49 protein-coding genes and 1 tRNA gene (2 of these 50 cut by a window edge) are annotated in these 57671 nt (G+C 31.9%); 19 read left to right on the forward strand and 31 right to left on the reverse strand.

Translation table 11 applies throughout. The features are described 5' to 3' along the window. The 6 genes from V6251_RS06745 to V6251_RS06770 all read left to right on the forward strand — a co-directional run. A protein-coding gene (locus V6251_RS06745) for an FIST signal transduction protein (protein WP_341587530.1) crosses the window boundary here: on the forward strand, positions 1–838 show its 3' portion. The gene continues 296 nt to the left of window position 1, outside the view; only the last 838 of its 1134 coding nucleotides appear in the window; the start codon falls outside the window, past its left edge; it ends in the stop codon at positions 836–838. Beyond that, complete coding sequence (locus tag V6251_RS06750) at positions 838–1902, forward strand: sensor histidine kinase (protein ID WP_341587531.1); 1065 nt, start codon at positions 838–840, stop codon at positions 1900–1902. Before V6251_RS06745 ends, V6251_RS06750 begins: the two co-directional genes overlap by 1 nt. Then, on the forward strand, positions 1889–2206 hold the full coding sequence (locus V6251_RS06755; RefSeq protein ID WP_341587532.1) for an Hpt domain-containing protein: 318 nt from the start codon (positions 1889–1891) through the stop codon (positions 2204–2206). Before V6251_RS06750 ends, V6251_RS06755 begins: the two co-directional genes overlap by 14 nt. A gap of 12 nt (positions 2207–2218) precedes the next feature. Beyond that, entirely contained in the window at positions 2219–2932 is a 714-nt protein-coding gene (locus tag V6251_RS06760; protein ID WP_292947959.1) for a LytR/AlgR family response regulator transcription factor, read from the forward strand. A gap of 224 nt (positions 2933–3156) precedes the next feature. Further along, positions 3157–3651 carry a CAP domain-containing protein gene (locus tag V6251_RS06765; protein WP_341587533.1) on the forward strand — a complete coding sequence of 165 codons (495 nt, stop codon included), beginning with the start codon at positions 3157–3159 and terminating at the stop codon, positions 3649–3651. A 125-nt stretch (positions 3652–3776) separates the two neighbouring features. Continuing rightward, positions 3777–6392 (forward strand): DUF6923 family protein, encoded by a 2616-nt coding sequence (locus tag V6251_RS06770; RefSeq protein WP_341587534.1) that lies wholly within the window; start codon positions 3777–3779, stop codon positions 6390–6392. Between the two features lie 157 nt (positions 6393–6549). On the opposite strand, the gene V6251_RS06775 is transcribed toward V6251_RS06770, so the two are convergent. Then, a complete protein-coding gene (locus V6251_RS06775; protein WP_341587535.1) occupies positions 6550–6960 on the reverse strand; it encodes a response regulator in 411 nt (136 codons plus the stop codon). Next, a complete protein-coding gene (locus V6251_RS06780; protein ID WP_341587536.1) occupies positions 6947–8461 on the reverse strand; it encodes a sensor histidine kinase in 1515 nt (504 codons plus the stop codon). Before V6251_RS06780 ends, V6251_RS06775 begins: the two co-directional genes overlap by 14 nt. A 399-nt stretch (positions 8462–8860) precedes the next feature. Here V6251_RS06780 and V6251_RS06785 point away from each other — a divergent pair, with 399 nt between their 5' ends. Further along, a complete protein-coding gene (locus V6251_RS06785) occupies positions 8861–10144 on the forward strand; it encodes an APC family permease (protein WP_341587537.1) in 1284 nt (427 codons plus the stop codon). 4 nt (positions 10145–10148) lie between these two features. Here the strand turns inward: V6251_RS06785 and V6251_RS06790 are convergent, their stop codons facing one another. After that, positions 10149–12209: a tetratricopeptide repeat protein gene (locus tag V6251_RS06790; protein ID WP_341587538.1), complete on the reverse strand. Its 2061-nt coding sequence runs from the start codon at positions 12207–12209 to the stop codon at positions 10149–10151. Positions 12210–12268: 59 nt separating this feature from the next. Here V6251_RS06790 and V6251_RS06795 point away from each other — a divergent pair, with 59 nt between their 5' ends. The 3 genes from V6251_RS06795 to V6251_RS06805 all read left to right on the forward strand — a co-directional run bounded on the left by V6251_RS06795 (position 12269) and on the right by V6251_RS06805 (position 15471). Beyond that, the gene (locus tag V6251_RS06795) at positions 12269–12640 is read left to right on the forward strand and encodes a DUF777 family protein (protein ID WP_341587633.1); all 372 of its coding nucleotides are present in this window, start codon (positions 12269–12271) and stop codon (positions 12638–12640) included. A 27-nt stretch (positions 12641–12667) separates the two neighbouring features. After that, entirely contained in the window at positions 12668–13912 is a 1245-nt protein-coding gene (locus V6251_RS06800) for an oligosaccharide flippase family protein (protein ID WP_341587539.1), read from the forward strand. 311 nt (positions 13913–14223) lie between these two features. Continuing rightward, positions 14224–15471, forward strand: a complete 1248-nt coding sequence (locus tag V6251_RS06805) for a glycosyltransferase (protein WP_341587540.1) — start codon at positions 14224–14226, stop codon at positions 15469–15471. A gap of 169 nt (positions 15472–15640) precedes the next feature. Here V6251_RS06805 and V6251_RS06810 read toward each other — a convergent pair whose 3' ends face one another. Genes V6251_RS06810 through V6251_RS06820 form a run of 3 tightly spaced genes read right to left on the reverse strand, consistent with a single transcriptional unit; the run spans position 15641 to position 21455 of the window. Next, positions 15641–17155, reverse strand: a complete 1515-nt coding sequence (locus V6251_RS06810) for a glycoside hydrolase family 2 TIM barrel-domain containing protein (protein ID WP_341587541.1) — start codon at positions 17153–17155, stop codon at positions 15641–15643. After that, a complete protein-coding gene (locus tag V6251_RS06815) occupies positions 17149–18366 on the reverse strand; it encodes a hypothetical protein (RefSeq protein WP_341587542.1) in 1218 nt (405 codons plus the stop codon). Before V6251_RS06815 ends, V6251_RS06810 begins: the two co-directional genes overlap by 7 nt. Then, the gene (locus tag V6251_RS06820; protein WP_341587543.1) at positions 18366–21455 is read right to left on the reverse strand and encodes a hypothetical protein; all 3090 of its coding nucleotides are present in this window, start codon (positions 21453–21455) and stop codon (positions 18366–18368) included. Before V6251_RS06820 ends, V6251_RS06815 begins: the two co-directional genes overlap by 1 nt. Before the next feature lie 179 nt (positions 21456–21634). Between V6251_RS06820 and V6251_RS06825 the strand changes: the two genes are divergently transcribed. The 4 genes from V6251_RS06825 to V6251_RS06840 all read left to right on the forward strand — a co-directional run bounded on the left by V6251_RS06825 (position 21635) and on the right by V6251_RS06840 (position 24989). Continuing rightward, positions 21635–22819 carry a response regulator gene (locus tag V6251_RS06825; protein ID WP_341587544.1) on the forward strand — a complete coding sequence of 395 codons (1185 nt, stop codon included), beginning with the start codon at positions 21635–21637 and terminating at the stop codon, positions 22817–22819. Positions 22820–22839: 20 nt separating this feature from the next. Further along, positions 22840–23334: a glycosyltransferase gene (locus V6251_RS06830; RefSeq protein WP_145003885.1), complete on the forward strand. Its 495-nt coding sequence runs from the start codon at positions 22840–22842 to the stop codon at positions 23332–23334. Between the two features lie 10 nt (positions 23335–23344). Beyond that, on the forward strand, positions 23345–24346 hold the full coding sequence (locus V6251_RS06835; RefSeq protein WP_341587545.1) for a type I phosphomannose isomerase catalytic subunit: 1002 nt from the start codon (positions 23345–23347) through the stop codon (positions 24344–24346). Between the two features lie 64 nt (positions 24347–24410). Then, positions 24411–24989, forward strand: a complete 579-nt coding sequence (locus tag V6251_RS06840; RefSeq protein WP_145003879.1) for a PhnA domain-containing protein — start codon at positions 24411–24413, stop codon at positions 24987–24989. 52 nt (positions 24990–25041) lie between these two features. On the opposite strand, the gene V6251_RS06845 is transcribed toward V6251_RS06840, so the two are convergent. The 5 genes from V6251_RS06845 to V6251_RS06865 all read right to left on the reverse strand — a co-directional run bounded on the left by V6251_RS06845 (position 25042) and on the right by V6251_RS06865 (position 31525). After that, on the reverse strand, positions 25042–26142 hold the full coding sequence (locus tag V6251_RS06845; protein ID WP_341587546.1) for a DUF4407 domain-containing protein: 1101 nt from the start codon (positions 26140–26142) through the stop codon (positions 25042–25044). Between the two features lie 143 nt (positions 26143–26285). Then, the gene (locus V6251_RS06850) at positions 26286–28493 is read right to left on the reverse strand and encodes a M56 family metallopeptidase (protein ID WP_341587547.1); all 2208 of its coding nucleotides are present in this window, start codon (positions 28491–28493) and stop codon (positions 26286–26288) included. A gap of 2 nt (positions 28494–28495) precedes the next feature. Next, positions 28496–28861 (reverse strand): BlaI/MecI/CopY family transcriptional regulator, encoded by a 366-nt coding sequence (locus V6251_RS06855; protein ID WP_090836483.1) that lies wholly within the window; start codon positions 28859–28861, stop codon positions 28496–28498. A gap of 287 nt (positions 28862–29148) precedes the next feature. Further along, positions 29149–30006 (reverse strand): DMT family transporter, encoded by an 858-nt coding sequence (locus V6251_RS06860; protein WP_341587548.1) that lies wholly within the window; start codon positions 30004–30006, stop codon positions 29149–29151. A 130-nt stretch (positions 30007–30136) separates the two neighbouring features. Continuing rightward, positions 30137–31525: a dipeptidase gene (locus V6251_RS06865; RefSeq protein WP_341587549.1), complete on the reverse strand. Its 1389-nt coding sequence runs from the start codon at positions 31523–31525 to the stop codon at positions 30137–30139. A gap of 113 nt (positions 31526–31638) precedes the next feature. Here V6251_RS06865 and V6251_RS06870 point away from each other — a divergent pair. Next, positions 31639–31720 (forward strand) — tRNA-Leu (locus V6251_RS06870). A gap of 17 nt (positions 31721–31737) precedes the next feature. Here the strand turns inward: V6251_RS06870 and mptB are convergent. The 6 genes from mptB to V6251_RS06900 form a co-directional block, all read right to left on the reverse strand. Next, the gene (mptB, locus tag V6251_RS06875; protein WP_341587550.1) at positions 31738–33102 is read right to left on the reverse strand and encodes a polyprenol phosphomannose-dependent alpha 1,6 mannosyltransferase MptB; all 1365 of its coding nucleotides are present in this window, start codon (positions 33100–33102) and stop codon (positions 31738–31740) included. 170 nt (positions 33103–33272) lie between these two features. Then, positions 33273–34763, reverse strand: coding sequence for a cellulose synthase family protein (locus tag V6251_RS06880; protein WP_341587551.1), 1491 nt, complete (start codon positions 34761–34763; stop codon positions 33273–33275). After that, entirely contained in the window at positions 34760–35452 is a 693-nt protein-coding gene (locus V6251_RS06885) for a glycosyltransferase family 2 protein (RefSeq protein ID WP_341587552.1), read from the reverse strand. Before V6251_RS06885 ends, V6251_RS06880 begins: the two co-directional genes overlap by 4 nt. Then, complete coding sequence (locus V6251_RS06890) at positions 35449–36285, reverse strand: toxin-antitoxin system YwqK family antitoxin (protein WP_341587553.1); 837 nt, start codon at positions 36283–36285, stop codon at positions 35449–35451. The genes V6251_RS06885 and V6251_RS06890 overlap by 4 nt, the downstream gene beginning before the upstream one ends. A 1-nt stretch (position 36286) precedes the next feature. Continuing rightward, positions 36287–37876 (reverse strand): 4Fe-4S binding protein, encoded by a 1590-nt coding sequence (locus V6251_RS06895; protein ID WP_341587554.1) that lies wholly within the window; start codon positions 37874–37876, stop codon positions 36287–36289. Between the two features lie 12 nt (positions 37877–37888). Continuing rightward, positions 37889–39193: an NAD(P)/FAD-dependent oxidoreductase gene (locus tag V6251_RS06900; RefSeq protein WP_341587555.1), complete on the reverse strand. Its 1305-nt coding sequence runs from the start codon at positions 39191–39193 to the stop codon at positions 37889–37891. 198 nt (positions 39194–39391) lie between these two features. Here V6251_RS06900 and V6251_RS06905 point away from each other — a divergent pair, with 198 nt between their 5' ends. The 4 genes from V6251_RS06905 (at position 39392) to V6251_RS06920 (ending at position 43343) form a co-directional block, all read left to right on the forward strand. Continuing rightward, positions 39392–40111, forward strand: a complete 720-nt coding sequence (locus V6251_RS06905) for a DUF547 domain-containing protein (protein ID WP_341587556.1) — start codon at positions 39392–39394, stop codon at positions 40109–40111. A gap of 41 nt (positions 40112–40152) precedes the next feature. Then, the gene (locus V6251_RS06910) at positions 40153–41016 is read left to right on the forward strand and encodes a transporter (RefSeq protein WP_341587557.1); all 864 of its coding nucleotides are present in this window, start codon (positions 40153–40155) and stop codon (positions 41014–41016) included. Positions 41017–41090: 74 nt separating this feature from the next. Continuing rightward, positions 41091–42089 carry a glycoside hydrolase family 113 gene (locus V6251_RS06915; protein ID WP_341587634.1) on the forward strand — a complete coding sequence of 333 codons (999 nt, stop codon included), beginning with the start codon at positions 41091–41093 and terminating at the stop codon, positions 42087–42089. Then, complete coding sequence (locus V6251_RS06920) at positions 42090–43343, forward strand: POTRA domain-containing protein (RefSeq protein ID WP_341587558.1); 1254 nt, start codon at positions 42090–42092, stop codon at positions 43341–43343. It begins immediately after the preceding gene. Here the strand turns inward: V6251_RS06920 and V6251_RS06925 are convergent. The 14 genes from V6251_RS06925 to V6251_RS06990 form a co-directional block, all read right to left on the reverse strand. Next, complete coding sequence (locus tag V6251_RS06925) at positions 43340–44029, reverse strand: TIGR04283 family arsenosugar biosynthesis glycosyltransferase (RefSeq protein ID WP_341587559.1); 690 nt, start codon at positions 44027–44029, stop codon at positions 43340–43342. The genes V6251_RS06920 and V6251_RS06925 overlap by 4 nt on opposite strands. Before the next feature lie 32 nt (positions 44030–44061). Next, entirely contained in the window at positions 44062–44967 is a 906-nt protein-coding gene (locus tag V6251_RS06930; protein ID WP_341587560.1) for a DUF547 domain-containing protein, read from the reverse strand. Further along, entirely contained in the window at positions 44964–45845 is an 882-nt protein-coding gene (locus tag V6251_RS06935; RefSeq protein WP_341587561.1) for a sterol desaturase family protein, read from the reverse strand. Before V6251_RS06935 ends, V6251_RS06930 begins: the two co-directional genes overlap by 4 nt. A 56-nt stretch (positions 45846–45901) precedes the next feature. Next, positions 45902–46714 (reverse strand): purine-nucleoside phosphorylase, encoded by an 813-nt coding sequence (locus V6251_RS06940; protein WP_341587562.1) that lies wholly within the window; start codon positions 46712–46714, stop codon positions 45902–45904. Then, positions 46695–47315 (reverse strand): TIGR04282 family arsenosugar biosynthesis glycosyltransferase, encoded by a 621-nt coding sequence (locus V6251_RS06945; protein ID WP_341587563.1) that lies wholly within the window; start codon positions 47313–47315, stop codon positions 46695–46697. Before V6251_RS06945 ends, V6251_RS06940 begins: the two co-directional genes overlap by 20 nt. Positions 47316–47321: 6 nt before the next feature. Then, the gene (locus V6251_RS06950) at positions 47322–47834 is read right to left on the reverse strand and encodes a rhodanese-like domain-containing protein (RefSeq protein ID WP_341587564.1); all 513 of its coding nucleotides are present in this window, start codon (positions 47832–47834) and stop codon (positions 47322–47324) included. Positions 47835–47839: 5 nt separating this feature from the next. Next, positions 47840–48667 carry a metallophosphoesterase family protein gene (locus V6251_RS06955; RefSeq protein ID WP_341587565.1) on the reverse strand — a complete coding sequence of 276 codons (828 nt, stop codon included), beginning with the start codon at positions 48665–48667 and terminating at the stop codon, positions 47840–47842. Continuing rightward, entirely contained in the window at positions 48652–49986 is a 1335-nt protein-coding gene (locus V6251_RS06960) for a sodium:solute symporter family transporter (protein ID WP_341587566.1), read from the reverse strand. The genes V6251_RS06955 and V6251_RS06960 overlap by 16 nt, the downstream gene beginning before the upstream one ends. A 3-nt stretch (positions 49987–49989) precedes the next feature. Then, positions 49990–51435: a SusD/RagB family nutrient-binding outer membrane lipoprotein gene (locus V6251_RS06965; protein ID WP_341587567.1), complete on the reverse strand. Its 1446-nt coding sequence runs from the start codon at positions 51433–51435 to the stop codon at positions 49990–49992. Between the two features lie 10 nt (positions 51436–51445). Beyond that, positions 51446–54640, reverse strand: coding sequence for a SusC/RagA family TonB-linked outer membrane protein (locus V6251_RS06970; protein ID WP_341587568.1), 3195 nt, complete (start codon positions 54638–54640; stop codon positions 51446–51448). A gap of 44 nt (positions 54641–54684) precedes the next feature. After that, positions 54685–55371, reverse strand: a complete 687-nt coding sequence (locus V6251_RS06975; RefSeq protein ID WP_341587569.1) for a TIGR04282 family arsenosugar biosynthesis glycosyltransferase — start codon at positions 55369–55371, stop codon at positions 54685–54687. Positions 55372–55410: 39 nt separating this feature from the next. Next, on the reverse strand, positions 55411–56466 hold the full coding sequence (arsS, locus tag V6251_RS06980) for an arsenosugar biosynthesis radical SAM (seleno)protein ArsS (protein WP_341587570.1): 1056 nt from the start codon (positions 56464–56466) through the stop codon (positions 55411–55413). A 56-nt stretch (positions 56467–56522) separates the two neighbouring features. Further along, positions 56523–56858: an arsenosugar biosynthesis-associated peroxidase-like protein gene (locus tag V6251_RS06985; RefSeq protein WP_028283334.1), complete on the reverse strand. Its 336-nt coding sequence runs from the start codon at positions 56856–56858 to the stop codon at positions 56523–56525. Between the two features lie 87 nt (positions 56859–56945). Further along, on the reverse strand, positions 56946–57671 hold the 3' portion of the coding sequence (locus V6251_RS06990) for an alpha/beta hydrolase (RefSeq protein WP_341587571.1). 111 nt of this gene lie beyond the right edge of the window; the window shows 726 of its 837 coding nt (coding positions 112–837); the start codon falls outside the window, past its right edge; its stop codon occupies positions 56946–56948.

A 57671-nucleotide genomic window follows, 5' to 3' on the forward strand; every position in this document is an offset into this window, starting at 1 on the left:
TAGTTTTAAAACAGGAAACGAATTGATAAAACAATTTCCTGAAGAAGGATTAAAATATGCTTTTGTAGTCTCAGAAGGTAGTTTTATTAACGGAAGCCAATTAACAAAAGGGATGAGTGCAGCTACAGATGACAACCTGCTAATAACAGGAGGACTATGTGGTGATGATGCGCGTTTTGAAAAAACATTAGCATCCTACAATGAAAACCCAAAAGAAGGAGAGCTAGTTGCTATAGGGTTTTATGGTGACACACTTGAGATTTCGTTTTCAATTCATGGTGGATGGACACCTTTTGGTCCAGAGCGTATAGTTACTAAATCTAGTGGTAATGTGTTGTATGAGCTGGATAATCAACCAGCTTTAGATTTGTACAAAACGTATTTAGGAGACAAAGCTAGAGACCTTCCAGGAGCAGCCTTATTATACCCTCTAAATGTAACGTCTGAAGACGAAAATCAATCCATTGTGCGCTCGATTTTAAATATAAACGAAGCGGAAAATGCTGTAATTTTAGCAGGAGATATTAAAGAAAACTCCAAAGTACAGTTAATGATGACTAATGTGGATCACATAGCTAATGCGTCAGAGCGTGCAGCAACCCAAGCCTTAACGCACAGAAAAAACAAACCAGAATTAGCTATACTAGTAAGTTGTATTGGCAGAAAAATTGTTTTAGACCAACGTGTAGAAGAAGAAATTGAAGAAGTTATTGAGGTTATAGGTACTGACACAGTAATCAGCGGATTTTATTCCTACGGAGAAATAGCACCATTTCATGGAGAAGTTGCGTGTCAATTACATAATCAAACCATGACTATAACGCTAATTAGCGAATAATGAATTCATTATTAAAAAGACAAATACGCAAATATTTAAGTGAAGATTTAAAAAACAACGACGCACTTTCAGAGTTTTTTAATGCTATAAGTAGCTCTTACAATAATTTTGACGAGCAATCACATATGATTCAAAGAGCAATGTCTATTAGTTCTGACGAGTTGTATGCAGCAAATCGTAAATTACAAAACGAAGCTGAAGAACAAAAAGTGGTTATTCAAAAACTAAAAAGTGTTATAGATACGCTTAAGTTTTATAATCTAGAAGAAGATCAAAAAACTGAAAATATAGAACTTACAGGTTCAAAATTAGTAGACTTTATCGATAATCAAACCAAGGAGATTATCGAAATGAATAAACAAAAACAAGCATTATTAAATGAGCTGGCGCACCAAAATCAGGAGCTTAGTGACTATGCACACATGGTATCTCATGATTTAAAATCACCACTTCGTAGTATAGACGCTTTAACGTCTTGGTTAACGGAAGACTATGCTGAGGTTTTTGATAGTAATGGAAAAAATACATTAGGCCTAATAAGAGATAACGTGGAAAAAATGGACACACTTATTAGTGGTATTTTAGAATACTCTACGATTGGTAAAAATCAAATAGAAACCTACGATGTAGATGCTAATCTGCTAATAGAAAACATTCTAAAAATTATCCATGTACCAACTAATATTAGTGTTACTAAAACCAATTTACCAGTTATAAAAGGTGATAAATATAGGTTGCAACAATTGTTTCAAAACCTTATTAGTAACGCTATTAAATACAATGATAAAGACCAAGGCGTTATTGAAATTGGAGCGGAAGATAAAGCCAACTACTGGCAATTTCACATAAAAGATAACGGTAAGGGTATTGATAAATCCTACTTTAATAAAATATTTAAAACCTTTATAAAATTAGAAAACAATCCAGACTCAACAGGAATTGGATTGTCTATAGTTAAAAAAATTGTCGAATTATATGGTGGTAAAATCTGGCTAGAATCTCAAGTCAATGTTGGTACAACATTTTATTTCACTTTAAAAAAATCCCCAAATGGAACAACCTAACCAATCCTACATTAACAGTCTATCAGGAGGTGATGAAGCCTTCAAACAAAAGCTAATTGATATTATTAAAATAGAGTATCCAGAAGAGAAACAAGTCTATTTTGATAATTTTGAAGCTAATAATTTTAAATTAGCAGCAGATAATGTGCATAAACTTAAGCATAAAATTAGTATTTTAGGCCTTGAAAAAGGTTATGAAGTAGCAGTGGCTTACGAAAACAATTTGTTAGATGGTGCTTCTGATCTTAAAGATCAATTTGAAGCGATATTAAAAAGCATAACCGACTATCTAGAAGAAATTTAAATATAAAAAAATATGAATTGTATTATCATTGATGACGAAGCTACAGCAAGGATGATTATCTCTCAATTGTGCTCAAATGTACCAAGTCTAAATGTTTTGGAAGAGTTTCCAAATGCAATGCAAGCCATAAAATATTTAAATCAAAACGAAGTAGATTTAATTTTTCTAGATATACATATGCCTGATTTTACTGGTTTTGATTTTATCGAAACCCTTAAAAATCCACCTAAAATAGTACTTACAACATCAGATCCAAATTTTGCTATTCAAGCTTTTGAATACGACTGTATCGTTGACTATTTAGTTAAACCTATAACTTTAGAGCGTTTTAAAAAGGCAATTGATAAAGCAGAATCAATAAAGGAAACGACAGCTAAACCAGTTTCAAAATCTGAAAATGTAGAAACCTCTTCTGGTAATGATTTGTATGTTAATATTGATAGACGTTTAATTAAAATTGATATTCCAAGTATCTATTTAGTTGAAGCTAAAGGTGACTATATTCAAGTTAAAACAGAGGATAAAAATTATACAGTACATTCTACATTAAAAAAAATTGAAGATAAATTACCAGATGATTTGTTTTTAAAAGTCCACAGATCTTACATCATTAATATTAAAAAAATTATTGATATCGAGGACAATAGTGTATTAATCAAAAAAGACGTAATTCCTGTTAGTCGATCTAATAGACCAGAATTAATGAAACGTTTAAATTTACTATAACAGTATCTCTTTAAATTATTTGCGTGGTACCTAACTTATATCTTATTAACACGTTAGGTAGTGTTTTATTTGTGTTATTTTTAAATAAATCATAGACGTAAGGTTAAAAAATTAGCTAATCTGTTGATTATTACCATTCGTCGATAGTTTAAAATGCACTAATCGAAAAACTATAAATCCAGCAAGCTTTAAAATTAGTTTTGTCATCAAACAACTAAATAAAGATGAAAAAACTAACCGTAACCCTAATCGTATTATTCAATATTTTTTTAATGTCTTGTTCTGTAGAGGAAGAGGTGAATACACCTGAAAGCTATAGTGCTACAATCGCAGATGTATCTTACACGCAATTGGATTATGAGATTATAGAGTTGATTAATAATTACAGAATTTCTCAAGGATTATCAAGTTTGGCTATTTTAAATGAAGCTTCAAAAGAAGCTATTGGTCATAATCAATATATGGTTACTCAAGGTACACCAAGTCATGACTATTTTTATTTACGTTCTCAAAACCTAAAACAAACGGTTAATGCAAAGACAGTTTCAGAGAATGTTGCTTTTGGATTTAGTAATGCGCAAGCTTTAGTTAATGCTTGGTTAAATAGCGAAGGTCATAGAGAAAATATAGAAAATCCAGAAGCAACAAACATTGGTATATCCACAAAACAAGATGCAGAAGGTAAAAACTATTTTACTAATATTTTTGTAAAACTATAAACGTAAAATTAGTTTAACTACAGTTAATTATCATTCGTCTACACTTATAAAGCATCAATCGAAAAACGAGTTTTCCAGCAAGAATTACAAGTAAATTTGTCTTGTAAATAAGAAACAATTACATCATGACTAAAAAATTACACTCAATTAAAAAGCAAATATTAGCACTAGCAATACTATTAATAAGCGTTTCTAGTCTAGCACAAGACACACCTTTTAATTGTGATTATAGTGCGTATTTATTTCAGTATAATGATGTTTATGCTGTTGACTTAGCTTCTGGTAATGCTTTTATAGCTGCTAAGGATATTACGCCAGGTAATATTAATGCAGCAGCTTACAACCCAGCTGATGGATTTATTTGGGGTTATTTAAGCTCGCCATCTAAAACAATAGTAAGAATTGGTAGCGATTTTCAAACAACAACGTTTACTATTCCAGAGTTGACCTCAGGAAATAAATATGTTGGAGATATTAGTCCAAACGGAATTTATTATTTTAAAGCAGGTGGAACTAGTTATTATAAAGTGGATTTAGATCCAAACTCAGCAACATATACACAATATTTATCTACAGAAAGCTTATCTCAAAATATCAGTATACACGATTGGGCTTTTAATGCAGTGGACGGTAATTTATATGCAGTAGAAAAAAGTACAAATATTTTATACCGTATTGATCCAACTACAAGTACTGTTCAGGCTTTAGGTGAAGTGCCAATTTTGTCAGGATTAAATTATACTTATGGAGCTGTTTATTTTGATGCAGATGGTCGTTTTTACGTGTCAGCTAATCAAACAGGTACAGTATATGTTATCCAAAATGTACAAGATGTAACCCCTTCAACTATTATGGATTCTAACTTATTTGCTTTTGGTCCTTCAAGTGCAAGTAATGATGGTGCACGTTGTCCTACTGCTCCAGTAGCACAAGAAATTTGTGATAACGGTATTGATGATGATGGTGATGGTTTAATTGATTGTGAAGATCCATCCTGTTCTGGATTTGGAAGTTGTGATGTAATAGCACCTCCAACTACAGCTAATGATGGTGGTTTGGAAAGTAACGGAAGATTGTCTGAAGCAATTAATAAGCGTAATTTTAATAGAGCAAAATCAAGTTATAAATTTGATCAGAAATCTGCAAAACGTGTAACAAAAGATACAAGTAATTTGTATTCTAATTATAGATCAGCAAGTACTAGTTTTCAATTACAAGATTTTATACCACTTACAACTATTAATGAAGATTATGCAATAGACTCAACACCTTTAGACTTACTAAATATTACTAATGCTACAGAGGTATACTCAGTAGACTATATGCAAGGAGGTGCTTCAATTGCTTCAATTTTAGCTTTAAAAACAGAAAATGGTGTGTATGAGCACACAAAATATATCTGTGATAGATTATTGGGAGCCGAGTTAATTTCGGTGTCAACCATTGCTATCAACGATCAACCGTTTATTAAATCAATTATTAAAAACGCTCATGGTAGTTTTGAGTATGTGTTAAGTTTGTCGGCTAAATTAGACAATGCTGATGCTAATTTTGCAATAGAGTCACATTGGAATTTAGATTTATATCAATCTGATGTAACGTTTTATAATTTCCAAATTTGGTCAGACTCAATTGATGATTTATACAATTTAGCTCAAGAGGTATTAAACTTAATGGATACGGTAAAGCCAATTTCGGAATATCAACTATCAACACCTCCAACTGTATTTGTTAGAAAAGGAAAATATAACAATGGTGCATTAGATCTTCAAATAATAAATACAAATGCGACTAACACTGTTGCTTTTGATTCTGGTTTTAGAACCACTGAAACTAGTGATTTTAACTACACTTCTAGTAGTCTTGATTTAAACGAAAATTACATTACAGAGATAACAGTACCGACTGGCCATTTATTTGATATTGGGTTTAGAATTGGAGACGGAATTAATACTCCAGATGATTTATTTATGTCTGACGGTCCTTGGGGTTTTGATGACTCTCAGGTGTCTACTAACGTCAATAATTATAATGTTACAGAAAACACGACTACATTTAATAGTTTAGATTTTCCAATAGAACGTAATGTGACGCTTAACGCAACCACAAGCACTTATTTTGCAGCTTACAGAGCGATAACATCACGTTTTAAAGCTGTTGATTTAACAGATTTTAATAGTCTTAAATTAAAAGCTAAAGGAACAGGAAACTTAGAGATTACATTAGTGAAGCAAAGTATTACTAATTGGGAAGAACAATACAAGACCACTATTGCTTTAACAGATAATTTTCAAAACTACGCACTTTCGTTTGCTGATTTCACATCTACCTTATCATTAGGTTTAGATGCAAATGATATTGTTACTATTGTTTTTACTATGGTTAGTGAAGATGGAAGTACTGTGACTAAAGAAATGAATTTACATGATGTGCGTTTTTCTAGAGGGACAACATTATCTGTTAATGATTTTGAGACAACAAGTTTGGAAAATAGTATTACAGCCTATCCAAATCCAATGGTGGATACATCAAATTTACATTTTACTACTACCCAATCTGAAACAGTACAGTTAGTTATTTACAATCAGTTAGGTAAAGTGGTTTATAATAAAACAATAAAAGCACAAATTGGTAAAAACCAGATAGCATTAAGCAGCCAAAATTTAAGTTCTGGATTATATATCTGTAAATTATCAAGTGTTAAAACACATTACAATCCCTTAAAGTTACTAATAAAGTAACAATTTCATTTAGTTTGTTGATTGATACGTGGTAACCTAATAACTAATAATAGCTTTATACAGTTGGTTACTCACTAAGGGTAAAAGAGAAATCTTTTGCCCTTTTTTATTAAAAAAGCGTACTAAATGCTTTTCAATAATTAGGATAATAAAAGCTTTAACTCTGTTCTTTTGTAGATACGGTAGACACCATATTTATCAGGTTTTTTCGTGTAATAGGTTTGATTATAAAATCTGTAATAGCCTCGTACTCTTTAGCTTTTTTAATATCTACGGGATCGATTGAAGAACTAACAATGTATAGTGTAACTTTTTTGGGATATTTAATTTTAATAAATTCATCTAAAAATTGCCATCCATCCATTATTGGCATATTAATATCTAGTAATATTAATTCAGGAACATTTTTGCCAGTTTTAATAATATCGGATAAGCCTGCAATTGCATCCGCTCCATTGTTGTAAACCGTAAAATTTTGACATATATCTGTAGCTAATAAAATTTTTTTAGCAGCAAAAATAAAGATGTGATCGTCGTCAATTAGACAGGCTGATTCAATTTGTTTCATACTTTAAATATATAGAAAATATGGTTCCCTTGTTTATTTTGCTTTTTACTTTAACTTTACCATGCATGGCTTCAATTTGGTTTTTTGTAATATATAAGCCTAATCCTTTAGCGTCTTTGTGGTTATGAAAAGTTTTGTATAACCCAAAAATTTTGTCTTTATGTAAATTTAAATCAATGCCAAGTCCATTATCTTCAATGTCAATTTTAATATAGTTTTTTGTTTGCTCTGCGCTTAAATTTATTTTAGGAGTTCTATCCTGATGTCTGTATTTTAGGGCATTGGATATAAAATTAAATAAAATGCTATCCAAATAAGCAGGTATTGCTAAAACATAGATATCCTCTTCTATATCTATATTAATTATGGCTTTGGTTTCTTTAATTTCTGCGCTAAAGTTTGCTAAAGCTTTTTTTGTGTAATCTAAAAGATTGGAAGGTTGCAAATCATCGTTATTATCTGCGCTAATGGTAGATACTTCGTTTAGGTTATCAATGGTTTCGCTTAGTTTATTTACAGCTTCTAATATTAATGGGACATATTCGTTATTTGTAGCTTCAGGAACCTCTGTATACATTAAATCTAATAACATTTCTATGTTTCCAGAATGTGATCTTAAGTTATGAGATAATATATGTGCAAAATTAAGTAACCTTTCATTTTGCTGTTTTGTAGTTTTTAACAGTAACTCTACTTTTTTACTAGCAATTGTTCTTTTTGTTATATCAATAAGGTGAAATATAAAATGTACAGGTTTATAGTTTTCATCTCTTAAAATAGAAACGGACAATAAGCAATTTATTATGGATTTATCTTTTTTAATGTATCGTATTTCACACTGAAACTTATTGCTTTTACCTGCGACTAAATCTTTTGAGTTTTGTGGTACTAAATCGACATCTTCAGGATGCGACAAAGTATTTATAGGGAAGCCAGTAAGCTCCTCTTTAGTGTAGCCTAAATAGTCGCTAAAGCTATTGTTTAATGTTAGTATTTGACCATCCAAATTAATTGATGCCATAGCATTAGGTGCGTTGTCAAACGTGGTTCTAATTAGTTCTTCCTTTAGTTTAAGTTCTAAAAGTGTGTTGTTTTTTTCGGTAATATCCTGAATGACACCTATAACTTTTTCAGTTTTATTATTTTGTATAACAGGATAAGCTACAATACGTACCCATTTAATATTGTTTTTTGCGGTTTTTAGTTGTACCTCATTATCATAAGGTTCTTGATTTTTAATAGCGCGATCAAATAGGATGCTTATTAATTCTCTGTCATAACCTTCTAAAAAAAAGTTGATACCTTCTTCTAAACTTGGTTTGTATTCTGGCTCTACTTCGTGGATAGTTCTAGTCATGGCGCTCCATGTAGCTTTATTGGTTTGGAGATTAACTTCCCAAGACCCAATAGCTATATCTCTTTGTAAAGAGTCCATGTAGGTGTAACTAATATTGTTTTTAGTTGTATGTTTTTGAAATAACTGATCGTAAAGTTCTTTCATGTAAGTAATTGTTCAGTACTAATAAGTTAGGGCTTATTGAGTGTAATTTGTTGATTTTTAGTGTCTGAGTGTATTTTAAAGTAAATATAATAATAAGCATCTGTTAAAAGGAATATTTATCAGTTAAAATAACAAATCACAGCAATATTTTAAAATTTTAAATTCAAATTTCACTATAAGACATCGTATGTTTTTTAGTTTTTATTGTATCTGATTATTAATTAATTAGGTTTAATTAAAACAACGGTGAATGTTCTTGTTTAAAAGCAATATAAATTAGTAAAATCGTTCAATAATTAATCTCAGAGCTTTTTTTAATAGAATTTAAAACTTTAGCTACTTAGTATTTGTAACATCTTTTTGTTATTTATTATCTTTAATACTTAAATTAAAATGTAAATGAGTAAACAAATAACTTTAAAAGACGCTATTTCTATAGGAATTGGAGGTATGGTTGGAGGCGGAATATTTGCAGTTCTTGGGTTGGCAGTGTCATTAGCTAAAGGAGGTACACCTGTTGCTTTTTTGTTTGCAGGTATTATTGCGTTATTAACAGCATATTCCTATGCTAAATTATCTAAAAAATTTCCAGAAAATGGAGGGACTGTTAGATTTGTCCACCAACAATATGGTAGCGGGATTTTTGCTGGCGGAATAAATAATTTGCTTTGGATAAGTTATATCGTGATGTTAGCGTTGTATGCTTCCGCATTTGGATCTTATGCAGCCGAGTTGTTTAAAATTACAGGAGAAAAAGCTATAGATGTACGTATTTGTCAAACGTCGATAATTATTATTGCTTTAGCTATTAACTATTTAAGTGTAAGTTTAGTTGGTCGTATCGAGTCTGTTGCTGTTATAATTAAATTGTCAATTCTAGTTGCTTTTATTGGGATAGGATTTTATGGCTTTTATATACATCCAGAAAATTTACATCAATTACAACCAGGTAATTGGGAAAGCCCTTTTTTATTACTTTCTGGAGGAATGGTGATTTTTGTGGCTTACGAAGGTTTTGAGTTAATCGCTAACTCTATTTCCGATTTAAAAAACCGAGAAAAAAATACTGAAAAAGCCTATTTTGGAGCAGTAGGTTTTGTAGTTGTATTATATATATTAATTGCAATTGTAACAGTTGGCTCTTTACCTTTTGACAAAATAGCAAGTGCTAAAGATTATGTTTTGGCGGAAGCTGCTGCACCAACCTTAGGTCAAATAGGATTTACTATTATTACAGTTACTGCATTGATTTCTACTTTTTCAGCCATAAATGCTACTATTTTAGGAAGCGGAAGAGTAAACTATGACATTGCTGAAGATCAAGAATTACCACATTATTTTTGCCATATGTTTTGGGGTAAACCAATTGGCTATTTAGTGACAGCAATCTTATCAATAATTTTGGTTAATTTGTTTAATCTAGAAAGTATTTCTACAGCAGGAAGTGCGGGTTTTTTATTGATTTTTTGTCTAGTTAACTATATAGGTTTTAAAAAGCATCAAGAATTAGAGTCTAAAAGAAGTATACATTTAATAGCTAGTGTCTTGTGTCTGTTAGCTTTTTGTACGCTTATTGTACAGCAATTTGAAACTAATGTTATTGGAGTTATGGTGGCTTTAGGTATTATCTTATTTTGCTTTGTTATGGAATGGGTTTATAAAACGTTGGGTTTTAAAAAGTAATTATCTAATCTCTAAAAACTGGCTTCTCAAATAATAACCATTTAAAACGTAATCCAATTTCGTTAAAAGTAAAACCAGCAGCAGTTGCAGATGCAATGTTACTTCGTGTACCAAAAAGGTTAGCCATACAGCGCTCTGAGAATTTATAACCTAATTTAGCTTGTATTCTGTAGGTGCTTTGCTGTTCGTCATCTTCAATATACTGTAAACCGGTTGCAGCAGTTAACTCATAATACCATTCTTTTGGCTTTGCGATGTTTTCATCTTTAATAAGGTTTGCAAATACCTCTACAGCATTAAAGGTTTCTGGCGAAAAATATATGGATGGAACTTGGTTTTTAAACGTAATGTATTGATAATTTAAACCTGCTTTAAGTGATGGTTTGGGTAAAATATTATAATATAAAGATGTGAATAATAAGTTTCTGGCATTGCTATCACTTTGACTAGTATAAAAGTACTGCGTAAACCAACCTAAATTAAAATTAGTATTTAAACTGTAGTTTGCGTAAAAGTTGTTTTGTACAATCTCACGATCTAATAACTCGGCATTAAAACTTTGTAATTCGCGTTTATAACCTACGGTTAAATCTTGCAGCTTAAAAGGTTTAATATTAAAGGACAAGTCTGTTAATAATTGTGTGTAGTCATTAGTGGTTGCTTTTGCAGACGTTAAACCAGCAGTTCCTTTAAAAGTTAAGTTTGGTAATAATTGGTAGGATATTCCTGCACTAAAATCGTGAGAGGTTGCTTCGTTATTTGTTACTGCATTAGTGGTGCTTCTGTAATTGTAGCTTCCTAATATTTTAAACTTAGTAGAAAACGGAAACTCTAGATTGTTGTTTACTGCAAACGCTTCATTATCTCCATTATCAAAGGTGTATGATGTTTTTCCTTCGTAAAAAGGGGTAAACGTTGTGTTGAGGTTTTTTATAAAGTTAGTTGCATCTTTTTGATTGTCGTAAAACTTCAAGGTGTTTTCTGCAGAGGTGTAAGCAGCTTCATATTTTCCTAAGGCTTTTAATGCATTTGCGTTTCCTAGGTTACCATCAAAAGATGTGCTGTCATTTACCAAAATTTGGTCGTAATCTTTAACGCTCTTTTTAAAATCACTTTTATAAATATTAAGTGTTGCGCGTAAGGCTAAAACCCAATTTTTGTTAGGTTTAGACTCAATTAATTTCGCGATAAGCGTATCTGCAGTTTTATATTTTTTATTCCAAATTAAGGCTTGAGCATAACGCTCTGTAGTTTGTTGCGTTAATGTTGCATCTGTTGATGCCTCTAAACTATTATAGGCTTGTTGGCTTAATTGTAGCGCGTCTTTTTCTTTTCCGTTTAAGTGGGATACTAATGCTAAACCATTTAATGCTATGATTTTATTTTCTGGATTTTTAGCTAAAATATCATAGGTTGCTTTAGCATCGTCTAATCTATTTGCTATTAAATATAAGTTTGCTAAGTTTAATAAAGTGTCTTTGTCGTTATCAAAAAGTGTCAGGTTTTGTTTTAATAAAGCTTCGGCTTCATCATATTGTTGTGCTTGTTGTTTTTGATAAGCATAACCTAAATACATGTATTTTTTAGAGGTTAAAGCATTTGGGTTGCCAGGTAAAACGTCTAAAGCTTTGTTTACATATAGTAACGCGTCTTCATATTCTTTTAAATTAGATAATGTGTTGGCATAACTTAGTAAAGCGGGAAAACTTTTAGGGTCTTCATCTATTAACGTTTTAAAATAGGTTTTTGCTTTTGGAAAGTTTTTATTCCATAATAGGGATTCGCCATAATTTAGTTTCACCTCAAAATCTGTTGGGTAATCTGCCAAAAGATTTGTAAAAAGGGTATTGGCTTGTTCTGGTTTTCCGTTTAAACCAATTGCACGACCATAACATAGTCTAGCAGTTTTATTGTTAGGATGCTCCTTTAGTATGTTTTGGAAAAACGTTTCCGCTTTAGCGTACTTCCCTGTTTCTAAGTATGTAAAGCCTTCTTGCATATCTTGAGCATAACTAAATACAGTAGTTATTAAAAAGGTAAGTAGGGTAAAAAATTTGAGTTTCATGTTTCAGTTTTAAATCAATTGCAAGTTAGGCATTCATATCCATTCATTCATCTACACCAATCGTCCACTCATCGAAATTCAACAGTCCTTCAGAGGTTTGCGTCGCATCTTTGTATCAGAAATTAGACATTAACAATTTAAATATAACAATTATGGCATTAACAATTACACAACAGGACAACACAATTATTTTAGAAGGAAGCTTAAATACTGCAACCATCAATAATTTTACAACACATTTTGGATTTATACTAAACGCATTTAAAAGTGTAACACTAAACATTAATAAGGTTACAGATATGGATGCTTGTGCATTACAAACCTTAAAAGCAATGTATGTTAATGGTGTAGCAAACCAGAAAATGTTTTTTGTTGAAGGTAACAGAAGTGAAGAAATTTACGAAGCATTTGTATATCCACAAGTAGCCTAATTAGTATAACCAACACACCATAATAAGATGCAAGCTTTATCTATATTAAAAACAAAAAAAATATCTCCAGAGCAATTATTTATGCTTAGCGTATTAGCAGTAAATGGAGGAAACTATTTGTACAATCTTATTTTAGGTCGTGTGTTAGGTCCAGCACAATTTGCAGATGCTGCTGTGTTAATTACCTTTTTGTTAGTGCTATCTTTTGTAGCCATGACGTTTCAATTAGTGACTGCAAAATTCTCGGTAGTTTTTGAAAACGATACGTTTAAAAATTTTATCTCAAAAATTTACAAAAACGCGACAATTGTAGGATTAGGTTTAGGTGCTTTAATTATCGTGTTTGCAAATCAATTACAAGCTCTTTTTAATACATCATCTTCTAGTATGTTTACCATTTTTGGAATAGGAGTACCACTTTATTTTTTAATGAGTGTAAACAGAGGTGTGTTTCAGGGTAAAAAAGAATTCAAGTCTTTATCCATTACCTATCAAGCCGAAATGCTAAGCCGATTGGTTATTACGTTAGCTTTAATTTTTTTATTTGACATACAATCATCGGTTGTTATTGCAGTCGGAATTTTACTTTCTTTTGGATTTGGATTAGTGCCTTTTAAATTTAAAAATTTAAATTTCAAAAAAACTATTGCGATAGAAGCAAGTCAATCTAAACAAGTAAAAAGCTTTTTTATTATTACAGCGTTTTACGAGTTTACACAAATTATAATTAACAACAGTGATATCTTATTAGTAAAACATTACTTTGACGCTTACGACGCAGGATTGTATGCATCACTAGCCTTAATAGGTCGTATTGTATACTTTGTCGCTTGGATGTTTGTTATGCTGTTATTACCAACAGTTGTACATCTTAAAAAAGAAGGAAAAGCAACAGCACCAATTTTATTTAAATACGTTGGTTATATCGCAGCAATTGCAACCGCAATAGTTATAGGTTGTGCATTGTTTCCAGAAACTGCAATTACTATATTATTTGGAGATAGTTATCTAACAATGGCGCCTTTATTATGGAAGTATGCTTTAGCAACTGGTTTGTTTGCCATATCAAACATCTTTGCATACTACTATTTATCATTAGATAGATATATTCCTGTGGTAATATCTGGAGTCTTCGGAATGTTGCAAATGGGATTAGTTATCTTTTTTCATGACAGTTTAGAGCAAGTCGTACACATGCAAATAATAGCAATGGTATCATTATTGGTTATCCAAGTGATCTTCTTTGTATTTGATTCTAAAATGAAAAAATAAAAAGTGATTTATTTTATTAGTCTATTATAAATGAAGAAGCTATGGATTTAAACCATGGCTTTTTCTGTTGTAAGTATTTTGCAAGTGGATATTAAAATGTTTATCTTAATATTATATTATAGTAGTCTAAATAATAGTATGTGTTTTGTTGGTTTTTTTCTTTTGAAAGTCAACACGTTAAATGGTAAAACGACACCTTTTTACCATTCGTCTACAGTAACTTGCAATCTGTCTAAAGAGGTCTTAATTAGTGTCTTAAATAACGCAAATTTGTAGTGTATTTAAGAAACAACATATTAAAACACATAAAAATGAAACTAGCAATCGTAACAGCATATCCACCAAGTAAAGTAACATTAAATGAGTACGCTTACCATTTAGTAAAGCACTTTAGACAAAAAGAAAATGTAACTGAGATTGTTTTATTAACAGATAAAACAGAAGGCGCAAAAGACATTGCTTTTACAGAGGATGGTTGTAAAATAACAGTTAAAGAGTGTTGGGCATTTAATAGCTACACAAACATTATAAATGTAACTAAAGCTATTAGTAAGACTAAGCCAGATGCAGTTTTATTTAACTTACAATTCATGAAGTTTGGAGACAAAAAAATAGCTGCAGCTTTAGGATTAATGTTACCATTGGTTTGTAAACTAAAAAAGATTCCTAATATTGTGTTATTACATAATATATTAGAAGAAGTAGATTTAGGATCTGCAGGATTTACAAGTAGTAAAATTATGCAAAAAGTTTATGGTTTTATTGGAACAAGCTTAACAAAGTTAATCTTACAAGCAGATACAGTTGCTGTAACAATGCAAAAATATGTCGATATTTTAGAGAAAAAGTATAAGGTGAAAAATGTGACATTAATTCCGCACGGAACTTTTGAAATCTCTGAAGAAAAGCCAGAATATGATTTGACACAAGGACCTTTACAAGTTATGACTTTTGGAAAATTTGGAACTTACAAAAAAGTAGAGGGTATGATTGAAGCGGTTGAAAAAGTAAGAGCTTCAACTGGATTAGATCTAGAAGTTGTAATAGCAGGAACAGACAACCCAAATGTGCCAGGTTATTTAGCAAAAGTACAAGAAGATTATAAGCATGTGCCACAAGTACGTTTTACAGGTTATGTAGAAGAATTTGAAGTGCCAACCTTGTTTAAAGAAAGTGCAGTAGTTGTATTTCCATACACGTCAACAACAGGAAGCTCTGGTGTTTTACATCAAGCAGGAAGTTATGGTAAAGCTGTTGTTATGCCAGATTTAGGTGACCTTGCATTATTAGTAAAGGATGAAGGTTATAAAGGTGAATTTTTTGAGCCTACTTCTGTAGAAAGTTTAGCAAGTGCAATTGAGGCAATAGTAACAAATGAAGCACACAGAATAGCTTTAGGTAAAGCAAACTACGAAGCTGCAACAGCTTACCCAATGGAAAAAATTGCAGATATGTACCTTAATAACTTTGATACTATCATTGCAACTAAATCACCAAAAAAAGCCCTAAGAAAAATGAGTCAAAAAGCAGTGGTTTTAGAGCCAGCTTCAGCAGAATAATACTAGTAAATTACGATACCTTTTTTGTCCCAAACAAATAAATATCTCATATTGATTTAGCAAATATAGTTTTATACAATCTCAAATTAACCTACTTAATTTGAGGTTTTTGCTTTTATAAAACTATTTAAACAGCTATCTACTACTACTACTACTACTACTACTACTACTAGTTAGTAATATATTTAAACGATGCCTTTTTTACACCATTTTTATCAATAAACCCAAAGTGTTTTTGGGTATTTCTACGCCAAGGTCTGCTACCTACAACAGCTTTTGGTACGTCTACAAAATCATACAACGTCCAAGACATAAATTGTAAATTATTAGCAGCAATAATCTCTTGTATTTTTTTATGGTAATTAGCTTGATCCTCTTTATTGCTTCCTAAAGGTTTCCAAAAACCATTGTAAGATGACATTCCAAACTCTTGTAATACTAATGGTTTGTTTGGTATTTGGTTTTGCATTGTTTTTATAGCAGCATCCAATTTGCTTAAGCCTTCATAATAATGAAACGAAACAATATCTACCTTATCTTTTAAAATGGGTGCACTTTGGGTGTTTGACCAACCAATAGTTACAGGATGTACCTTATCTATAGATTTTACTAAGTCAATCATATTGTCCAACCAAGCGATAACCATATCTTTTCCTCTAGATTCAAAATCCAGATTAGGTTCGTTTTTAATATCCCAAGCAATAATAGCGTTGTGGTCTTTAAAAGTGGACACTATAGTTTCTGCGTGACGTTGGTTTAAGGTCCAATTCATCACAGAATAATCACCATAAAAATCAAATAACGTAACTACTACTTTTAGGTTTTGCTCTTCTGCAGCATCTAACGTGTGTTTTAGTTTTTCTAATTTTTTAGGATCGACATCAGCTTTTCCAAAGTCATCATATTGCACAAAAATTCTAACCGAATTTAAGCCTGCATTTTTAATGATTTTAAAGTCGTTAGCAATTGTGTCTTTCGCGAAAGCGTCACCAAACATATTCCAAGGTGTTGCTTTTGGATAGTAATTAATCCCTTTAATAATTAAACTATCAGTTTCAATTTTTGCTATTTGTGGTGCGTAAGGTTTAGTATTTTCTTTAACTAAATGTCTAATACGCCAAAATCCATCTTCTAGCAAAAACACCATTTTATAAGTTGAGGTCTCTGTTGTTTCTAGGACTAGCTGTTCAGCTTTAAAAACACGTTTATATTCTACAACATCTCTATCTGTGACAACAGCTAACTGTCCATCTTCACTAAAAAATTCTAAAGTAGGATTGTGGTTTAATGTTGTGGCTTCAATAGTTGTGTTTTCAGCTTTATTTAATTCAATAAAACTATATAAATTTTCTCTGGCACTATCTGTGTAATAATCTTTTATACCAGCTGTTTTGTTGGTTTTGTAGGCTACTTGTTTAACATACCAAGCATCTAAATAGTCATTTTGTAAGGCATTTAGATTTTCGTTATCGATTGGTCGACCTTCGTTTTGTAAAGGTTCCCAAATTAATTTTGGAGCATATTGTTCAACTTTTTGTATTTCGGTATGTAGCATTGTACTTCTGTCTGCTCCAGTGTTTAAGTAACTAAAAAGCCCACTAATACCAGATATAATCAAGGCTACAATCATAATATATGAGATTATTAATATGGTACGTAGTATGTTTTTGTTAAGACCTACCATAGTTTTTTATTATTAAAAGTTTTATTTATTCCAGCGGTTTCAACACTAAAACTATACGTGTCGTTTTGGTAAACTGCAGGCTTTAAATTAAAAGTAACATAGCCATTAAAAGATGTTTTTATAATGGTGTCAATAAGCGCATTGTCTTTGTAAATTAAAAGTTTGACGTGCAAGCCATCCGGAATCATTTGCTTCATAAAACTTTGTAATGGACCTACTAAAATTTCACGATTTTGTTTAGCAAAAGCAACCTCAAAATCTTCAATAACGCTTTGGTAACTTAAAGTAATTGTATCGCTTTCTGCCATGCCATCAACATAGGCTTTAATGCTCCAGTTGTCTTTAAAATCAGGATGAATAATTTTTGCATGTGCCACTCCTTCAATTGTAGTACCTGTAGTTTTTAAAATATTTCCACTAGTGTTGGTAATAAAAAAGGTAACAAAAGTACCATCACTAACCACATTATCTTGCTTGTCTTTAATTACTGTGGTGTTAAACGTGGTAACCTGATTTCCGTCTGCGTAATTATGTGGTCGTTGTGCCATAATTTTAAAATCTGTTGGGATGGCTGCCCAAACATTAATGGTAAACTCTTTGGAGTTAACTCCTAAACTTTCCGATGACACTAACATGCGTCCACTTTCTTTTTTAGAATAAATGTTTTTATAAGAAATTAAGTTTTTTGTAAAAATGACCTCTTTTTCTTCTGAAGCTAAAAATTGAAATTTAGCATCAACTTTAGTGTTTGTTGGTACTGGATTATCTAAAGAATCTGTTGGGATAACAACTAACATCGTGTAATCTGTTGCTCCAGCCTCAATACTTGGAGGTCCAATATAAGTTTCCATGGTTGCAACTTCTGCTTTTGGATTTATATTAAATTGACCAGACGCAGATTTATTTTTATCTAATAATATCCAATTGACCACACCAATTTTTTTGGTTATGTTTTCCGGAATTATATATTGAAGTGTACCATCTTCGGCTATAGCCGAAACTAAAGTAGACCCATAACTATTAGAACAATACAATAATGGTTTTTGATCGTCTGAAGCTTTAAATTTTAATACAATAGGCTTGCCAACATTATAATCTGTTTGCGTTGTGACTAATTTACTAGGATTAGTAGCGTCATTATGTTGCACAATAGCAAACGATGATAATAAAATCAGACCTATAACAAATATGTATGTGCGTTTAAATAGCATTAATTTGGACTTCCTATGTAGGTGTTAATTTCTATTTTTATATAACTAAAATCGGGATGATCAATTTTTTGTAATTGGGCATCACTATGATTTTCAATTCTGTTAGGTACTATTTTTCCGGCTATAGCATCGTTTGGTAAACCATTTACAAAAATATTTTTCATATCACTATTTATGATTTTAACTTTACCGTCCTTTAAAATCTGATATTCAAAATCTTGTTTGCGTTGTTGCCTTACACCTTCTTTTACAAATAAATGATCGACCCAAACCATGTTTTTGTTTTCATCATAGTAAGTTACTAAAAGCTGAGGTATTGTAATCTCTTGGATACCACTATTAAATAAGTTTCCGTTTATAATACTGTCTTTAATACTTATGGCACTTAGCACAACGTTTTTGTACAAGTCAGATCCCGAAACATTTCCTGCTGCTTGTAAGTTAAATTTTGTTGGTTGCTCTTCAAACTCAACTGGAGTAAATTCATCTGGATTAAACGTATCTGGAATAGAATCTTGTGTTCTAGACCAAGCAATACCTTCAAAATTAATCCTAAAACTACTAGACTCTTTAGGCATTAATTTATGCTTAACGTGGTACTTTGCATTATAGGTTGCAAGTTGTTTGTTATTATCGTTATACAAGGTGCCTTTTAAAATAACATCTGCTGGGACATTGTCTACATTTTGGACTTCTCCAATAATGGCATAACTACCATCATACTGTACTAATTTAGCAGCAACGACTTCTAAAACAGGCTGTTTTAAAATATCTTCATGATGGGTTGCTTCTGTTGTAATACGCCTACGACCTTGATTAAAATACTTGGTTGCGTTATCAGAATAAAGTTGATCTGGAGGTAAATCGTTATTTAAATCGTCTGGCTGTAAATACCATTTACCTTTGCGTCTTGAAAGGGATTTATAGTCTATTTTTTCAATTTTTTCTAAAGGCGTAATCCATTGACTAGTCACTTTTGCAGAGACAGTACTATCGTTACGTTTTGTAATTTCGGTTTCAATAGCATCCATTTTAGCATAGCTACTTAGTAGACCATCGGTTACCGATATCTCTAGCATATATTGCGCTATTGGCAACTGGTTTTCGGGATCTATTAAGCTATGTGCTTTTTCAAATTCTTTAAAATCTAAAGCATCATAATAGGCAATAATGGCATTTTCTGGACTGCGTTGCGAGTCGTTTTTTAGGTAGAATAAATAGATGCCATAAAACACAGCTACAGCAAGAATTAATGACCAAAGATGCGTGATGCGTAATACGTTTCTATTAAACTTATTATAGGTAGTAGGGAATTTTAAAAATTCGGTAACTGGTTTTATGCGAGTTTTTAAAGCGTTAACCCAAAGCATTTGAATATTTAAAACAAATGCCACTAAAACGGTTAAAAACGGAATAATTCCCCACATTATTTTAACCCATTTGGCAACATCTTCTTTTGGTAAAATTGAAGACACAGGCGGAATGTTTAATCGTTCCCATACCATAATCCCGTTTTCTAATTGTCGTAAACGTTGCCAACCACAAAAGTAGAGTATGGGATCGTAAAACTTATCGTTAGAAAATATGTACTTAAGATTGTATTTCTCTGGCGTTGTTAAAAATTGCTGTAGTGATCCAATTCCGGCAACACCTTTAAATTTTGAGTTTTCTAAACGCTCGATTGGTCGTGTGGTTAATTCTGGTAATCGTCTTGCAGAATGGTAATTACCATCTACTGTCATGGCATTAGTTTGCGCGCTTAGCCAAGCCATTTGATCTCCAAAGCCTAGTGTTAAAAAACGCCATTTATCGTGGTCATCTTGATTTAAAAAATTAACAATAGGCAACATTTTAATTTTTTGAGGCTGCGATGGTCTAAAATAATTTAAACTCATAGTGAAAACTACCATAAATACCATGAGTCCAGCTAATATTCCGCCAATAATACGATGATAAACAGCACCAAATTTAGACTGAATAAGTTCTTTTAAATCACCTTCAACAAAACGATATACAAATTCACCCATTAACGGAATGGATAATATGGAAGCCCAAAGTGTAAATCTATCTAAGGTTAAAATATTAAAAGCAGTTTCGCCTAACATTTTTAGTGGTACAGGAGTAGTTCCTCCAGTTCCTAAAATGGTACAAATAGTTATTGATAGTCCAAAAAACAAGTAGCGTTTGCTGTAATATCTGTAAAAAATATAGGGTAATAATATTAGTAAAATTCCCCACGGAATTAGAAAGAATACTAATCCTGAGGATGTGATTTCTAAGAAATTATCACGAGAACCATGCGGAATTGGAACCTGAGTAATTGGATTGGCTTTGGAGTTTAGCCAATATGGAAAAATACATCCAACGATTAGGACTAGTGACAGCATTCCAAAACTTACAATGCGTTTAAAAAGTTTAAAAAAGCTATTCAAAAATATTTTGAAAGTCACGTCTTTCATGGTGTTGACTTGCTCTCGCGAAACATCCATAATTACCATTCCTATTAAAGGGAAGATAAAAAAGATCATTCCAAAAATTGGTGTTACATGATGTGAAGTTACCGTTACTGCTATTAAAGATAATGAGGTTGCTAAGTACCATTTTTTACCTGTTTTTAACCATAAGTAAATTTCGGGTAAGGCATGCATTAATACAGATACACCAACAATACTAGGTAATTGTCCAAAAATATGAAGCGTCTCTACAAACGATGAACTAAATACTGCCAGTACACAAGCATAACCAGCTACCGTTTTATTAGCGGTCATCATTAATGAAAAACGATAAGTACCAGTCACAAACAGGACAATAGCAATTAACGCAACACTAAACATTCCAAATTTTAAACCACCAATCATAGATAGTAGTCCAATGGATTGATGTACTAAAGGCGGATAACTTTGTACGGTAAAACCTGTGTACCATTCGTAATTCCAAGGTTCAAACCAGCTATTAGCATAATGATCTGCAAAAAACAGGTGTATTAACGCGTCATAAGTAGTTTCCAAAGTAAAAAATATGGCACTACCATGAAACGCCAATGCTAAAAGAATGGCGGTGATTAAAAATTTGTTTGAGGTTTCCTTCATAAAAGCCTAAGCTGTAATAATGTGGTAAAGATAAATAAATATAATAGTGGTTTGATTTTTAATTGTCTACAGGAATCTACCATTCGTCGACACTTAGCTATAGGTTAAACTAAATTACAAATTTAAGGCACTTATCTCATGTACATTTGTACCATCAACAACAAACAAACACACTTATTATGAAAGTTTTAGCAATAGATGACCAACAATTAGTATTACTGCCTTTACAAAAAAGATTAGTAGAGTTAGGTTACGAAGTAAAAATCGAAACAGATGCAGTTAAAGGTTTAGAATTATATGAATCTTTTAATCCAGATTTAGTAATTGTAGACATCAATATGCCAGGATTATCTGGATTGGAAGTTGTAAAACATATTAGACTGACTAAAAACTCGCAAACACCAATAATGGTTTTGTCTGGTGAAACTAAAGATGAAACTATTACTGAAGGTTTTGAATTAGGTATTAACGATTACATGAAAAAACCATTAAGCTTAAACGAAATTAGTGCTCGTGTAAAACGATTAATTGGTGCACCAGAAGTTTCTAATATAGTAACTAAAAGTGATGTAATGATCCAAGAGCGTTGCGTAGGTGTTGTGATCCCATGTTACAATGAAGAAGAGCGTTTGCTAAGTGAAGAGTTTATTACTTATATAGATAAAAACTCAGGATATCATTTATGTTTTGTAAATGATGGAAGTAAGGATAAAACATTAGAAGTTTTAAAAGAATTACAAAAAGGAAGAGAAGATTTTATTACAGTTTATGACTGTGAGAAAAACGGAGGAAAAGCTGAAGCTGTACGTTTAGGAATGTTGCATATGGCTAAAAAAGAAGATTTAGACTACATCGGATTTTTAGATGCAGATTTATCTACAGACTTAGCAGATTTTGATGATTTAGTTAAAACTATTGAAACAACAGATTTTAAAATTGTAAGCGGATCACGTATCTCTAGAATGGGAGCAAATATTACAAAGGAATCTGCAAGAAAAATAATCAGTTTAACCATTAACTTTATTATCAGAAAGATTTTAAAAATGGACTTTAAAGACACGCAATGTGGTGCTAAAATTTTCCATAAAGATGTTATTGATATCGCTTTTGGTAAAAAGTTTGTAACACAGTGGATTTTTGATGTAGAAATTTTTAAAAGAATGAGTATCCATTTTGGATTAAAAGAAGCAAAAACAATGCTTTGTGAGCAGCCATTAAAAAGATGGATTCATGCAGATGGTTCTAAGTTATCAATGAAGGACTCAGTAAAAATTGTTGGACAATTAGGACAAATTGCTTGGGTTTACAGAAATAAAAAACAAAATTCAAAAGCAGTAGTCGCAACTAAAGTTAATGTAGCCTAATCTTTAAATTTCCCCAAATCATGAAAACAGGTATTATCATAATCTTTCACAACAACGAAAAACAAATTAACCCCTCTTTTTTTATTCAAAAAATAAGAAATACATCAAATTTAAAATTATGTTTTGTTGATAATGATAGTAAGGATAACACATCTGTTATGTTAGACGAAATTAAAGAGGCTTGTCCTGAAGTGTCAGTAGTAAATATTAAAAAGTTTAAATCAGATATTTCGGCAGTCAGAGCAGGAGCAAGATATATGTCCAACCAATTTAATTTAAATCAATTAGGATATGTGTCAGCAAATATGCTAAACATCAAGTATCATGGCTTAAATGGTTTGATAGATGCCATAAACGAAAATCAAGAACTACTATCTAAGTTTAATATCGAAGAGCTTAAAAAACGTAAAATTAAAGTATCTCTGTTTCAAAGTTTGTTTTCAATTATTGATTATTTAAAAAAAATAAAAGTCAAAAACCAGTTTATCGAACTACAATATTTAAGTAAATTTTAAATTAAGAACTATGAAAGTATATCCAATAAAATTCAATCCAATATTAAAAGAAAAAATTTGGGGAGGAAACAAACTAGGAACTTTATTAGGTAAAAACACTGCTAAAGATAATGTTGGCGAAAGTTGGGAGATTTCTGATGTAAATGGAAATATTTCTGAAGTTAGTAATGGTGCATACAAAGGGTCTGGTTTAAAACAATTAATTGCAACACATCAAGCAGATTTATTAGGTGCAAATAACTTTGCAAATTTTGGATTTGATTTTCCATTGCTAATTAAATTTTTAGATGCCAAAACAGATTTGTCTGTACAAGTGCATCCTGATAATAAAATGGCCAAAAAGCATCACAATAGTTTTGGTAAAACAGAAATGTGGTACATAATGGATAGTGATGAAAATGCAGATATTGTATTAGGATTAAAAGATAAAACAATAAACCCAGAGATATTAAACCATATAAATGCAAATAATGTAGATGCTGTTTTTAACAGAGAACAAGTTAAAAAAGGCGATAGTTTTTTTATACCAGCAGGAAAAATACATGCTATTGGAGCAGGTGTTTTAGCTGCAGAGATACAACAAACTTCAGATGTTACATATCGCGTATATGATTGGGATAGAGTAGATGATAATGGTCAAAAAAGAGAGTTGCATACTAAGTTAGCTGAGCAAGCAACAAAACAATTTGATACTAACGGTAAAGCTAATTATAGCATACAACCTAATACTAGGACTAATTTGGTTAATTGCGAATACTTTACAACTAATATTTTGGACATTACTAATCTTCAAGCAAAATCATACGACAACTTGGACTCTTTTGTAATATTTATGTGTGTGGAAGGTACAGTAGAAGTTACCATAGGTGCTGAACATGAAACTTTAAAAATGGGAGAAACCATACTAATTCCAGCTAAAGCAAATGCAGTGGTTTTTAATTCTACTAACGCTAAACTATTAGAGGTATATATTGATGATAGCTCAGTAAATAATATACAACACGCATCTTAGTTGTAGTTTTAATAGCTAAACACAAAGCAATTACTATATTTGTGCGCATCAAATAATATTAAATATGAGCGTTTTACAAATGTTAAAAGAAAGAAGTAACTCTAATTGCGAGTTGTGTACTTCTAATGTAGATACAAGACAATATAATATTCCGCCATCATTAAACGAAACTGTTGATACTTGTTTAATGGTATGTGCTAACTGTTATGATCAAATCGAAAAAAACACAGAGATGGATGTTAACCATTGGAGGTGTTTAAACGATAGTATGTGGTCAGAGCACGTGGCTGTTCAGATTATGGCTTGGAGAATGTTACAACGATTAAGAGGCGAAGGTTGGCCAAAAGATTTGCTAGACATGATGTACTTGGATGATGATAATTTAGCAATAGCTAGATTAACGGATGAGCATAAAGACGAAGCTGATAAAATTATCCATAGAGATTGTAATGGTGTTATTTTAGAAACTGGAGATAGTGTTGTTTTAGTTAAAGACCTTAAAATTAAAGGCTCTAGTCAAGTGGCTAAACAAGGTACAGCGGTCAGAAATATTAGATTAGATCGTGAAAATGCTACCTATATTGAAGGTAAAGTAGGACCAACACTTACTGTTATTATTACAGAGTACGTTAAGAAATTATAATTTTAATGACAATATATAAAAAGGCTTCAATTATTAATTGAAGCCTTTTTAGTTACAATGCTTTTTGTTGCTGTTTGTAAAAGGCATCTGCTTGAAGTTGCATTAAATCACGTACTTTTTTACGTTTGTATTGATACAGTTCATCTTCATCTGATAAATCCGAGTAAATTTTATCATTTATTTTAAAGTCAGCTTTTGCAGATAGTTTTCTTTCTTGTACACGTTGCTCAACAACCGTTTTTATAGCTGTTTCTTGGTCTTCTAGTTTAAAATCATATTCTCCCTTGGGTGACAATAGTTTGGCTATTATAGGAGAGGTCTCAATAGCTAAAAATAATAGAAATATAAAAAATGATGGTAACCAAGGTAATGTGTTTAAGGCGTTAAGTCTAGCCATTAATCCATCAAAACCATCAATTATTGGTTGTGTATTGGTGACTTGTAATTGGTAATCCAAGTTTAGTTGACTTAACTCTCCTTCAATGGTTGAAATTTTTGCTTTATAATCTGTTTTTAATTGCTGTAATTCTGCGAAAGCAGTATCGTGTTTATCACGTTTTTCCTGATAGACAGGTCCTTTGCCTAATTTATTAGTGCCAGAGGTACCTTCAGCCTCTGTAATGTATGTGTTGTAAAGGGTGTTAACTTCAGCTTCTTTTGTTGTTATTTCATTTAGAAGGTTGACTATGTTTTGTTTTAATTCATTTTCTTTAGGTGAAAATTGCAACGCAATATCTTCTTGATTTTGAAGGGTCATTGCATTTTTTTCTGTCAGTAATACTTGATTGATTTCTTTTTCAAAAATCTTAAGCTCTAAAGGTTTTGAGATGACTATAGCTATAATTAATGCTAAAATTAATCTAGGTGCAGCTTGTAATAATTGGTTTAGAAAATTGCCTCTTTTTTTAATAGTTGACACAATAAAGCGGTCTAAATTAAAAATTAAAAGTCCCCAGATTAATCCAAATCCAATGGACATATATACGTTGTCAAAAACGGTATAAAGTGCATAGCTAGAAGCTATAAATGCCATTACTGCTGTAAAAAATACGGTTGCGCCTATTCCTGCATATTTGTTTTGCTCGCCAATGGAAGCAGTTTTTAGAATGTCTGTATCTGCTCCAGAACAGATAATAAAAAATTGTTTTAACATGATGTGATTGATTTTGATTGATGACCCTAAGATAAGTTTAGGACTGATTGTCTATTAGAACGCTAAATGTTTGATTTTGTTACAGTTTTCAGCAAAAAAAAGCTTCAAATTATATGAAGCTTTTTTTTATTTTATAACGAATATTACTCGTTTACAACTTTGCCATTAACCGTTTTTATTGGTTTTTCGGACAGATGTACAGTGGATACACCGTTATTTGTATGTGATGATATGTTTAATTCTGAATTATTTTTAACTAAATCTAAAGCCTTATCAGAGGTAATGGCTTCTCCATTATAATAAAATGAAGCGTCTTTTTTTGCCATACTAATAATGTGATCTGTAGTTTTCATTGGAGGTGGTGGAGGTGGAAGTGTTAAGTCATCATCCTTCCAAGTTTTTTTAAATTTAATAAAAACTTTACCGTCTTTATAAACTTTTGTTATTTTTTGACCAGGAATTACTTTGCTACCATCGGTTGGAATAGTGGATAATTTATTCCCTTTTTTGTCGACTTCAATTCCTGATTTGTTATAATACTTAGTTTTGTTTTTTGTTGTTACAAAAAAATAAGCCTCATCATTAATGTTTATAAATCCTGTTTTAATATCAGAATCTAATGGAGCTGGAGGAGGAGGAGGAGGATTTTTATAAACTTTACCTTTTATGATTTTATTTTCTTTATAGTATTTTTTTATAACGCGTTCTTGTTTTTCTTTCTGCTCTGGTGTTGCATTTGGATTTACAGGTGGTGGTGGAGGTGGTGGTGGAATACTAGACGCGTCTCCTTTTTTAACTTTAGGTGATTCTGAATAGTTCTCATCATTTTTGTCCACAACTTTTATAATAACAGGCTTAAATTTGTTGGATTTAGTTTTGATATCAAATAGTTGAATAATATCACCTTTTTTGGTTTTTAAAACATATTGTCTAGTTTCATTATTAGGCATGTTACCTTCGTTAAATAATGTTTTAATTCCAGGGATTTTTAACTTAAAATTAGTTATATCTTCTTGGTTAGTTGTGCTTAAAATTAACTCTGCTATTCCTTTTTTTGATAAGTTAAGTGTACAACCATCACATGCTATTCCGTTAATTTTTAGCGTTGGGTTTTGGGTAATAAAACCACTGTTTTTATCAGTCTTAATAAATTTTTGATTATCTGTTATTTTAATTCCATCTATAAGAACAATATTTTTAACAATTGGTTTTAAAACTTCCGATAAGTTTTTAATTAATTCAATGTCAATTGCATTTCCATTAGAGTTTATTTCTAAATCAGTTTTGTTATTTCCTATAATTTTTTCTAAATCTTCTTTTAAATCTTTAAAGTTTGTCGCCTTACCATTTAATTTTAGTTCAAATGGATTTTGATTTATTTCTAAAATTGGTGTTGTTGAATAATTTGCTTTTAGGCTATCAGTTTTAATTGAATTATTTTTTTGATTTTTTTCTGGAAAAACCATTTTAGGAATTACTTCTTTTTCAACTTCTTTCGTGCTACTAAAACTATAAAGTAATAGCGCTAATAATGGTAATAGCAATACGCTACGTAACCATTTTGTTTTTGTGGATGTTTGTGTGTTCATAAGTGTAAAACGTTTTTTGATTGATGAATAATTGATAGCATTTGCTAATGCTAATTCTTGTTGATTAGACGAGAATTGTAATAAAATTGTTTGATAAGTTTTAGTGTCGACCCCTTGATTTATAACGTCTTGATCTGCTAAAAATTCATGATTAAGTTTTACTTCTTTTTTAAGCCAATACAATAATGGGTTAAACCAAAATACGACTTGAAGTAACTCTATAATTATGATGTCTAAACTGTGTTTTTGTTTGGCGTGCGTTTGCTCATGTAATAAGACTTCGGGTGGGATTTGATTGTTTTCAAACTTGGTTTTATTTAAAAAGATGAAATTGAAAAACGTATGCGGAATTTCAATTTGCTCCATTAATACATTAACAAAATGACTGCTTTTAACTTTGGTATGTTTTTTAATTTTTGAAACTATTTTAAACAGATTAATACAAAATCTAGTAAAGAATAAACCTACTCCTAAAGCATAAATACTCCATAAAATTATTGGTAAGTAGTTAGTGTCTTCTACTATTTTAAAGTTTGTATCTATTGGTATTGTTGATGAGTTATCAAATATAAAAGTTGAAGCGTCTACAGAAGGCTCGATATATTTTACAAACGTTATAAAAGGTATTATTGCAGCAATTTCAACAGCAACCAATAAATAAACTCTTTTAAATTTATGAATGCTTAATGGTTCTAACGCTATTTTGTAAAACAATAGCAAAGCTAAAAGGCAAACACTGGATTTTAATAGTAATAGTTCCATGATTACTTGTTTTTAATTTCGTTGTCAATTATTGCTCTTAACTCCTCTAATTCATTTTTACTTAAATCGGTTTCTTTGGTAAAAAAAGAGGCGAATTGAGAACTGCTATCGTTAAAAAAGTTTTTAATTAAGCCATTAACATGCTTAGAAAAATAGTCTTTTTTCTTAACCATTGGTTGGTATTGTCTTGAGTTGCCAAACTTGGTGTATGTCACAAAACCTTTATCCGTCATACGTTTTAATAAGGTTGCAACGGTTGTGTTAGCAGGTTTTGGCTCTGGATAGGCTTCTAATAAATCTTTCATGAAAGCTTTTTCTAGTTTCCATAGATGGTTCATTAATTCTTCTTCCGTTTTTGATAATTGCATGTCTACAAGTTTAGATTAACTTCTACAAATGTAGAACAAAAAAATGATTCTACAAATGTAGAGTTGTTTTTTCTTTTTTTTAATTTTAAAAGAAAGTAGAGTTTTTGTTTCATTCTTAATCAGTTACGACTGAATAATAACATATTTGTTATCATCCACTCCACGTCATCCTGAACTGGTTTCAGGATCTCATCCCAAACGGAAATAACTATGTTGTCACAAAAAAGGTACGCCTAAATAAAGATTTTTTATTAAGTTGTTTTTTTATGAAAAGAGTAGATTATTTACTACTTCCTAGAGCGTAAACTCTCAATAACAACTGTAGATAGGATTAGCATTCCACCAAAAAAAGTGTTCCAAGTAGGGATTTCGTTTAAAAAGAAAAAGGCAATTATAATTCCGAATATTGGTTGTGTGCTACCAATAATACTGGCTGTGCTGACTTTAAAATGGTTTAAACTTTGAATAAATAATGTGTGTCCAATTGCTGTGGTTACTAATGCTAGAATAATAACATACGGAAACTGTGTGCTTATATTAGAAGTGTCGTATAAAAATAAGGCAGGTAATAAAATGATGCTTATTATTAATAATTGAAAAAACATTAGACTGCTACCATGGTAGGAGGTTACGTATTGTTTAAGTATTAAAATACGCATAGCATAACAGAAGGCAGAAAATAGTCCAAACAGAATCCCTTTTACGGCGTCATTTTGAAAGTCTAATTCTGGAGAGAGAATGTAAATCCCTAAAAGTACCATAGCGCCTAATAAAAGGTGCATATAATCAAATTTTGTTTTAGAAAATAAGGGTTCTAAAAAGGCTGTCATTATAGGAAATGTAAATAAGGCTAACATACCAATAGCGACACTTGACAACTGTAGTGCAATGAAATAAGTAATCCAATGCGAGGCCATAAATAAGGCGCTTAACACAAAAGCACCCAAGTCTTTTTTAGAATTTATTTTTAGGGTGATGTTTTTGTATTTGCAGTATCCTAGTAATAAAAATAATGCTAGAAAACTACGCCACCAAATTGTAATAGGTGCAGGCATGCTAATATAACGCCCTAAACTACCAGATGTACTAATTAGTAGTGTGGCAAAGGTTAGTGCTAATACGTGCTTTAAATGTTGGTCTTTCACTTTGGTTGGTTGTGTAAGCGGTAGTAATGGCATCCTTTATTTTGCTGCCATATATGGCAAAATAAAGATATAATGGATGACGCGACCACCTTTTGCCACTTTTAAAGCAAAAGGTGGTGACACCCTAATTTTATTTATACATTTCTGTAAAGTACTTATAGAAATACGGAATAGTTTCGATTCCTTTTAAGTAATTCCATACTCCAAAATGTTCGTTTGGACTGTGGATTGCGTCGCTATCTAAACCAAAGCCCATTAAAATGGTTTTACTTTTAAGTTCTTGCTCGAATAATGAGACGATTGGAATACTTCCTCCACTACGTTGTGGTATTGGTGTTTTTCCAAAGGTTTCTTGATAGGCTTTACTTGCTGCTTGGTAACCAATACTGTCTATTGGTGTTACGTAACCTTGTCCACCATGATGAGGTGTTACTTTTACTTTAACGCCTTTTGGTGCAATGCTTTCAAAATGGTTTTTGAATAAGTCTGTGATGTTTTCCCAATCTTGGTTTGGGACTAAACGCATCGATATTTTTGCAAATGCTTGACTTGCTATTACTGTTTTTGCGCCTTCGCCAGTATAACCACCCCAAATACCGTTAACGTCTAAGGTTGGTCTTATGCTGTTACGCTCGTTGGTGGTATAGCCTTCTTCTCCGTAAACAGCATCAATATCTAAAGCTGCTTTGTATTTGTCTAATGAGAATGGTGCTTTTGCCATCTGTGCACGCTCGTCTTTTGATAATTCTTCTACGTTGTCATAAAACCCAGGAATGGTAATATGATTATTGTCATCGTGAAGAGAGGCTATCATTTTAGTCAAAACGTTTATTGGATTTGCTACTGCACCACCATATAATCCTGAGTGTAAATCACGATTTGGTCCTGTAACTTCTACCTCAACATAACTTAAACCACGTAATCCTGTTGTAATGGATGGTGTGTCTTGTGCGATCATACCAGTATCACTAATTAAAATGACATCGTTAGATAATTTATCTTGATTTTGCTTTACAAACTTACCAAGATTAACACTTCCAACTTCCTCTTCGCCTTCTATCATAAACTTGACGTTACAAGGTAAAGTGTTGTTTTTAGTCATAAATTCCATTGCTTTGACGTGCATGTACATTTGTCCTTTGTCGTCACAAGCACCACGTGCAAAAATAGCACCCTCTGGATGTAAATCTGTTGTTTTAATAACAGGCTCAAAAGGAGGAGAGGTCCATAAATTTAATGGATCTGGCGGTTGTACGTCATAATGACCATAAACTAAAACGGTTGGTAAGTCTTTATCAATTATTTTATGTGCGTAAATAATTGGATATCCTTCTGTTTCGCAAATTTCAACAACATCACAACCAGCGTCTTTTAAGCTTTTTGCCACAACGTCTGCGGTGTTAATGGTATGTTCTTTATAAGCAGAATCCGCACTGATTGACGGAATCTTAAGTAATTCTATTAATTCGTCAAGAAAACGTTGTTTATTTTCTTGGACGTAAGACTTTATGTTTTTCATGAAAATAGATTGAATTTATGTAAAAATACAAAAATGAAAATTATTTGTTTGAAGTTATTATGAATATTCAAACTATTGTTTATATTTGCAATCCGAAATTATCGGTATAAGTTGCAGGCGTGGTGGAATTGGTAGACACGCTAGACTTAGGATCTAGTGCCGCGAGGTGTGAGAGTTCGAGTCTCTCCGCCTGTACAGAGTAAAAAAGCTTCTCAATATTTGAGAAGCTTTTTTTGTTTTAATACGTCCCACAATAGTGCTGTGAAAACCATAAGATATTCAAAGCCTATAATCCATAAATTTTCCGTGTTATCTGCATTGGCATATGCTAAATAACTTATTATGATTATAAAACTCCAAATTAATGGATACTTGTAGTTTGTAAATATGGAAAGCAATAAAATAGATGCGATGTACCAAGGGTGTACTGTTGTACTTAGTAATAAGTATACTGTAAAAGCAATAAGCATACTTTTTATCAATGTTACAAAGTTTTGATTTTGTCTGGTTAATGCTATGTACCAAATTGAGGTGAAAATTATTATAGGTAATATTTTACCAATTATGGCTATTTGATTGTATCCAGTAATTAAATAACCAACCTCTCGAGCGATGTAATATATACTTGCATTAAACTCGAAATCTCCAAACCATAAGCCTACAGTTTTGGAGTAGTTGTTTACAAATTCACTTGAAAAAAATGGTGCAAATAATACTAATGTAGAGATGCCAATTATTAAATAGAACCAAATTAGTTTTTTGAAATCAATTTTGGTGTGATCTTCTTTAACTCTAAACCATTTTACAAATAATGGTAAAAATAAAAGAGGAACTAATTTTGTTGAAATTGACAGCGCAAAGACTACAGCAGCCCATTGCCATTTGTTTTTATGTAATAAGTATAAGCTTAGTATTAAAAAGAATAACATTACACCTTCAAAATGTAAATTACCTGTTAGTTCTATTATTATAAAAGGGTTTAAGATGTACCAAAATATTTTATTTGGAGATAGACTTAATCTTTGTAAAAGTTTAGCTCCAAAATAAAGTGTTCCAATATCTGCAGCTATTATTATAAGTCTTAATCCTATTACTGATCCCAGAATGCTTGAAGTAGAGAATAAATTAGCTAGCGTAAATAGTAATTGATTTATTGGAGGATAGTTGGAGTAGTGGCTGGCGTTAAGCGCTTGCATACCTGTTACTAATTGTTGTGCTTGATCAATAGGATAGTTTCCTGATGGTATAAAACTTGCAGGTGTATTTAAGTAAGGATTAAAGCCTTGTAATATCATACGTCCGTCCCAAATAAAACGGTAAAAATCTTGTGATAAATTAGGGATTGCTATTAAAAAGATTAATCTGCTAATGATTGCTATTGCAATTAAAAGCTTAAAATTGTTTTTATTGTTGTTTACTATTTTGATGAATAATCCAAATAATACAATATATATGGATATTAGATTGGAGTGGTCTGTTCTTGCTAAATCATAAGCAAATACAGCATACAAACAAAAGCTAGCTAGTATTAGCAGTAATGTTAGTTTGTTAGTTTTTAAAAATAATGTATTAAGCATGATGCATCCTGCGTTAGCGGTTGAAATGGCATCCTTTTTTGCGATATTTTAAAACAAATCTTAGCTGTTTACAAAGAGTTTGTGTTATAAAACAATTTTGAATTAATATAAAACTGCGTCGCAGAAAAGATATAATGGAAGACGCGACCCTTGTGGTAACGCCCAAAATACTATGCTTTAGAGGTTAGGGATTTAAAAAACACAAATCCAAAGCCTACGGTTAACATTAAGTGAAATGGAAATAAACCGAAGTCTCCACCTTTATCTCCAACCACAAAAGCACTGTACATACCAAACGCAAAGTATAGCATTAATGCACCTTCAAAAATCACATTAATGGATATGTTTTTACGTAAATATTTATTGCCTTTCCAACTATCTTTAAGTGTGCTGATATTAAATTTTGGTGTGCGTACAAACTCACTACGTTTACCAACATGACCTTCTAATACTGCAATAGAATTGTGTAGTGAAAAGCCCATAGCTATTGAGAAAAACGTAAAAAATAGTGCAATGTATTTTAAAAAGTCTTTAAATGTGTTACCATGACTTTGCTTGTACATAACCCAATAGCACACAAAAAATATGATTGTACTAACTACAAAAAAGCTCATGACGTAAAAGTATGGTCTAAGGTGTGCGTATTCGTTTTTAATGTACAACATTGGGATGCTTAAAATACCCACTATTAGTACGTTTAAAAACATAGTACTATTTAATAAGTGTAATAACCCGTGAAGTTTAGTTTTAGCAGAAATATTTTTGCTTGTAACGACACGTCCAAACATTTTTTGGAAGTTTTCTGCACCACCTTTATTCCATCTAAATTGTTGTGATCTTGCTGCACTAATTACCACAGGAAGTTCTGCCGGAGTTTCAACGTCTTCTAAATATTTAAATTTCCAGTTTTTAAGTTGCGCTCTGTAACTTAAATCTAAATCTTCTGTTAAGGTATCGCCTTCCCAGTTTCCAGCATCAAGTATGCAGGTTTTACGCCATACACCAGCTGTACCATTAAAGTTAATAAAATGACCTTTGCTACTACGTCCAACTTGCTCCAAAGTGAAGTGTGCGTCTAAGGCAAATGCTTGTATTTTTGTTAATGTAGAATAGTCTCTGTTAATGTGTCCCCAACGTGTCTGTACCACACCAATTTCTGGGTCTTTAAAAAACGGAATTGTTTTTTTAAGCCAATTTGGTTCTGGTAAAAAATCGGCATCAAAAATAGCAACATATTCTCCTTTTGCTATTTCTAAACCTTCTTTTAAAGCACCTGCTTTAAAACCTTGTCTGTTAGTTCTGGTAATATGTGTAATATCTAACCCTTTTGCTTTAAGTTGGTCAACGTGTGCTTTGGTTGTAGCAACGGTCTCATCCGTAGAGTCGTCTAAAACTTGGATTTCTAATTTATCTTTTGGATAGTCCATTAAGGCTATGTTGTCCAATAGACGATCCATAACATACAACTCATTAAAAACAGGAAGTTGAATAGTTACAAACGGAATTTCTTCCGAATTATTAAAGTTAAATTTTGGTCCGTTTTCTTCTTTCTTTTTTGCTGCTAAGTAATTAAACAGTAGGTTTAATTGTGCCAAAGCATACATGAAAATAAGTACTAGCGCAATGCTATAAATAATAATGGTAATGGTTTCGAGAATCACTTTTTAAAACTGTATTTGAAAATCCACGTTAGTATTTTAACGCCTGCAAATATACTACCTTTTATTGTTCCTGAAACTTTTGAGACACCAATTCTATTTCTGTAGTTTACAGGGACTTCTATGTAGCTTAGTTTTTGCTTTAATACTTTTAGTTGCATTTCTACCGTCCAGCCATAGGTTTTGTCTACCATGTTTAAAGCTAGAAGCTTATCATATTTTATGGCTCTAAATGGTCCTAAGTCAGAAAATTTAGCACCAAAAAAAAGTGACATTAAGGTTGTTGCTAACCAATTACCAAACACTTGTTGTGGCATCATACTGCCTTCTTCTCTTAATTTTTTGACACGTGCTCCAATAACAAAGTCCATATTTTGATCTATAATTGGCGCTACAATTTTGGTTAATTCTTCCGGATAGTCACTATAATCTCCGTCTAAAAACACCACAATGTCTGGTTTGCTATCTTGTTTAGCGATATAATCCATACCTTTTAAGCAAGCATAACCGTAGCCTTTATTGTTTTCTTGTAAAACAGTTGCTCCTGCGTTTTTGGCATTAGCTTCTGTTAAGTCTGTCGAGTTGTTGCTAACTACAATCACCTCGTCTACAATAGATGGTATGTCTTTAATAACATGTGCAATCGAGTCTTGCTCATTGTAGGCAGGAATGATGACTTTTATTTTGGTCATTTAAGGTCGCTTAATTTATTTTCTTTTTTAAAGGACTTTAAATCGGTCCATTCTTTTATTTTTTGTCCTGCTTTAAATTTTACTGCAGATATTAACGCATCGTTTTTATACATAAGACAATACCCATTTTTTTGGTTGTCTTTAAGTTGACATTTATGATTAATTTTTTCATTGTGATCATAAAATAGCCACCATTTTACCTTTTTATCAGTTAGATAATGACCTTCCTTTTCTTTTTTACCGCTTTCGCGGAAATATTGCCAGTAGCCAACTTTTAGGTTTTGGTTAAAGCTTCCAAATTTAGATATTACTGCGTTGTTATGATAGAATTTCCAGAATTTATTTTTTAAATCGTTTAAATAATGTCCTTCGCTTTTAGTTTTTGAATTGTCATAATAGGTTTTCCAGTAGCCATTTTTAACTCCATTTATATAAAGACCTTGGCTTTTTAAGTAGGTGTTTTTATAATATGTTTTCCAATAACCACTGGTTTTACCGTGAAGATAATTGCCAGCTTTGTGTAAGGTGTTATTATTATGATAGTAGGTCCAATACTTTTCTTTTATGCCTTTATTATAATTGCCTTTAGCTTTGATTGTTTTATTGTTATGATACTCTATCCAATAACTTGTTTTAAGGTTGCTACTATAGTTTCCTTTTTCCTTAATGCTTCCGTTTGGGTAGTAATAAATCCAAAAATCTATTTTGCTATTATCGCTAGTCCAACCTTTAGACAATAGATTACCGTTATCGTAATACGTCCTTACGTAAGTTTTTTCCGCGTAAGCGTTATAACCCAAAACAATAAAGCAATATAGGACAAAGGTTTTCATTTTATTTTTTGTTTACAAAATCCATTAAGTCAACATCATTACCTAATAAGACTTCTGTTGGATTGATACGTCCATCCATAGTGTCGTTTTCTAATTTTAAAACACCTCTTGGGCAAACAGCACTACAAACACCACACCCAACACAACTTGAACGTACAATGTTTTCTCCTTTTTGAGCATAGGCACGTACATCAATTCCCATTTCGCAACTGTTAGAACAATTACCGCATGAGATACATTGTCCACCATTGGTTGTGATTCTGAATTTTGAAAATAAACGTTGTTGAAATCCTAATATAGCTGCCATAGGACATCCAAATCTACACCAAGATCTGCTACCTAAAATTGGGTAAAAACCTGTTCCGATAACTCCTGAAAATATGGAGCCTATGTAGATTCCATAGGTGGATCTTAAAGCACTACCTTTTACAAAAAATAAGTGATCAGTTGTAGATGTAAAGTGCATAATTAGTAATAAAGCAATTACAACAGCATAACCAATTGCACCAGCTTTAGCATCTTTACCAAGCTCTTTGCCTCTAAAATACATGACACCTGCAAATATGATGGTTAAAAAAGCTATTACAGAAATGATAAAAACATCACGTGTTAACCAAAAATTATTACTGTCTTTACCTAAATAACTATACACCATTGCTGTTGTCATCACTACAGAAAATACTAAAACAGTATGTATTAACCATCGCTCTAGCTTCCAAGCAGAAAGTTTTTTTGAAGATAGATGTCTAAAACTATCTCCTGCAGTTTCGGCTAGACCACCACAACCACAAACCCATGAGCAGTACCATCGTTTTCCATATTTGTATGTTAAAATAGGCGTAATAATAAAGGTAGAAGCTATACCAAAAATGATTAAAGCTAAACCTAAATTACCATTGGACAAAAAGCCTTTTACAGACCACTCATCAAATATGTAATAATTTAATGGCCAAATGCTTTTAAGGTCATAATATGGTAAATCATTATTCATGACGTACATGAATTCTGGGATTAAAAAAGCAAAACCTAACTGAAAAAACATAACCGAAACAGTTCTGATTTGTTGATAGCGATTATGTCTATATTTTAAAATGTATTTGTAACCAAATGCTAAAATGGCATTGGTATATAATGTCCCATAAACAAACCATTGACTAGCATTTCTACCGCTTAATAAATTGCTTAAAGGGTCGAATAATCCAATTAAACCAGTGTTTGCAGCACCATCCTTGCCTAAACCCAAATATTCAGGAAAAAAGTACAATACAATATAAAAACTGGTTAGTATGATACCTAAAGCCCAACCCCAAAATCCTCTGGATGAAATGGATTTATACCAAACTCCGTCATTTTTTATACCTTCCAATTTGGTTAAATACGCTTCTCTAGAATATATAATAACACCAACAGTAATCAATCCTAGTGCTAGCGTTAAAAATAAAGCTGTATTTGGTAGGTTGACATTAAATAAGGCTAATGCTAAAATTAATAGTCCAACAAGACCAATACCTAAAGCAAATTTTTGTTTTGTTGATATATGAAACGCATCTGGTGATGCTAATGACATACTGTGATTTAGTTTATTACTCATATTTGGATGCTGTTATACTGTTTGTAATTGTTTGTTGTATGCCTTTAGGATATCCTGTTCAAAATGTTTGTAAAATTCTGGGTCAAAATTGGCTTCTTTTAAATTGTTTATTACGTAATCTACATCACGTTTTTCGGTTAACCATTTGTCAAAAGTTTCGTGTCGCATTCGGATACCAAAAGTATTAATGCCTAAAAAAGTCTTGGTGTCTTTGTTGTAAGCTACTGTTATGCATTTGGTTTCGTCTTGATGTTTCCAATGGAAATGTTTTTCGTACTCTGGACGTCCACGCTCTCCAAAAACCCAACCGTAAGTTTGGTATTCGATATCTAAAAATTTTGCGCTATTAAACCAATGACCAGGTTTGTATTGTAGTCTATTACCACAAATGGTTTGTGCTAAAGTTTCTCCCATCATACGTCCTGTGTACCAAACCGCTTCTATTGGACGTCTGTTGCCAATAGCTTCGTGTTGCTCAGCGCAATCTCCAATTGCATATACATCGTTTATGTTAGTTTCTAAATAACGATTGACTAGTACACCTCTTTTGGTTTCAATTTTAGAGTCTTTTAAAAACGAAATGTTTGGAGAAACTCCTGCAGTCAGTCCAACTAGGTTGCAAGCTATTTCTTCTCCGGTTTCTTCAATAATTATGGATTTTACGTTTCCGTTATCGTCCGATTTAATTTCTTTTAAATTGGTATTTAACCTTAAATCAATGTGATGGTTTTTTATGTGTCTGTTGATCATTTGACTTTCGCCTTCAGGTAAAACACCATTCCAAAAACTAGTCTCTCTAACTAAAAAAGTGACTGGTATATCTCTTGAATTTAGCATTTCTGCCATTTCAATACCAATTAATCCTCCACCAACTATAACAGCATGTTTACACACTTTATTGTCTGGTGCAGTTTGCTGCATGTTATCTAAATCTTGTTTACTGTATAAACCTTGAACACCTTGTAAGTCTTGTCCTGGCCAACCAAATTTATTAGGTTTACTTCCGGTAGCAATTACTAATTTGTCGTAAGTCATTGTATCACCTTCAGCAAAGTGGAGTGTTTTATTATCACTATCGATAGTATTGACATAGCCTTTTTTTAAGTCGATGCGGTTTTTCTCCCAAAACCAATTTTCGTAAGGTTGGGTGTGTTCAAACTTCATATGACCCATGTACACATACATTAAGGCTGTACGTGAAAAAAAGTAATCTGTTTCGGCAGAAACGATAGTAATTTTTTTATCCGATAATTTTCTGATGTGTCTTGCTAGAGTAACTCCAGAAATTCCGTTTCCTATAATGACGATGTGTTCCATAAAATGAGATTGTTAGATAGTCTGTCGTTTTTAAAGTTAAAAACTTAATTGGTTTAGTAGTTTAGAATGGGTTTAAATTACTAGTGTTTGTAAGGTTTTGAAAAACATTGAGACGTTAATTTTTTTTTTTTATTTTTTGAAAGTTTTTGTTAAATGTTAAGACTTATTTAATGTTACAAAGATTTAAAACCCAATATAATGATTAAAAATAGCCTAATAATTGTACTTGTTGTCAGCGGATTATTTTCCGCGAAAGCGCAAACCCTTAACGACTTTTTTACACAAACAGACGCCTTTTTAAAATCCTACGTGGTTAAAGGTAAAGTAGATTATAAAGCAGTAAAGGAAAACGTGGTTAGTTTAAACACAATTTTAACTATTGCAGATCATATTACTGTGGATAAAACAGATGCTAAAAACTATCAAGCTTTTTGGATTAATGCTTATAATTTGTCTGTTATTAAAGGGATTGTTGACAATTATCCGATAGCTTCACCATTGGATAAAGCTGGTTTTTTTGATAAAACAACTTACAGTTTAGCAGGACAAAAGGTGACATTAAATACCATTGAAAATGAATTGTTAAGAGCCAAGTTTAAAGATGCAAGATTTCATTTTGTACTTGTTTGTGGTGCCAATGGTTGTCCGCCTTTAATTGCTAATGCTTATTTGCCAAAAACACTTGATGCACAATTGGAGCAGCAAACTAAATTAGCGTTAAATGGTGATTATTTTGTGAAGGTAAATGATAAAAAGAAAACGGTTGAAGCTTCTGAAATCATGAAATGGTACAATGAAGATTTTGTGCAAAATGGTATGACTGAAATTGAATTTATAAATAAATACAGAACTAATACAATACCTAAAAATTATAAGTTAAAGTACTTTTCTTATAACTGGAAACTTAACAAACAATAAAAAAAATATAACGCTTTCGCGGAAAGCAAAACAAAAAAAGCATGAAAAAACTAACTTTACTACTATTTGCTATTACAACCTCAATAACTGGTTTTTCTCAAGATGATGACACTTCAGGAAGTAATATTCAAACCTACACACCTTCTAAATTATTAAGTCAAGGACAATGGGATATTAAGTTTTTTAATAATCTTTATACACAAACAGAAAGTACGTTTACATCTGGTACTGAAGCTAGAGAAACTTATTTTACATCAACTGTAGATGTGTTTACAGGTATTAGTGCTAATAACCGCTTTAATGTTGGTTTACTATTAGAGTTTAGATCTAATGTTATTGGAAATCGTGATGCTTTAGATGTGTTTAAATTTGATGGTGAATCAAATACTGCACGTTCTGGTTTTACATCTTTTGCGCCTGCAGTTAAATTTAACCCTATTAAAAGTGTTAGTAATTTTACTATCCAGACAGCGTTTCATATTCCTTTAGTTGATAACGAAAGTGAAAACGGAGTGTTTTTAGATCAAAAAGGGTTTACGTTTCAAAATCGTTTTTTTTATGATTACAATTTCAACTCTAAATGGCAATTGTTTACAGAGCTTAATACAGAATATCACTTTGGTAAAAAAGAAGATAGTTTTGCTAATAACAGTTTAAGCTTAACACCAGGTTTGTTTTTAAGTTATTTCCCGAGTTCTAAATTTACAGTTTTAGGATTAGTACAACACTCACAACGTATAGATACAGGTAATGATTTTGAGCAAGATTTTACTGCAGTTGGAGGAGGAGCAAAATACCAAATTAGTGATGTGTTAAATATTGAAACCTTGTACTCTAAATTTGTTAGAGGAAGCAATACTGGTTTAGGACAATCTTTTAATATTGGTTTAAGAGCCTTATTTTAATAAGTAACATTAATTTAAAAGTAAATATATCCTGCTGAAAAGCGGGATTTATTTATATTTAGTAAAAAAACATGATGCGCTTTATTCAGCTTTTACTTATTACAATTTTACTTCAATCTTGTACAACACAAGACAAAAAAATAAACGGAGTAAGTTTTGTGGCGCACAGAGATAGTATTACTCAGCAAAATATAGATCCACTTTTAAATGTTAATGCTAATTATGCTGCCATTATGCCTTTTGGTGTTATTAAAGATTTAGCTCATCCTGAAGTTAGTTATGGAGCCGAAAGACAATGGTTTGGTGAGACTAAAATAGGTGGCAAACAGTATGTAAATGCCTTAAAAAAAGACAACATTAAAATCATGCTTAAACCGCAACTTTGGGTTTGGCATGGCGAGTTTACTGGTTTTATAACAATGAAAACTGAAGCGGATTGGAAAATCTTAGAAGAAACTTACACTAAATATATTCTGGATTTTGCTCAAGTGGCTCAAGATACAAAAGCAGAAATTTTTTGTATTGGTACAGAATTAGAGAACTTTGTGGAAGAGCGACCAGACTATTGGTTTAATTTAATTACTAAGGTCAGAGCTATTTATAAAGGTAAATTAACTTACGCAGCTAATTGGAATGAGTATACAAAAACACCTTTTTGGGAACAATTAGATTATATTGGTATTGATGCCTATTTTCCGGTTAGTGATAGTAAAACACCCACTGTAGAAGAGTGTTTAAAGGGTTGGATAAAGCATAAAAAAACAATAGTAGAGTTTACTGAAAAATATAATAAACCAATTTTGTTTACCGAGTTTGGTTACCGTAGTGTAGATTATGCAGGAAAAGCACCATGGACTGTAGATAGAATTGAAGAAAAAGTAAATCTAGAAGCACAGGTTAATACTACCAAAGCTTTATTTGAAGCTTTCTGGAAAGAAGACTGGTTTGCTGGAGGTTTTGTCTGGAAATGGTTTATTAATCATGATAAAGTTGGAGGTGTTGATAATAATAGATTTACACCACAAAATAAACCTGCAGAAACACTTATTAAAAAACATTATAAAGTAAATTAGATGAAGTATTTATTATTTGTTTTAGCCTTTTTTGGTGTTACTATCGCACAATCACAAAACATATCTGATGTTAAAATCCAAGGAAATAAAAAGCTAAAGTCTAGTTTTGTCAAAAAAGTAGCTAATGCTAAATCTGGTGCAGTTTTAGATAGTACCCAATTGGATGAAGATATTAAATTATTAAAACGATTACCATCTGTATCTCATGCGTATTATCAAGTATTTCCTTCAGAAAATGGAGATTATAATGTGTTTTATAATATCGAAGAAAATTTTACCATTATACCTTCTTTTAATGTATATACCTCAAATGATGGCGAGTTTGCTTATAGACTTGGTGTTTATGAATTTAATTTGTTAGGGCAAAACATGATTTTTGGTGGATTTTATCAAAAAGATATATTCAGCTCATATGGTATAAATTTTAGAGCACCTTATTTATTTAGTCGTCAGTTTGGTTTGGCCATTAATCATCAAGATTTACAAACTTTAGAGCCTGTTTTTTTTGATAATACCACTTCAGATTATAGATACAGAAACAAATCTTTTGAAGTTTTAGGATTGTATCAGCCTAATTTTAATAACCGTTTTGAGTTTGGTATTAATTCTTTTTTAGAAGAGTATGAATATCAGTCAGGAGCAACCAATCCTGATGTTCCTCAAGCATTGAGTGTTAATAAATTATTGTATAAAGCCATATACGAATACAATAATCTAGATTACAATTATCAATACGTTTCGGGTTTTAAAAGTCAATTAAATGTACAATATGTAACGTCTACTAGTGATGATTTACCTGAATTTTTAATTGGATGGAATGATTTTAATTATTACAAAAGAGTAGGGCAAAGAGGGAATTGGGCAACACGTGTTAGGTTAGGATTATCTAGTAATGACGAAACGCCTTTTGCACCTTTTTCAGTAGATAATAATTTAAATATTAGAGGTGTTGGTAATACCATTGATAGAGGTACAGGAGCAGTTGTTTTAAATACGGAATATAGACATACATTATATGAAAAAGGTTGGTTTGCATTGCAAGGTAATGCGTTTGTAGATGCAGGAAGCTGGCGAAATCCTGGTGGAGATTTAGGAGATTTTGGTGATGCTGATAACTTACGAGTGTTTCCAGGTGTAGGCTTGCGTTTTATACACAAATCTATTTTTAATGCTATTTTTAGGATAGATTATGGTTACGGAATTTCAGAAAAAGATGGTCAAGGATTAGTCTTTGGTATAGGACAGTATTTTTAAGAAATATGTTTTTTGTAGTACTGGTGTAGTACTTCAGCAGAAGCACCAAACCATTTTTTTATATATATGACTAAATAATGATATTGTAGTGTCCAAATGCCATGTTTTTGATATAGTCTAGCTGAGGTTTTAAGCTTATGGTTAATCACAACAAATTCTTTGCGTTTATAAAGTTCATTTATTAAAATATTGTCTTCGTAGATAATGTAATTTTCATCATAACCACCAATATCATCAAATAACGCTTTGGTTATAAACTGACTTTGATCACCACCACGACTTGCACGCCATGAAAATTGAGTTAACCAACTAGTAAAACGTAGCCACCAATGGTTGCTATCAAATTGTAATCTAAAACAACCAGCATTATTACCTTTTTTAATTTCATCTAAAATTAATTGGTCATATCTGTTAGGCGGAAAAGAATCTGCGTGTAAAAAATAAAGTATATCACCTTTTGAAGCTTTGGCACCAAGATTCATTTGTTTAGCACGACCTTTTTCAGAATGTAAAACTTTAATATTTAAACCTAATGCTTGGATAATTGAAACGGTATTGTCTGTACTTCCACCATCCACAACTATAATCTCTTGGATGGTGTTTAAAGAAGCATTATCAATTAAATGATATAGTACTTCTGTAATGTGTTTAGCTTCATTTAAAACCGGAATAATAATACTTATCATGCTGTATTTACGTAAGTTTTATTAGGTTGGTTTTAGTTATTTAAGTCCCAGTTGTAATCTTTGTAACTAATTTTAGCTTTCGCTGAAATTGTTACGTCTGTATACTTGTTCAAAAAATCAATTAAACTTCCGTTTTGTTCAAAATCTTTACTAAACCATTTAAAGATTTTAGATAGTTTTAAAACGTTTTCAGAGATTTCATTTCGGTTTGTATCACTTAAAAACTCTTGAGTAGCCAAAGTTAATTGCGTTTCTAAATTTGAAGCTATAAATGCAGTGTTTTGTAATTTAGGACAAGAATAAGAGGCGCAAACAATAGCAAAATGTATACGTGGTTCGTCCATTTTTCGTAAAATTTCGTGTTCAATGTCTTCTAAACTATACCATTTGTCTCCTAGTTTCCAAAGTTTTTGACCCCAAGGATCTTTGATGTCTTTTATGCTTTTTACAGGATAGTTTTTTATAATTAAATCTATTGTTAACGCGTTGTATGCATTAATCCAAAAGGCTAGTTTTTCTACTTTTAAAATAGAATCAAATTCAGGTTTAGACTTTATTAAAGCGAGAATATGTATGTATTCTAATAATTTTTTATGATCGGTTTTAAATGATTTATAGTTTACATTTCCGTTATCAGAAACATGTTTTTGTAATAATTCATCCCATAAAAAATGAATGTTAGAATGCTCTGTTTTCGTAAGTGCTTGATTAAAAACAATTGTGGTATCTTGTTGTATCTCAGTTTTGGCTTTTAAAACCGTGTTTTCTTTTAGTGCCTTAGTTTCGGTTTTAGAATTGTTGTCCGTTTTAATTTCAGCTTCAGCTATAGCTTCTTTTTTAAAGTTATTAGTTGCTGTTTGGGTATTTTGTGCAGTTTGTTTTGTGCTTTTACAAGCGCAAAACAAGACTAATAATACTAAAGCTAAAAGTTGTTTCATTTTTTTAAAGGATATAATTCTTGACTAATAAAATCTTTTGGAAAGTGCTCATCTCCTTCAAAACCTAACTCGATATCACGACCATCATGTGGTATGTAATTGGTTTTAAAAATATAATCCCAAATACTTAGGGTTATCCCAAAGTTGACTCCAAATTTTGTGTGCTCTGGTAAGTGTTTTACATGATGCCAAATGTGCATTTTTGGATTGTTAAATACATATTTTAAAACACCATAATCCCAACCTAAATTGGCATGATTTAAGTGTCCAACGGTTATTGCAAAAAAGTGGACTATTGCTACATGTTGCGCATCAAAACCACCAATTATTGCAATAGGGATGTATAGCATGGATTTGTATAAAACCGGTTCCATCCAATGGTAACGTAAATGGGCTGCAAATCCCATTTCTTTAACGCTGTGATGTACTTTATGGAAGTTCCATAAAAACTCAAAACGATGTAATAAATTATGAGTTATCCATTGCGTAAAGTCAGAGATTATAAAAAATATAAATAAGCCTAACCACAATGGTAAATTATCTACATCAAACAGTTGAAAACTTGAAATTGATAAACCAACAACGCCCAAAATATCATCAAAAAAACCAGCAGCAGTATTAGATAGTGCTATTAAAATAATAAGATTTAGTAAAAAGAAATTAAAAAACATGTAAAACGTATCCAACCAAAAATCCTTACGAAAAATAGATTGCTTTTTACGCCAAGGAAACAGAATTTCTAAACCCCAAACAAATAATGATATTATGATTAATCCATAAAAATAGTTGTCCCAATTATTTGGGAATATAATTTGGTGTTTTAGGTAGTTCCAATAGCCAAAGTAGGCGTTTTTTATAATGTCTAAATACTTTTCCATAGTTGGCTAAATTAGCCTTTTAGTTACTTTTTTGATGTAACTAAAGTTACATCGTGTTATAATGATTCTATCAATCCTTTAAATAGTGTAATCATATCAGGCTCTGCTTGATTAGCCATAGCTATAATCTCACCAATATCTACAGGTTTTAGATTACTTGGGTCGCATTCGTCTGTTAAAACTGACACTGCAGCTACCTTTAAATTTAAATGATTGGCGACAATAACTTCAGGTACAGTACTCATTCCTACTGCATCTGCACCAATAATTTTAAGCATGCGGTATTCTGCTCTAGTTTCTAATTGTGGCCCAACAACACTAGCATAAACACCTTCGTGTAATTTTATATTATTAGCTTTTGCTATAGCTTTAATTTTTGCATTAATGTCTAAATCATAAGGCGCACTCATATCTGCAAAACGCTCGCCAAGCTCAGCAACTCCTTTAAAAGCTAGAGGTGAACTTCCTTGTAGGTTAATATGATCGTCAATAAGCATTAATTCGCCTTTCTTAAAGTCTAAATTAATAGCTCCAGAAGCATTAGATACCAATAATGTTTTGATACCCAATTTTTCCATAACTCTAACTGGGTACGTAACATCTTGCAAGCTGTAACCTTCATAAACATGAAAACGACCTTGCATTACAATTATTTTTTTTCCAGCTAATGTTCCGTAAATTAATTTTCCTTTATGAAACTCGACAGTAGCTGTAGGGAAATTAGGAATGTGATTATAACTCACCTCTTGAATAACTTCAAGTTCATCCGTTAATTTTCCTAATCCAGTTCCTAGAATAATACCAACTTCTGGTTGGTCAAATCCTTTTTCTTTTAGGTATTCTACGGTTTTATTTATTTGCTTTATCATGTTCAATTAAGGCTTTTAAGGTTTGGTTGTTGGACATATCTTCGTATGTGTCAACATCATTTAATGGTTCTAACAAAAATACGTTTTCCTTAACTAAATCTTTCATGGTGTCTTCAAAAACTGTTTCGGTTCCCCAAGATTTATTTTCAAAAACAGCAGGATGCAATTGTTTCATTCCTAAAAGATAGTAGCCACCATCTATTGCAGGTCCAATCACTGCATCATTGTTGTCTAAAGCATCAAAAGCATTATTAATATGTTCGGGTTTTAGGTCGTATAAATCGCTACCAACTATAACTATTTTAGTGTAGCCAGCATCAAAACCAGTTTTAAAGGCATTAGACATTCTTATGCCTAAGTGGTCTCCAACTTGTTGATGTTTTTGATATATGTCAGGATTCCAAAGGTCGTTTTCTCTAATTTTAACCGAGTAATATACTGCCTTGTCACAGTCTATTTGTTGTAAAACATTTTCAGTGTGTTCTAATAATTTTTTATATATCGCTAAAGCGGAAATATTGCCAATAGTCTTAGCTAATCTTGTTTTTACTTTTCCTAATTCAGGGTTTCTGGTAAAGGTTATTACTAGATTTTTATGCATGAATTTTTATTTTTTTGTAGAAGTTGTTTCAAATACTTTTATCCCTTTAGTTAACCATTTGCTCCAAGCTTCATTAAAAGTATGTATTTGTTCTGTTTCATTGTCTTCGGAATCTACTACAGTAAAATCATTGTTTTTCCACTCGAAAATACCTCCATATAGATTAAATACGTTTGTGTAACCTTCATCTTTTAGTTTTTTTGCAATGTTTTCCGATCGTATTCCTAAAGAGCAATAGACTACTATTTTTTGTTCTTTATTAGTGTATTGATTGGTAACTGTTTTAATGTCAAAAAAATCGTAACCTACTAAAGTTGCATTTTTAATGTGACTGACTTCAAACTCTTTAGGTTCTCTTGCATCTAGAATAATAGCGTCTGTTTTTGGCATTGCTAATTCTTGCACAGAAATATAAGGGACGCTGTTTTTGTTGTGTTTTTTTAGTAACTCATCCAACGTGTCTTGTGCTATGCTTTGCGCAGTAAAAAGACTTATAAATAAAAATAATACTGTTTTCATGTGATTTATAAATTAAGTCCAAAGCCTTGTAATCCACTTTCAATAGCTGGTAAAATCTCAGTATTATCCCAAATACCAGTCACAATTGTTCTTGCGTATTCTTCTGGTAATAAACTGTTTTTCATTAAACTATTAGTTAGCTTGTAATTATAGTCGAGCGTATGATGCGTAAATTTCATTTCACCATTAATTTCTTCTAAAATGGCATACCAAACTTGTGGTGATCCATCATTAGCAGGCATACCAATAACACCTGGATTTAACCATAATTTGTTGTCTTGCTCATGACTAAAAGGTAATCCGCAATGTCCAGCAATAATAACATCGCTTTTAGTTTTGTCTATTGTTTTGGCCTTAGTATTCCAGTCGGTAGATTTAAATACAAACTCCGATACATTAAAATAATCACCATGTACAACGGTTACTTTTTTATTAGCATAATTAAAAGTGATATGATCAGGAAACGTTGCTAAATACGCTATCGAGTTTTTGCTTAGTTTGCTTTGTGCATAAGGATACCAAAGTTTAGAAAAGCCATCACATCGTGAGCCTTCAGTAAAATCGCATCCACAATCAGCTTCACCTTCGGTTAATTGGATTTCTACATTTCCTAAAATACTTTTAGCATTCCAAATTTTTAAAAGCTGAACCGTTTCTTCAGGTTGTGCGCAATAGCCAACAACGTCTCCTGTGCAAATACAATTTTCTGGAGCTATATGTTGTTGTTCAGCTACAGCTTTAAGTGCTTCTAAGGCTTGAAGATTACTGTAAACGCCTCCAAAAAGTAAGACTTTACCAGATAATGTGCCTATATTATTTATTGTTTTATCCATCTAGGAACGAAATATAAAAGGTTACAACTAAAAATCCCCCAAACATTTACCCAAAGTAAATCGGCATAACGACCCTTTGTAAAAATTAAACCTTCTGGGAAAACTTTGAATACTAATAAAAAGCCAAAAAGGATGCCACAGCCAATACTTAAATAAAAACTGATTTTTGGCACTTTATAATTCCAGAACACAAATATTGGTGTTAAACCAATGACCATAGTTCCAGATATTGTGGTGGCAGAGAGGATTTCGGCATTAAAAAATATGGGAATTGTACCAAGTACAGCAATGGCTACCATTGCTAATCTACCAAATGTTAGGCTTTTGCCTAATCCCAAATCGACTGCCAATAATTTTGAAAACGATGAAAACGTTGAATCTAAGGTTGATGCTGCTGAGGTAATCATAATAAAATTAATGACTAATAATACCACAACTCCAAATGCTTTTCCAACCTCTACAGCTGCTTGTCCTTTTAAACCTTGAGTTTGTGCATACACACCAATTAAACTAAAAAGTACAATGCAAATAGCTCCTAATAAACTAGCCCACAAAAAGCTTTTTCTAGTCACTTTTGGGGAACTAATAAAAGCTCTGTCTGTTAACACAGGATCATGAAAAGGGTAGCTAAAGGATTGTATAATGGCAGCAAAAAAGAGGTTTAAACCTAGTTCAAAACTCCAAGTTCCTGAAGTTACAATGTCTTTTGTGCTAAAGTTTTCAACTGAAAAAATTGTATATAAAATAATGATTAATAATACCGAAAATAAAATCATTTGTATCACGTCTGTAAATATCGAGCTGCTTAATCCACCTTTAATAGCGTAGCTAAGGGTTAATAATGTAAATACTATTATGGCTGTGTAATAGCTAGCACTTCCAGTTTCACCAAAGTAAGAGCCAATAACCATGGTATTACTCCAAACTTCATTAAATAATCTAATGATGATTAAAAACGTGAACACAGCAACCGCTTTTTTGCCATATTTACTAGTTAAAAAGTCATGGATACTTGTAAAGCCACCTTTGGTACGTAATTGATAAATTAGTAATCCAGCAACCGCAAAACTTAGATAATATCCAGCATAAGCGACACCTCCAACCAAACCAAAATCTAGGCCTAAATTAGCAGCATTAGTAATGCTTTTAGCAAAAATCCAAGAGATTATTAAACTACCAGTTAGCACTAAAACATTTGGCGACTTTTTGTTGTGATTAGCTTTAAAAAAAGATGCAGTGGTTTTTGCATAAGGTGATAAGGCAAACAAGATTAAACTTGAAGCGATCACTAAAACCCATTGCCAAATTTCTGTACTCATTTTTTAGTTTTGGTCCCACCAAACTGGGAAGTTAATATCGTTACCATTAGTTGCACTTGCTGCTTGATTATAGTTTTCGGCATTTAAAGCTTCTTCTTCTGCAGGATAAGGCATTCTTACAGGTATTAATCCATTGTTTAAACTTGCAGATATTGCATTAAACTCAGGAAAACCTGTGCGTCTGTATTCTAGCCAACCTTCATAACCATTTATAAGATTGGCAATCCATTTTTGGGTGATAATTTGTTGTAAAGGCGTTGTTCCTGGTGCATTATAAGCAGCATTGGTTGTTAGGTAAGTTGCAGGTAAGTCGGTTTGCCAATATTCAAAAGCTTGTGAAACTCCAGTTTCATATAATTCTTGTGCATTGGCACTAATTAACCCTTTTAAAGCAGCTTCAGCTAAAATAAAATGAACTTCCCAAGAGGTTATAAAATTGGCATCCAAAACCGAAGTGTCTTCTCTAAAAGCACTTCCTGCTAAAGAGTAGTCTGCTAAAGCAATTGATGTTGATGAGGCGTCAATACCATTAATTAAACCATTAAATTGATTGGAGGACGAGTTTTCAAAAGGTTTGAAAAAAGTGCTTATTCTATCATCATTTAGGTCAATTAAAATATTTTCCATCGTTTCCGATAAGACAAAATTATTGAAATCTCCTACTCTTAATTGAGCTAATCTAAAGCTATTTGGATCTGTGTTTGTAAAGTTGAAAATAGCATTTTCAGCTGTAGCTGAAATATAATTACCTTCATTATATAAGGTTTGTAAGTCATTTGATACATCCACTTGATCGGAAATACGAAGCAAATATTTCAATTTTAAACTATTTGCAAATTTTACCCAAGCGTCTAAATCACCATTAAATAAAATATCTCCTTCCAACGGAATCGCTAAATCGTAATTTGTAATAGCTTCAATCCCTTTATTAAGGTTATCTAATATCCCATTTTCATTTAAATAAATAGATTCTTGACTGTCATAGCTTGGTGTAACGGTTCCCTCAATTCCATTAAAGGCTTCAAAATAAGGTACATCACCAAACAAATCTGTTAATCCTGCTGCCATATATGCTTTTAAAATTAAAGCAGGACCTTCATAAACCTTAAAGGTTGAGGTTGTTTTGGATTGAGTTAATATAATCTCGTTATCACGTAAATTGGTGTAAAATATTGGCCAAGGATTTCCTCCTAATTGTGGCGATTTTAAATCATGTCTGTCAAATAGGTTAAAGTCTAAAGCAGTTCTGTGTTGCGATAATAAATCACCTGCAACAAAACCTTCGTAACTCATTTGTTCCCCAAAATCATAAATAACCTGACGTAGTAGTAAATTAGGTTGTACTGTGTTTGGCGCATTAGGATTGGTGTTTATGTCTTCAAAGTCTTTAGTGCAACTTGTCATTAAAACAAGCGTAAAAAAGCTTAATATGTATAATGTGTTTTTCATGATGTGTCTATTAAAAAATTAAACTTGCTTTTAATCCAAAACTGCGAGATGTGGCATAACTCATGTCTTCCACACCACTAACAAAACCGTTACCTTGTACTGCTAATTGTTCTGGGTCAAAATGTGGGTTTTCAGTAATAACAAACAAATTGCGACCAATTAAGGATATGGCAATATCACCACCTTCTTCTAACCCTAAAAAGCCTTCTTTTAGCTTAAAATTGTAACCAATAGAAAATTGTCTCAATTTTAAGTAAGACGCGTCATAGATGTTATTTTGTTCTTGATTTCTGTCATAAAATTGTCTGTAATAGCTTTCTGCAGATATAGCTACAGTATTTGGTAAACCTGTATTAACATTAACTCCTTCTGCAACAATACCTTCATCAGGTCTGTATTCTGTTTCGGCTAATTGTCCTCCAACATTACCTAATGCGCTAGTTCTTGATACAATTTCGCCACCTTGTCTCCAGTCAAATAAAAAGCTTGCAGTCCAATTTTTATAGCTAAAGTCATTGTTCCAACCTAATGTGAAATCTGGATTATAATTTCCAAGTTTCTGCAAAAAATTATTGCTGATGTAATTACCTTGGTCATCTAAAACAAATTCTCCAGTTGGGTTAGTACTATAACCTGTACCATAAATGTCTCCAATCTGTCCACCTTCTTCAACTTGAAACCAAACCGTTTGATTGGCACTATCATAAATTCGGCTATAAGCCAAAGTTAAACGTCCATCTTCTTGAGGTAACTCTTCAATAGTTGCTTTGTTTTTAGCAAAATTGAAGGTTGTATTCCATTTAAAACTAGACGTTTTAATAGGAGTGAAGCCAGCAATAATTTCGACACCAGTCGATTTTACTTTTCCACCATTTACAACTTGTTGTTCATAACCTGACGAAATTGGTATTGGTAATGAAATTATTTGATCTTTAGTTATAGCATTATAATAGGTAAAGTCAAAACGAATACGATCTTTCAAGAAACGTAAATCTGCACCAAACTCGTAATTTGTAGTGCTTTCTGGTTTTAATTCAGAGTTAGGAATAAAATCCTGATTACTAAAAGTAGGTTGACTATTAAAAGGTGTTTGCGATACAAAAGCTCCGGAAGTTTGATACGGATTAGTATCGTTACCAACTTGTGCTACACTGGCTCTTAACTTTGCAAAAGATACAGCTTCAGGAAGCTCTGCAACATTAGATAAAATAAAACTGGCTGAAGCCGAAGGATAGAAAAAAGAAGTACCATCCACCGAAAAAGGGGTTGCTAAAGCACTAGACCAATCATTACGACCAGTAATGTCTAAAAACAGAAAATCTTTATAGCCTAATTTTGCAATTCCATAAAAGGAATTGATACGTTTTTTAGATTCAAACTGAAACACTTCAATAGGTGATGCAGCATTATTTAAATTAAAAATTCCAGGTTGCGCCAAACTAACCGTTTGTGATTGCTTGGTTGATGCTGTCTGGTTTAATCGGTTTCCACCAATAGATATATCTAGTTTAAAATCGCCAAACGTATTATTATAGTTTAATAGAAAATCGGTGTTAACTTCTCTGTAAAACACATCGTGTTCTGCGTAAGCACCATTTTGAAAACGATTACTAGAATACGCACGTTTTAGTATTCTTTTTTCAGACGAATAATCCATTCCTGTTCTAACCTGAAGATTTAAATGGTCTGTAAATTTATGTGTAATAGCTACGTTTCCGAAGACACGATCACGATTAAAACTATTTGTGTTTTCGTATAAAATAAAATAAGGATTATCAAAAAAGGTGTAGTTAAAACTATATTGTTGTACACCTTCTAAACCTGGTTGCCAATAGTTTTTTAAGCTATTAATATCAAGGCTTCGTGGTCCCCAAGCTACCAAGCTGTAATTTACATTTTCGCTACCATAACCGTTAGATGGTCTGTTATCACTTGTAGAATTGGTGTAAGATAATGAGGTTGAAATAGTCGTTTTTTCTGTAGGCTCAAAATTTAGTTTTGCAGCAACAGTTTGTCGATCTAAATTTACACCAGGAATAATAGATTCGCTTCTTAAATCTGTAAACGATAATCTATAATCACCAGTATCAAAACCATTAGAAATAGCAATATTGTTTATTGTAGTAATTCCTGTTTGATAAAAATCTTTTAAGTTGTCTGGATTAGACTGAAATAAGGTTGGTGTAATAGCGTCACCAGAATATAAAGCAGTATCTCCACCACGTACAATAGTTCCGTTTGCTAATGTTACTGGACTATTAAATTGCGGAATGTAAATACCAGCATCCAATTGTGGTCCCCAAGAATAGGTGATGTTATCATTAATTCCACCTCCAAGACCATCAACGTATTCAAATTGTCCAGAATTACCTTGACCGTAACTATTCTGAAATTCTGGTAATCTAAACGCATTGTCAACAAATAACGACGTGTTAATACTAATTCCTAAACCTTTAGTTTTTTTACCATCTTTGGTTTTAATAACAATCACTCCGTTTGATGCGCGCGTACCATATAAAGCAGCAGCACTTGGACCTTTTAAGACAGAAACCTCTTCAATATCATCAGCATTAACTTCCATAGCTCCATTTCCAAAATCTATTTCCTGAAAACCAGCAGCAGCTTCGTTTGTAAAGTTGAAAACAGTATTGTTATTGATAGGGACACCATCGACAACAAATAGAGGATTGTTGTTAGAGAAAGAGGCTTCACCACGAATAGTTATTTTTGAAGACGATCCAACACCTGTGGCACCTTGAGAGACTGTTACACCTGCAAGTTTACCAGCAAGATTATCGATAAAGTTAACCGTTTTAACTTCGGTTAAACCTTCACTTTTTAAGGATTGTACTACATATCCAAGCTCTTTAGTGTCGCGTTCAAGCCCCAAAGCAGTAATGACTACTTCGTCTAAATTAGAGGTGTCTTCTTCTAAAATAACATTAATAACCGATTGATTATTAGTTGCAATTTGTTGTGTTTTGTACCCAATAAATGAGAATGTTAAGTGTTCCGTTTCGTCAGAAATTATAATAGAATAGTCACCAAACCCATTGGTTGTTGTTCCATTATTTTGGTCTGCCAAAATATTAACATACGCTAAAGTTTGACCATCTTGTGCACTTGTTACAGTACCAGTAATTGTAGTTTGTGCAACGCTAAATGTACAAACAAGAAGCAAAGCACATAGGTAAATGTGTTTCATTAAATAATAAAGATTAGTTTCAGTAATTTTTTGGCTAAAAGCCTTTAGTTTTTAACGGAAACTAATTTAGGAGACCCTTTGTTAAAAGGTAATTGTTGTGGTAATATTAGGTATTGAAATACTATGTGTTTAAGTATCGCTTTCGCGGAAATACATAGCTGTAATAATATTGTTTTTAGTGCTTTTGAAACCGTTTTGTAACTATTTAAAATTGCTTTTAAGTCTTTAAACGAATCGATATCTTCTAAGGTTTCAAGTGTGCTAAAAGTGATTTTAGTTGAAGATAAGTATTGTAATGTAGTGCTTTTTAAAGCTGAAGTTTGCCAAGGTAAATTTTTAAACTGCTTAGTATTAAACAGGTTTTTGGTTAAACCCATTAAATAAAAACCACCATCTTTTGATGGTCCAAAAACCAACTCATTGTTGTTTAGTTTTTGGTAAGCTTCATTAATATGTTTTGTTTTTAAGTGTGGTGTGTCGTTTCCTATAGAAATTACATTAGTAAAACCGCTATCAAAAACCGATTGAATAGCATTTGTAAAACGATCACCAAAGTTTAAACCTTGTTGCTGTGTTTCGGTAAAATGAAAAAAGGGTAATCCTGTTTTTTTAACTTTTCTAATTGTATCGTTTGTAAGAGTTTCAAACAACTGACTATCAGCAAAAGATTTGCGTTTAGCATCCTCTTTAGCAGAATTAGAAAAAATTAAAATGGCAGTTTTAGTCTTCATTTATGGATTTCCGCGACAGCGAAAAAAGTTAGTTTTATATTAAGCAACAACACCTTGACAGCTACTTCCTGCACCAGCAGTGCAACCATAACAATGTTGTGAAATTACTATGTTTCTACCTTCAAGTAGTTCGGTTTTATAGTCTGATATGTGTTTAGATTTGCTATTTACAGGTAACTCTAACATTTGGTTAAAATCGCAATCAAATAAATAACCATCCCAACTTACAGACAGTGTATTGGTACACATAACGTTTGCAACTGCAGCTGGATTATAAGCCTCTACTAATGAGTACATGTAATCTTCGTAGTTTTCTGAAGCTATTAAAAAGTCTAAAAATCTAGCAATCGGTAAATTAGTAATCGCAAATAAGTTATGAAACTGGATGCTAAAATCTTCCATCAACGCTTTTTTGAAATCTTTTTCCATAGCAGATTGGTCTCCTGGTAAAAAGGCACCTGAAGGATTATAAACTAAGTCTAGTTTTAAGTCGCTTCCTGGCATACCATAACCAACAGTATTTAATTCTTGTAACGCTTTTATGGACATGTCAAAAACACCTTCACCACGTTGTTTATCTGTTTTTCCTCTAGTCCAGTGTGGCATAGAGCTAATAACATGAATGTTATGCTTTTTGAAAAACTGTGGTAAATCGTAATACTTTTTGTTAGCACGAATAATGGTTAAATTAGAACGCACGATAAAATCTTTAATTCCAATTTTTGAAGCTTCTTCAACAAACCATCTAAAATTTGGGTTCATTTCTGGAGCACCTCCTGTTAAATCTAAAGTGTGTGCACCTGTTGTTTTAATAACATCCAAGATTTGTTGCATGGTCTCTTGGGTCATGATTTCTTTTCGGTCTGGACCTGCATCTACGTGACAATGCTCGCAAACTTGATTACACATGTAACCAACATTAATTTGTAGTATTTCTAGTTTTTTCGCTTTAAGCGGAAATTGTCCAGTTTCAGAAATTTTATTTTTAAAAGTCGGTAATTCGCCATCAGCAAAAATTCCGCCAGATAATATCTCTAGTTGTTTATTGCTTTTTGCTAAATCGCTACCTAATTTTTTAAGGGATTTTGTTGCCATTAATCAATTTGTCTTGTTTGTAATTCTTACGTAAGTAAACTTATTTTGGTTTTAAATTAACCGTCTAATTTGTTTACTTTATTCATCATTTGCACACCATGTACCAATGTTGCACCACTTTTTATGGCAGCACCAACGTGTATGGCTTCCATCATTTCTTCTTTTGTAACGCCACGTTGTAAACCGTCTTTGGTATAGGCATCTATGCAATATGGACATTGCTCAGTATGTGCAACAGCTAATGCTATTAAGGACTTTTCTCTTGCAGTTAAAGCGCCTTCTTCAAATACTTTTCCGTAATAGTCAAAAAACTTGTTACCAAGTTCTTCATTCCATTCTGTAATTTTTCCGAATTTTCTAAGGTCTGCCGGATCGTAATATGTTTTTGCCATTATGATTTTTTTTAAAGATATAAATCTAAAACCGTTTTGTCGTAAAGTTTTAGTAGTACTAACAAAAGTACCTAAATTTATAATAAATTAATAGGTGGTAGGTTTTGGTAAAGTGTATTTTTTGGTTTGAATAACGTCGTTTTCTAGGACTGTTTTATTTAAAAAATAGAATATAGCATCTAAATCTTCAGGATGCACATTTGCAGCATCGTGAGTCCCGTTTTTAACAATGTTTAAAAAGTAAGACGCTTCTAAAGTGTCTAGTTTTTCTGTGATGGTTTTAGAACCATGTAACATCATATAACCTGGTTTTTCTGGTTGGCAATTTTGGTGTGGAGCACTACCATAAGGTATAGCACGATCCTCTGTGCCATGTGTAAGTGCTATGGGTATTGCATTGTCAATAGTTAATGAGTCTATGTCTAAAAAGGCGCCAGAAAACCCAATAACACCTGCAAAAGTAATGTCTTTATATGCGTTTAAGTCAGGTATAAAAAAACGTCTCATAAAGGCAACGTGTAATGCAGTTTCTGCACCAGCACTACTTCCTGCTGCTATTATTTTTGATGTGTCAACTTGTAACATCGTACTGTTTTGATAAACAAAATTAGTTGCGTCTAAAAAATCTATTACAGCTTGGTTAAAGGTGAACAATTTGTTCTCTTTACTACAATTACATCCAAATCCAGTTTTAGTTCCTTTTCTTAATAATCTATAGGATATTGATACACCAATGTAACCATTTTTGTTTGCAGCATTAACAATGTTGATCTCGTCAATACCATTACGTCCACCTCCCGAAAAACCGCCACC

Source organism: Olleya sp. Ti.3.14 (assembly GCF_038154885.1).
Lineage (GTDB): Bacteria > Bacteroidota > Bacteroidia > Flavobacteriales > Flavobacteriaceae > Olleya.

What these genes read in the sequence shown, in the direction of transcription:
- V6251_RS06765 (WP_341587533.1), top strand. Translation starts at nt 3,157, where the DNA reads ATGAAAAAACTAACCGTAACCCTAATCGTATTATTCAATATTTTTTTA.
- V6251_RS06800 (WP_341587539.1), top strand. Translation starts at nt 12,668, where the DNA reads ATGCAAGCTTTATCTATATTAAAAACAAAAAAAATATCTCCAGAGCAA.
- V6251_RS06805 (WP_341587540.1), top strand. Translation starts at nt 14,224, where the DNA reads ATGAAACTAGCAATCGTAACAGCATATCCACCAAGTAAAGTAACATTA.
- V6251_RS06945 (WP_341587563.1), bottom strand. Translation starts at nt 47,315, where the DNA reads ATGCATAAAAATCTAGTAATAACCTTTACCAGAAACCCTGAATTAGGA.
- mptB (WP_341587550.1), bottom strand. Translation starts at nt 33,102, where the DNA reads ATGCTTAATACATTATTTTTAAAAACTAACAAACTAACATTACTGCTA.
- V6251_RS06925 (WP_341587559.1), bottom strand. Translation starts at nt 44,029, where the DNA reads ATGATAAGTATTATTATTCCGGTTTTAAATGAAGCTAAACACATTACA.
- V6251_RS06825 (WP_341587544.1), top strand. Translation starts at nt 21,635, where the DNA reads ATGAAAGTTTTAGCAATAGATGACCAACAATTAGTATTACTGCCTTTA.
- V6251_RS06985 (WP_028283334.1), bottom strand. Translation starts at nt 56,858, where the DNA reads ATGGCAAAAACATATTACGATCCGGCAGACCTTAGAAAATTCGGAAAA.
- V6251_RS06940 (WP_341587562.1), bottom strand. Translation starts at nt 46,714, where the DNA reads ATGATAAAGCAAATAAATAAAACCGTAGAATACCTAAAAGAAAAAGGA.
- V6251_RS06840 (WP_145003879.1), top strand. Translation starts at nt 24,411, where the DNA reads ATGAGCGTTTTACAAATGTTAAAAGAAAGAAGTAACTCTAATTGCGAG.
- V6251_RS06855 (WP_090836483.1), bottom strand. Translation starts at nt 28,861, where the DNA reads ATGCAATTATCAAAAACGGAAGAAGAATTAATGAACCATCTATGGAAA.
- V6251_RS06910 (WP_341587557.1), top strand. Translation starts at nt 40,153, where the DNA reads ATGAAAAAACTAACTTTACTACTATTTGCTATTACAACCTCAATAACT.
- V6251_RS06920 (WP_341587558.1), top strand. Translation starts at nt 42,090, where the DNA reads ATGAAGTATTTATTATTTGTTTTAGCCTTTTTTGGTGTTACTATCGCA.
- arsS (WP_341587570.1), bottom strand. Translation starts at nt 56,466, where the DNA reads ATGGCAACAAAATCCCTTAAAAAATTAGGTAGCGATTTAGCAAAAAGC.
- V6251_RS06890 (WP_341587553.1), bottom strand. Translation starts at nt 36,285, where the DNA reads ATGAAAACCTTTGTCCTATATTGCTTTATTGTTTTGGGTTATAACGCT.
- V6251_RS06760 (WP_292947959.1), top strand. Translation starts at nt 2,219, where the DNA reads ATGAATTGTATTATCATTGATGACGAAGCTACAGCAAGGATGATTATC.
- V6251_RS06850 (WP_341587547.1), bottom strand. Translation starts at nt 28,493, where the DNA reads ATGGAACTATTACTATTAAAATCCAGTGTTTGCCTTTTAGCTTTGCTA.
- V6251_RS06915 (WP_341587634.1), top strand. Translation starts at nt 41,091, where the DNA reads ATGCGCTTTATTCAGCTTTTACTTATTACAATTTTACTTCAATCTTGT.
- V6251_RS06955 (WP_341587565.1), bottom strand. Translation starts at nt 48,667, where the DNA reads ATGGATAAAACAATAAATAATATAGGCACATTATCTGGTAAAGTCTTA.
- V6251_RS06820 (WP_341587543.1), bottom strand. Translation starts at nt 21,455, where the DNA reads ATGAAGGAAACCTCAAACAAATTTTTAATCACCGCCATTCTTTTAGCA.
- V6251_RS06970 (WP_341587568.1), bottom strand. Translation starts at nt 54,640, where the DNA reads ATGAAACACATTTACCTATGTGCTTTGCTTCTTGTTTGTACATTTAGC.
- V6251_RS06895 (WP_341587554.1), bottom strand. Translation starts at nt 37,876, where the DNA reads ATGAGTAATAAACTAAATCACAGTATGTCATTAGCATCACCAGATGCG.
- V6251_RS06830 (WP_145003885.1), top strand. Translation starts at nt 22,840, where the DNA reads ATGAAAACAGGTATTATCATAATCTTTCACAACAACGAAAAACAAATT.
- V6251_RS06900 (WP_341587555.1), bottom strand. Translation starts at nt 39,193, where the DNA reads ATGGAACACATCGTCATTATAGGAAACGGAATTTCTGGAGTTACTCTA.
- V6251_RS06975 (WP_341587569.1), bottom strand. Translation starts at nt 55,371, where the DNA reads ATGAAGACTAAAACTGCCATTTTAATTTTTTCTAATTCTGCTAAAGAG.
- V6251_RS06950 (WP_341587564.1), bottom strand. Translation starts at nt 47,834, where the DNA reads ATGAAAACAGTATTATTTTTATTTATAAGTCTTTTTACTGCGCAAAGC.
- V6251_RS06780 (WP_341587536.1), bottom strand. Translation starts at nt 8,461, where the DNA reads ATGAAAGAACTTTACGATCAGTTATTTCAAAAACATACAACTAAAAAC.
- V6251_RS06785 (WP_341587537.1), top strand. Translation starts at nt 8,861, where the DNA reads ATGAGTAAACAAATAACTTTAAAAGACGCTATTTCTATAGGAATTGGA.
- V6251_RS06845 (WP_341587546.1), bottom strand. Translation starts at nt 26,142, where the DNA reads ATGTTAAAACAATTTTTTATTATCTGTTCTGGAGCAGATACAGACATT.
- V6251_RS06905 (WP_341587556.1), top strand. Translation starts at nt 39,392, where the DNA reads ATGATTAAAAATAGCCTAATAATTGTACTTGTTGTCAGCGGATTATTT.
- V6251_RS06935 (WP_341587561.1), bottom strand. Translation starts at nt 45,845, where the DNA reads ATGGAAAAGTATTTAGACATTATAAAAAACGCCTACTTTGGCTATTGG.
- V6251_RS06885 (WP_341587552.1), bottom strand. Translation starts at nt 35,452, where the DNA reads ATGACCAAAATAAAAGTCATCATTCCTGCCTACAATGAGCAAGACTCG.
- V6251_RS06750 (WP_341587531.1), top strand. Translation starts at nt 838, where the DNA reads ATGAATTCATTATTAAAAAGACAAATACGCAAATATTTAAGTGAAGAT.
- V6251_RS06755 (WP_341587532.1), top strand. Translation starts at nt 1,889, where the DNA reads ATGGAACAACCTAACCAATCCTACATTAACAGTCTATCAGGAGGTGAT.
- V6251_RS06815 (WP_341587542.1), bottom strand. Translation starts at nt 18,366, where the DNA reads ATGCTATTTAAACGCACATACATATTTGTTATAGGTCTGATTTTATTA.
- V6251_RS06960 (WP_341587566.1), bottom strand. Translation starts at nt 49,986, where the DNA reads ATGAGTACAGAAATTTGGCAATGGGTTTTAGTGATCGCTTCAAGTTTA.
- V6251_RS06865 (WP_341587549.1), bottom strand. Translation starts at nt 31,525, where the DNA reads ATGAAAAACATAAAGTCTTACGTCCAAGAAAATAAACAACGTTTTCTT.
- V6251_RS06930 (WP_341587560.1), bottom strand. Translation starts at nt 44,967, where the DNA reads ATGAAACAACTTTTAGCTTTAGTATTATTAGTCTTGTTTTGCGCTTGT.
- V6251_RS06775 (WP_341587535.1), bottom strand. Translation starts at nt 6,960, where the DNA reads ATGAAACAAATTGAATCAGCCTGTCTAATTGACGACGATCACATCTTT.
- V6251_RS06835 (WP_341587545.1), top strand. Translation starts at nt 23,345, where the DNA reads ATGAAAGTATATCCAATAAAATTCAATCCAATATTAAAAGAAAAAATT.
- V6251_RS06810 (WP_341587541.1), bottom strand. Translation starts at nt 17,155, where the DNA reads ATGGTAGGTCTTAACAAAAACATACTACGTACCATATTAATAATCTCA.
- V6251_RS06790 (WP_341587538.1), bottom strand. Translation starts at nt 12,209, where the DNA reads ATGAAACTCAAATTTTTTACCCTACTTACCTTTTTAATAACTACTGTA.
- V6251_RS06965 (WP_341587567.1), bottom strand. Translation starts at nt 51,435, where the DNA reads ATGAAAAACACATTATACATATTAAGCTTTTTTACGCTTGTTTTAATG.
- V6251_RS06770 (WP_341587534.1), top strand. Translation starts at nt 3,777, where the DNA reads ATGACTAAAAAATTACACTCAATTAAAAAGCAAATATTAGCACTAGCA.